Annotated in this window: 41 protein-coding genes; 26 read left to right on the top strand and 15 right to left on the bottom strand. The window is 74.0% G+C overall.

Features of this window, described 5'->3' with window-relative positions; genetic code table 11:
• Window positions 1-469: 469 nt before the first annotated feature.
• The 3 genes from ACFRQN_RS14665 to ACFRQN_RS14655 all read left to right on the top strand — a co-directional run bounded on the left by ACFRQN_RS14665 (window position 470) and on the right by ACFRQN_RS14655 (window position 2,068).
• Window positions 470-880, top strand: coding sequence for a roadblock/LC7 domain-containing protein (locus ACFRQN_RS14665; RefSeq protein ID WP_049651863.1), 411 nt, complete (start codon window positions 470-472; stop codon window positions 878-880).
• 125 nt (window positions 881-1,005) lie between these two features.
• The gene (locus tag ACFRQN_RS14660; RefSeq protein ID WP_049651866.1) at window positions 1,006-1,353 is read left to right on the top strand and encodes a DUF742 domain-containing protein; all 348 of its coding nucleotides are present in this window, start codon (window positions 1,006-1,008) and stop codon (window positions 1,351-1,353) included.
• 142 nt (window positions 1,354-1,495) lie between these two features.
• Complete coding sequence (locus ACFRQN_RS14655; protein ID WP_049651867.1) at window positions 1,496-2,068, top strand: ATP/GTP-binding protein; 573 nt, start codon at window positions 1,496-1,498, stop codon at window positions 2,066-2,068.
• 145 nt (window positions 2,069-2,213) lie between these two features.
• On the opposite strand, the gene ACFRQN_RS14650 is transcribed toward ACFRQN_RS14655, so the two are convergent.
• Window positions 2,214-2,585: a hypothetical protein gene (locus ACFRQN_RS14650; RefSeq protein ID WP_375873393.1), complete on the bottom strand. Its 372-nt coding sequence runs from the start codon at window positions 2,583-2,585 to the stop codon at window positions 2,214-2,216.
• A 332-nt stretch (window positions 2,586-2,917) separates the two neighbouring features.
• Here ACFRQN_RS14650 and ACFRQN_RS14645 point away from each other — a divergent pair, with 332 nt between their 5' ends.
• Both ACFRQN_RS14645 and ACFRQN_RS14640 read left to right on the top strand, forming a co-directional pair.
• Complete coding sequence (locus ACFRQN_RS14645) at window positions 2,918-3,490, top strand: RNA polymerase sigma factor (protein ID WP_063780162.1); 573 nt, start codon at window positions 2,918-2,920, stop codon at window positions 3,488-3,490.
• Between the two features lie 105 nt (window positions 3,491-3,595).
• Window positions 3,596-4,633, top strand: coding sequence for a hypothetical protein (locus tag ACFRQN_RS14640; RefSeq protein WP_380740673.1), 1,038 nt, complete (start codon window positions 3,596-3,598; stop codon window positions 4,631-4,633).
• A gap of 135 nt (window positions 4,634-4,768) precedes the next feature.
• On the opposite strand, the gene ACFRQN_RS14635 is transcribed toward ACFRQN_RS14640, so the two are convergent.
• Window positions 4,769-6,223, bottom strand: coding sequence for a cation:dicarboxylate symporter family transporter (locus tag ACFRQN_RS14635; protein ID WP_079272447.1), 1,455 nt, complete (start codon window positions 6,221-6,223; stop codon window positions 4,769-4,771).
• A gap of 236 nt (window positions 6,224-6,459) precedes the next feature.
• Between ACFRQN_RS14635 and ACFRQN_RS14630 the strand changes: the two genes are divergently transcribed.
• The 4 genes from ACFRQN_RS14630 (at window position 6,460) to ACFRQN_RS14615 (ending at window position 12,143) form a co-directional block, all read left to right on the top strand.
• Entirely contained in the window at window positions 6,460-8,262 is a 1,803-nt protein-coding gene (locus tag ACFRQN_RS14630; RefSeq protein ID WP_380740671.1) for an ATP-binding protein, read from the top strand.
• Window positions 8,259-8,990, top strand: a complete 732-nt coding sequence (locus ACFRQN_RS14625; protein ID WP_117491070.1) for a response regulator — start codon at window positions 8,259-8,261, stop codon at window positions 8,988-8,990. Before ACFRQN_RS14630 ends, ACFRQN_RS14625 begins: the two co-directional genes overlap by 4 nt.
• Window positions 8,991-9,198: 208 nt before the next feature.
• Window positions 9,199-10,632 (top strand): diaminobutyrate--2-oxoglutarate transaminase, encoded by a 1,434-nt coding sequence (locus ACFRQN_RS14620; protein WP_380740669.1) that lies wholly within the window; start codon window positions 9,199-9,201, stop codon window positions 10,630-10,632.
• Window positions 10,629-12,143, top strand: a complete 1,515-nt coding sequence (locus ACFRQN_RS14615; protein WP_234348391.1) for a pyridoxal-dependent decarboxylase — start codon at window positions 10,629-10,631, stop codon at window positions 12,141-12,143. The genes ACFRQN_RS14620 and ACFRQN_RS14615 overlap by 4 nt, the downstream gene beginning before the upstream one ends.
• A gap of 46 nt (window positions 12,144-12,189) precedes the next feature.
• Here the strand turns inward: ACFRQN_RS14615 and ACFRQN_RS14610 are convergent, their stop codons facing one another.
• Window positions 12,190-12,987 carry an inositol monophosphatase family protein gene (locus tag ACFRQN_RS14610; RefSeq protein WP_049651877.1) on the bottom strand — a complete coding sequence of 266 codons (798 nt, stop codon included), beginning with the start codon at window positions 12,985-12,987 and terminating at the stop codon, window positions 12,190-12,192.
• Window positions 12,988-13,312: 325 nt separating this feature from the next.
• On the opposite strand from ACFRQN_RS14610, the gene ACFRQN_RS14605 reads away from it, so the two are divergent.
• Together ACFRQN_RS14605 and ACFRQN_RS14600 are read left to right on the top strand one after the other, a co-directional pair.
• Complete coding sequence (locus tag ACFRQN_RS14605; RefSeq protein WP_380740667.1) at window positions 13,313-14,170, top strand: (2Fe-2S)-binding protein; 858 nt, start codon at window positions 13,313-13,315, stop codon at window positions 14,168-14,170.
• A 66-nt stretch (window positions 14,171-14,236) separates the two neighbouring features.
• Entirely contained in the window at window positions 14,237-14,638 is a 402-nt protein-coding gene (locus ACFRQN_RS14600) for a VOC family protein (RefSeq protein WP_074004433.1), read from the top strand.
• Here the strand turns inward: ACFRQN_RS14600 and ACFRQN_RS14595 are convergent.
• Entirely contained in the window at window positions 14,599-15,012 is a 414-nt protein-coding gene (locus tag ACFRQN_RS14595; RefSeq protein ID WP_380740665.1) for a DUF6191 domain-containing protein, read from the bottom strand. The genes ACFRQN_RS14600 and ACFRQN_RS14595 overlap by 40 nt on opposite strands.
• Before the next feature lie 168 nt (window positions 15,013-15,180).
• Here ACFRQN_RS14595 and ACFRQN_RS14590 point away from each other — a divergent pair, with 168 nt between their 5' ends.
• The 5 genes from ACFRQN_RS14590 to ACFRQN_RS14570 all read left to right on the top strand — a co-directional run bounded on the left by ACFRQN_RS14590 (window position 15,181) and on the right by ACFRQN_RS14570 (window position 22,859).
• Window positions 15,181-15,939 carry a dienelactone hydrolase family protein gene (locus ACFRQN_RS14590; protein WP_074004258.1) on the top strand — a complete coding sequence of 253 codons (759 nt, stop codon included), beginning with the start codon at window positions 15,181-15,183 and terminating at the stop codon, window positions 15,937-15,939.
• 149 nt (window positions 15,940-16,088) lie between these two features.
• On the top strand, window positions 16,089-17,030 hold the full coding sequence (locus ACFRQN_RS14585; protein WP_380740663.1) for an alpha/beta fold hydrolase: 942 nt from the start codon (window positions 16,089-16,091) through the stop codon (window positions 17,028-17,030).
• A 113-nt stretch (window positions 17,031-17,143) separates the two neighbouring features.
• The gene (locus tag ACFRQN_RS14580; protein ID WP_380740661.1) at window positions 17,144-19,195 is read left to right on the top strand and encodes a serine/threonine-protein kinase; all 2,052 of its coding nucleotides are present in this window, start codon (window positions 17,144-17,146) and stop codon (window positions 19,193-19,195) included.
• Between the two features lie 692 nt (window positions 19,196-19,887).
• Complete coding sequence (locus tag ACFRQN_RS14575) at window positions 19,888-21,525, top strand: M4 family metallopeptidase (RefSeq protein ID WP_380740659.1); 1,638 nt, start codon at window positions 19,888-19,890, stop codon at window positions 21,523-21,525.
• Window positions 21,526-21,920: 395 nt separating this feature from the next.
• A complete protein-coding gene (locus ACFRQN_RS14570) occupies window positions 21,921-22,859 on the top strand; it encodes a CPBP family intramembrane glutamic endopeptidase (RefSeq protein WP_380740656.1) in 939 nt (312 codons plus the stop codon).
• Between the two features lie 112 nt (window positions 22,860-22,971).
• Here ACFRQN_RS14570 and ACFRQN_RS14565 read toward each other — a convergent pair whose 3' ends face one another.
• Both ACFRQN_RS14565 and ACFRQN_RS14560 read right to left on the bottom strand, forming a co-directional pair.
• Window positions 22,972-24,009, bottom strand: coding sequence for an ABC transporter substrate-binding protein (locus ACFRQN_RS14565; protein WP_380740653.1), 1,038 nt, complete (start codon window positions 24,007-24,009; stop codon window positions 22,972-22,974).
• Window positions 24,010-24,068: 59 nt separating this feature from the next.
• Complete coding sequence (locus tag ACFRQN_RS14560) at window positions 24,069-24,857, bottom strand: MerR family transcriptional regulator (RefSeq protein ID WP_049650639.1); 789 nt, start codon at window positions 24,855-24,857, stop codon at window positions 24,069-24,071.
• A 222-nt stretch (window positions 24,858-25,079) separates the two neighbouring features.
• On the opposite strand from ACFRQN_RS14560, the gene ACFRQN_RS14555 reads away from it, so the two are divergent.
• From ACFRQN_RS14555 to ACFRQN_RS14545, 3 genes are read left to right on the top strand one after another with little or no spacing between them, the layout of a single operon-like run.
• Complete coding sequence (locus ACFRQN_RS14555) at window positions 25,080-26,651, top strand: flavin-containing monooxygenase (RefSeq protein ID WP_380740650.1); 1,572 nt, start codon at window positions 25,080-25,082, stop codon at window positions 26,649-26,651.
• The gene (locus tag ACFRQN_RS14550) at window positions 26,648-27,649 is read left to right on the top strand and encodes an alpha/beta fold hydrolase (RefSeq protein WP_380740648.1); all 1,002 of its coding nucleotides are present in this window, start codon (window positions 26,648-26,650) and stop codon (window positions 27,647-27,649) included. The genes ACFRQN_RS14555 and ACFRQN_RS14550 overlap by 4 nt, the downstream gene beginning before the upstream one ends.
• Window positions 27,646-28,539: an SDR family oxidoreductase gene (locus ACFRQN_RS14545; RefSeq protein WP_074004265.1), complete on the top strand. Its 894-nt coding sequence runs from the start codon at window positions 27,646-27,648 to the stop codon at window positions 28,537-28,539. Before ACFRQN_RS14550 ends, ACFRQN_RS14545 begins: the two co-directional genes overlap by 4 nt.
• 51 nt (window positions 28,540-28,590) lie before the next feature.
• On the opposite strand, the gene ACFRQN_RS14540 is transcribed toward ACFRQN_RS14545, so the two are convergent.
• A complete protein-coding gene (locus tag ACFRQN_RS14540) occupies window positions 28,591-29,943 on the bottom strand; it encodes a PLP-dependent aminotransferase family protein (RefSeq protein WP_380740646.1) in 1,353 nt (450 codons plus the stop codon).
• Between the two features lie 93 nt (window positions 29,944-30,036).
• On the opposite strand from ACFRQN_RS14540, the gene ACFRQN_RS14535 reads away from it, so the two are divergent.
• Window positions 30,037-30,699 carry a LysE family translocator gene (locus ACFRQN_RS14535; protein ID WP_049650635.1) on the top strand — a complete coding sequence of 221 codons (663 nt, stop codon included), beginning with the start codon at window positions 30,037-30,039 and terminating at the stop codon, window positions 30,697-30,699.
• Between the two features lie 16 nt (window positions 30,700-30,715).
• Here the strand turns inward: ACFRQN_RS14535 and ACFRQN_RS14530 are convergent, their stop codons facing one another.
• From ACFRQN_RS14530 to ACFRQN_RS14515, 4 genes are all read right to left on the bottom strand, one after another.
• Complete coding sequence (locus ACFRQN_RS14530; protein WP_380740644.1) at window positions 30,716-31,756, bottom strand: serine hydrolase domain-containing protein; 1,041 nt, start codon at window positions 31,754-31,756, stop codon at window positions 30,716-30,718.
• Complete coding sequence (locus tag ACFRQN_RS14525) at window positions 31,753-32,688, bottom strand: DUF6895 family protein (protein ID WP_049650633.1); 936 nt, start codon at window positions 32,686-32,688, stop codon at window positions 31,753-31,755. The genes ACFRQN_RS14530 and ACFRQN_RS14525 overlap by 4 nt, the downstream gene beginning before the upstream one ends.
• Window positions 32,685-33,392: a hypothetical protein gene (locus tag ACFRQN_RS14520; protein ID WP_380740642.1), complete on the bottom strand. Its 708-nt coding sequence runs from the start codon at window positions 33,390-33,392 to the stop codon at window positions 32,685-32,687. The genes ACFRQN_RS14525 and ACFRQN_RS14520 overlap by 4 nt, the downstream gene beginning before the upstream one ends.
• A 65-nt stretch (window positions 33,393-33,457) precedes the next feature.
• Window positions 33,458-33,661, bottom strand: a complete 204-nt coding sequence (locus tag ACFRQN_RS14515; RefSeq protein ID WP_380740640.1) for a hypothetical protein — start codon at window positions 33,659-33,661, stop codon at window positions 33,458-33,460.
• Between the two features lie 155 nt (window positions 33,662-33,816).
• Here ACFRQN_RS14515 and ACFRQN_RS14510 point away from each other — a divergent pair, with 155 nt between their 5' ends.
• Window positions 33,817-34,590, top strand: coding sequence for an SDR family oxidoreductase (locus tag ACFRQN_RS14510; RefSeq protein ID WP_074004271.1), 774 nt, complete (start codon window positions 33,817-33,819; stop codon window positions 34,588-34,590).
• A 169-nt stretch (window positions 34,591-34,759) separates the two neighbouring features.
• A complete protein-coding gene (locus ACFRQN_RS14505) occupies window positions 34,760-36,598 on the top strand; it encodes an ABC transporter ATP-binding protein (RefSeq protein ID WP_049650629.1) in 1,839 nt (612 codons plus the stop codon).
• A 112-nt stretch (window positions 36,599-36,710) separates the two neighbouring features.
• Here ACFRQN_RS14505 and ACFRQN_RS14500 read toward each other — a convergent pair whose 3' ends face one another.
• A complete protein-coding gene (locus tag ACFRQN_RS14500) occupies window positions 36,711-37,379 on the bottom strand; it encodes a 1-acyl-sn-glycerol-3-phosphate acyltransferase (protein ID WP_049650628.1) in 669 nt (222 codons plus the stop codon).
• Window positions 37,380-37,555: 176 nt separating this feature from the next.
• Here ACFRQN_RS14500 and ACFRQN_RS14495 point away from each other — a divergent pair, with 176 nt between their 5' ends.
• Window positions 37,556-37,768, top strand: coding sequence for an EF-hand domain-containing protein (locus tag ACFRQN_RS14495; protein ID WP_049650627.1), 213 nt, complete (start codon window positions 37,556-37,558; stop codon window positions 37,766-37,768).
• Window positions 37,769-37,850: 82 nt separating this feature from the next.
• On the opposite strand, the gene ACFRQN_RS14490 is transcribed toward ACFRQN_RS14495, so the two are convergent.
• Window positions 37,851-40,058 (bottom strand): CDP-glycerol glycerophosphotransferase family protein, encoded by a 2,208-nt coding sequence (locus ACFRQN_RS14490; RefSeq protein WP_380740637.1) that lies wholly within the window; start codon window positions 40,056-40,058, stop codon window positions 37,851-37,853.
• Window positions 40,059-40,982: 924 nt separating this feature from the next.
• Here ACFRQN_RS14490 and ACFRQN_RS14485 point away from each other — a divergent pair.
• Both ACFRQN_RS14485 and ACFRQN_RS14480 read left to right on the top strand, forming a co-directional pair.
• Window positions 40,983-41,249, top strand: a complete 267-nt coding sequence (locus tag ACFRQN_RS14485) for a hypothetical protein (protein WP_049650625.1) — start codon at window positions 40,983-40,985, stop codon at window positions 41,247-41,249.
• A gap of 237 nt (window positions 41,250-41,486) precedes the next feature.
• A complete protein-coding gene (locus tag ACFRQN_RS14480) occupies window positions 41,487-41,948 on the top strand; it encodes a YjbQ family protein (protein WP_380740635.1) in 462 nt (153 codons plus the stop codon).
• Between the two features lie 81 nt (window positions 41,949-42,029).
• Here the strand turns inward: ACFRQN_RS14480 and ACFRQN_RS14475 are convergent, their stop codons facing one another.
• Window positions 42,030-42,452, bottom strand: coding sequence for a DUF1990 family protein (locus ACFRQN_RS14475; RefSeq protein ID WP_380740676.1), 423 nt, complete (start codon window positions 42,450-42,452; stop codon window positions 42,030-42,032).
• Between the two features lie 379 nt (window positions 42,453-42,831).
• On the opposite strand from ACFRQN_RS14475, the gene ACFRQN_RS14470 reads away from it, so the two are divergent.
• Window positions 42,832-43,050: a hypothetical protein gene (locus tag ACFRQN_RS14470; protein ID WP_049650622.1), complete on the top strand. Its 219-nt coding sequence runs from the start codon at window positions 42,832-42,834 to the stop codon at window positions 43,048-43,050.
• Between the two features lie 30 nt (window positions 43,051-43,080).
• Here the strand turns inward: ACFRQN_RS14470 and ACFRQN_RS14465 are convergent.
• A partial coding sequence (locus ACFRQN_RS14465; protein WP_380740632.1) for an SbcC/MukB-like Walker B domain-containing protein occupies window positions 43,081-43,959 on the bottom strand: 879 nt, incomplete at its 5' end.

The following is a 43,959-nucleotide window of genomic DNA, read 5'->3' as shown; positions in this document are numbered from 1 at the left end:
CCCGTCCGCAGGCCGGGCCGCCGCAGCCGTACGGCGCGGAGCCGTACCGTACGGAACGCCGTTCGGAGCCGGTGCCCGGACCTGGCTTGCGCGGTCCTCGTCCGGACGGCCCCCGTCCGGACGGCCCCCAAGTCGACTCGGGCCCCGAGGAGTTGCCGCGCCGGACCCGCCAGGCGAGCCTCGCACCGCAGCTGCGCGAGGGCCCGGCCCGTCCGACCGCGCACAGTCGTCGTACGGCCGCCGCCACTGCAGCCGTGGCCTCGGCCGGCCCCGGCCCCGGGTCCGGCGACGGCTTCGGCGCCGCGGGCCGCAGCCCGGAGGAGGCGCGGGCGACGATGTCGGCCTTCCAGAACGGATGGGCGCGCGGTCTGCACCCGGAGGGTCGGCGGGACGGGCAGCCCGCCGACGCTCCGCGGCCGCCGCGGGCGCGCCACCCCCAACCCCCGTCCCGACCCGAAGGAGAGCGTCCGTGATCGCCACCACCCACCGCGCGGGGGAGCTGAACTGGCTCCTCGACGAGCTGGTCCAGCGCGCCCCCGAGCTCCGCTTCGCCGTGATGCTCTCCGCCGACGGCCTGGCCATGGGCACCTCGGCCGGTCTGGCGCGGGAGGACGGGGAGCATCTGGCGGCCGTCGCCTCCGGCTTCCACAGCCTGGCCAAGGGCGCCGGCCGGCACTTCGGTGCGGGTGAAGTCCGCCAGACCATGGTCGAGTTGGAGGGCGGCTACCTGCTGGTCGCGGCGGCCGGGGAGGGTACCTGCCTCGCCGTGTTCACCACGGCCCGGGCCGACCTCGGCCTGGTCGCCTACGAGATGGCCAGGCTGGTCCGCCGGGTCGGGGAGCACCTGAGCGCCCCGCCGCGGACGGTGGGCGGCCGGTGAGTCCGGTGCCCCACCCGTCCCGGGGGCGACATCCCGAGCACCCGAGGGCCGAACCCGACGGTCACCCCCGAAATCCGCTCGCGGCCGCCCACCGGGCCCGCTGGTACGACGACGACGCCGGGCCACTGGTCCGCCCGTACGCGATGACCAGGGGGCGCACCGGGGCCGGGGAGCAGCGCTTCGACCTGATCGCCGTGGTGGTCGCCGAACTCCCCGACCCGGCGCTCGTACCGGACGCGCCCGAGCCGCCGGTCGGCCCGGAACAGGCGCGCATCCTCGCGCTGTGCCGGGGCACCCCGCTGTCCGTGGCCGAGCTGGCCGCCGAGCTCGACCTGCCGGTGGGCGTCGTGCGGGTGCTGCTCGGCGACCTGCTGGCGGCCGGGCTCATCCGGGTCCGCCGTCCCGTCCCGCCCGCCCTGCTCCCCGACGAGCGCATCCTCCAGGAGGTCATCCGTGGACTCCGTGCACTCTGACCACCCGTCCGACCTGCCTGATCCGTCGGTATCGTCCGACCCGTCCGACCCGTCCGACCCGTCCGATCCGTCCGATCCGTACGGCCGGTCCGGTCCGTACGCCGGGTCGGACCCGTTCGATGCCGAGGATCCCGACGACGCCGTGCTGGCGCTCAAGATCCTGGTGGCGGGCGGCTTCGGGGTCGGCAAGACGACGCTGGTCGGCGCGGTCAGCGAGATCCGGCCGCTGCGCACCGAGGAGCGGCTGACCGAGGCCGGGCGGGAGGTGGACGACCTCGACGGCGTGGAGCGCAAGTCGACGACCACGGTGGCGATGGACTTCGGTCGGATCACCATCCGCGAGGGGCTGGCGGTCTACCTGTTCGGCACCCCGGGGCAGGACCGGTTCTGGTTCCTCTGGGACGAGCTGGCCCAGGGGGCGCTCGGTGCGGTGGTGCTCGCCGACACCCGCCGGCTGACCGACTGCTTCCCGGCCGTCGACTTCTTCGAGCACCGGGGCATCCCCTTCGTGGTCGCGGTGAACCGTTTCGCCGGGACACGGGAGTTCAGGCCGGAGGAGGTCGCCCGCGCGCTGGACCTGGACGCGGGTACGCCGGTGCTGTTGTGCGATGCGCGCCACCGGGCCTCGGGCAAGGAGGTGCTGATCAACCTGGTCGAGCACGCGGGCCGGGTGCACGCCGCCCGGCTGCTCGCGGACGTCTCTCCGGTGGGCTGAGGCGGCGGCGGGAGGTGTCGGCGGGCGGACGGCGTGCGGATGACAGCTGACAACTCACAACTAACAGATGACAGCTGACAGATTTCGAAATCTGTCAGCTGTCACCTGTCACCCGTCGGCTCTCAGCGGTTCCGGGTCCGGCGGTTCAGCTGTGCCACTGGAACACGATCCGGGTCCAGCTCGACCCGGGGCAGTTGCCCCAGACCGCCCAGGCCTGCGGCCGCGCGCCGATCCACAGGCCGGTGCTCGACGAGCCGTCGGCACAGTAGGTGATGGTGCGCAGTCGTCCGGAGTAGACGTTGCAGGTCCCCTCCCAGCGCCAGCCGTAGTCGGCGGTGATGACGCAGCGGTAGGTCGCGGTCTCGACGGTGTTCCAGTCCGTGTCGGTCTCGGGGGTGAGGGCCTGGGTCCGGACCGTCGCCGCGGCGGCCGGCAGGGCGGTGGTCCCGAGCACGCCGAGGGCGGCCGTGGCGGCCAGCCCGAACGTGGCGATCTTCCTGGCGATGCAACCTCGCACGGTGGTTCTCCTTGCTCAGGGGTTCTCGTCGGGCGGAGCCGTCCCCGGTCGCCGGGGTGTCCGCGCGGAGGTGAAGTCCCGCTTCCTGTGCGGTTGGTGACATGGTGCACACGAATGACTGCGCACAGTGAGACGACGAACTATGATGTGACCTGTGTCACAAGTCATTCGGTCGGCTCAAGACCCCTGTGGCCAGGGCGGACCGGGTGCTCGGGGTGCCGATTTCCGGGGAGAGCGGCATGGTGGATTGCAGCGGTCGAAGTGCGGGCGGCGGACGGGAAGAGGGCTTCGGTCCGAGTGGGGGTGGCGGTCAATCGGCCGAATTCAACCGGGTGTTCACGGATCTCCTGCCCAGACTCCAGCAGGCGGCGGCCTCCCTCGCCGGCGGTCCGGTCGGCGCCGGGGACGTCGTCCACGAGGCGTACCTGCGGATCGCCCGCCGGCCGGAGCGCTTCCTCGGTCATCCGCAGCCGTACGCCTACGCGTTCACCACGATGGTGAACATCCTGCGCGACCAGTGGCGCCGGGAGCGCCGGCGGGTGTCGATGCCCGAGGTGCCGGAGGTGGGCGACGCCGTCGAGCGGGACCGGGGGGAGTTCGACCCCCGGTCCGGCGGGATGGCCGAGTTGCAGGCGCGCTGGGAGGTGGTCCGCCTGCTGGGCTTCCTGACCGTCAAGCAGGCCCGCGCGGTGGCGCTGGTGGACCTCGACGGCTACAGCGTCGACGAGGCCGCCGAGCTGCTCGGGCTGCACCGCAGCACGCTGGCCGTCACCCGGCGCCGCGCCCACGGCCGACTGCGCGCCGTTCTCCAGCGGGAACGCGAACGCGAGCGGGAGGCGGGGTGCGAACGCGAGCAGGAGCGGGGGTGCGAACAGGAGCGCGAGCGGGAGCACGAGCGGAGCTGAGGGTGCGGAGGTGTGCGGTGGCGGCGGGCGTACGAGCGCCGCCCCGACGCACCGAGCTGACGGCAAGTCAGCTGATGCGCCGCCCCGGCCCGTACCCTGCGAATCGTGATCATCCACCAGCACGGCCGCCTGCGCGCACTGGCCGAGGACGGCCGCTGGCCCGAGCTGCTCGCCGCCTACCGGCAGGGCCGCGCGGCCGCCGTGGCGGAGGCGGGCGAGGAGGCCGCGGCCGTGCTGACCGCGCCGCTCGGCCACCTGATCGCCTACGCGGCGCCGCCCGAGCTGGCCGTCCGGCTGTTCGACCGGGACGGCGGCGCGGGGACGTCCGCCGGAGTGGCCGACCACGACGCCGGCCCGCTCTGGGAGGTGCTGGCGACCCGGCACTCCTGGCTGCGGCTGGCCCCGCTGCTCGGTCCGGTCCCGGTGCGACGGCTGGTCGCGCACACCCGGGCGCTGCTCGGCGAGGACCTCTCGTACGGGGCCGAGCCCGACCCGGAGGGCGTGCCGCTGCGCCTGGAGCCGTGGGAGGCGGCGGGCTGGGACGAGGCGGCCCGGGTACGCGAGTACCTGCCCGGCGGGGGCGCGCGCAGTGCGCTGCTGACCCTGCCGGCCAGCCGGGAGGGCCTGGGCGAGGTGGAGCTGCCCCTGGTGGCGCGGTCGGCCGGACGGCCGGACGGGCCACCGGTCACCCGGGCCCTGGAGGGGCTGGGCGCGCTCGCGCCGTGGGCGGAGACGGCCTGCGTGCGCGGTCAGGCCCCGGCGGCGGCCGCCCTGCTGGCCCGCGACCGGCGGGTGGTCGGCGGGTACCTGCCGTTCGCGCTCGTCTACCCGGCGCTGGTGCGGTCCGCCGCCCTGGAGCGGGCGCGGGGCTGCGCGCACGGGAGGCTGGGGGTGTGGCGGGCGCTGGCCGCGATGGCCGGGGCGGACGGCCTGGACGGCCTGGACGGCCTGGATGCTCCGGACGGTCCGGACGGTCCGGACGGGGCAGGCGGGGTGGACCGGGGCGAGGTGAACGCGCTGGTGGACCGGATGCGCTGTTTCACCTGGCAGGAGCCGTCGGCCGGGCTGCACCATCTGCACGTCGTGCTGGAGGACCCGGCCGGAGGGGTGTCCTGGGTGGTCAGCGGCTCGCAGGACCTGTGACGAGCGGGCCGGAGACCCGTCCGGGCCCGACCGGGAACGTCGGCCGGACGGAAAAACGAGGACCCCCGGTCCGGCGCCGTTTCCGGGGGTTGGTGGGGGCGCCGGACCGGGGGAGTACGGGGGTCGCTGCCGGGGTCAGACCCCGGCGGTGGCCGCGCCCTGGGTGGCGGTGCCCCGGGTGGGGACAGCCTCGGGGGCGGTCTCGGGAGTGGCCTCGGGGGTGTCGGCCGTAGAGCCGTCCGACGCGGCGGCGGGACCGGAGGCCGCACCGTGCGAGTCGACCAGTGTCAGCTCGTCGAACGGCAGCTCACCGGCCAGCACCCGCCGGGCGCGCTCGGCGTCGATCTCGCCGGTCCAGTGCCCGATCAGCACGGTCGCGACGGCGTTGCCCGCGAAGTTGGTGAGCGCGCGGGCCTCCGACATGAAGCGGTCGATGCCGACGATCAGGCCGACCCCGTCCACCAGCGCGGGCTTGTGTGACTGGAGCCCGCCCGCGAGGGTGGCCAGGCCGGCGCCGGTGACCCCGGCCGCGCCCTTGCTCGCGATCACCATGAAGACCAGCAGCGAGAGCTGTTCGCCGAGCGACATCGGCTTGTCCATCGCCTCGGAGATGAAGATCGACGACATGGTCAGGTAGATGGCGGTGCCGTCGAGGTTGAAGCTGTAGCCGGTCGGCACGGTGATGCCGACGACCGGGCGGCTGACGCCCAGGTGCTCCATCTTGGCGATCAGGCGGGGCAGCGCGCTCTCGGAGGAGGAGGTGGAGAGGATCAGCAGGAACTCGCGGCCGAGGTACTTCAGCAGCGCGAACACGTTGACCCCGGCGACCAGGCGCAGCAGCGTGCCCAGCACCACGACGACGAAGAGCACGCAGGTGACGTAGAAGCCGATCATGATGACGGCCAGGCTCTTCAGCGCGGCGGTGCCGGTGGCGCCGACCACGGCGGCCATCGCACCGAAGGCGCCGACCGGCGCGACCCACATGATCATCGACATGACCCGGAAGACCAGCCGCTGCACGTGCTCGATCCCGCGCAGCACCGGCGCGCCGGCCGGGCCCATCGCCTGGAGGGCGAAGCCGGTGAGCAGGGCGACCAGCAGGGTCTGGAGCACCTTGCCCTGGGTCAGGGCGGAGAACAGCGTCTCGGGGATCATCCCAAGCAGGAAGTCGGCGGTCGACTGGGCGCCGCCGGCGGCCGCCTGGGCGTGGCCGGACTTGGCGAGCGCGGCGGTCAGGTGCAGGCCGCCGCCGGGCTCCAGCAGGTTGCCGACGACCATGCCGATGGCCAGCGCGACGGTCGACATGGCGAGGAAGTAACCGAGGGCGAGGCCGCCGACCTTGCCGACCTTCGCGGCCTTGGTCACCGAGCCGATGCCCAGGACGATGGTGCAGAAGATCACGGGGCTGATCATCATCTTGATCAGGTTGACGAAGCCCGTGCCGATCGGCTTCAGCTCCACGGCGAAACCGGGGGCGGCCAGGCCGACCACCACACCCGCGACCACCGCGGCGATCACGGCGATGTAGAGGTAGTGGGTCCGGTCCTTGCGTCTGGGTCCCGCCGCCGCGGCGGCTCCAGTGATCGACATCTGCGGCTCCCTTGCCGTGCAGTCCTGGTGGCCCCGGGGGGATGGGCCGCTCTGACTATGGGCTCCGAGGTGACGGAGGTCACGTTTGCGTTCATAGAGTTCATGAACGGCGCGGGCGGCCCGGATGTCCGACCCGGCTGTCCGGCCCGGATGTCCGGCCCGGAGGCCTGGCCCGCGAACGGTGCGGGCCGGACGGCCCTCGGGGGCGCCCGGGGGCGTGGTGCACACTGGCAGGCATGTCCGAGCGCACCGCCCCCACCGCCCCGCGCCGCCGTTCGCACCGGCCGACGGGCCGCGGTCCCCGGCGGCTGGTCCGCAGCCTGGCCGGGCAGCTGTTCGTCGTCCAGGTGGTGATCGTCGCCGCCGTGGTCGCCGGTGGCGCGGTGCTCGCGTACCTCTTCACCGCCGACCGTGCCGAGGACGCCGCCCGTCGCCAGGTCACCGCGGTCGCGCACGCCGTCGCCGACTCGCCGTCCGTCCGGGCCGCCGTCGGCGCCCCCGACCCGACCGCGGCGCTCCAGCCGTACGTCGAGCAGGTACGGGCCGACACCGGGGTCTCCTTCATCACCGTCATGGACACCGACGGCGTGCGCTGGACCCACCCGCTGCCCGAGCAGATCGGCCGGACCTACCTCGGGCACATCGACTGGGCGCTCGCCGGGCAGACCCGCAGCGAGACGTACACCGGCACGCTCGGCCCGTCCGTGCGGGTGGTCGCCCCGGTGTGGGACGAGCGGCACCGGGTGGTCGCGCTGGTCAGCGCGGGCCTCACGGTGGAGTCGATCTCCGCGCAGCTGAGCGGTCCGCTGCTCGCCCTGGTGGGGGTGGCGGTCGCCGCGCTCGCGGTCGGCGGCGTCGGCACCTATCTCGCCAACTCCCGGCTGCGGCGGCACACCCATGGGATGGGGCCGGACCAGCTGAGCCACCTCTACGAGTACCACCAGGCGACCCTGCACGCGGTGCGCGAGGGACTGGTCCTGCTGGACCGCTCGCACCGGGTGGTGCTCTGCAACGACGCCGCCCGTGAACTGCTCGGTCTGACCGGCGACCTGGACGGTCGACCGGTGGTGGAACTGGGCCTGCCGGAGGCGCTGGTGGCGGCCGCGCTGGGGGAGGAGCCCGTCCGGGACGAGGTGCACCTGACCGCCGAGCGCGTCGTGGTGCTGAACACCTCCACCATCGGCACCGGCCCCGGCCTCGGCCGTGTGGTGACCCTCCGGGACCACACCGAACTCCAGGCGCTCAGCGGGGAGTTGGACTCGGTGCGGTGCTTCACCGAGGCGCTCGGCGCGCAGGCTCACGAAGCCGCCAACCGGTTGCACGCGGTGGTCTCGCTGATCGAACTCGGCCGCCACGAACAGGCGGTGGAGTTCGCCACCGCCGAACTCGAACTCGCCCAACAGCTCACCGACCGGGTGGTCGCGGCGGTGGGCGAGCCGGTGCTGGCCGCGCTGCTGCTCGGCAAGGCCGCCCAAGCCGCCGAACGGGGCGTGGAGTTGACGCTCACCGAGGACAGCCGGATCGACGACGGGGTGCTGCCGCCCGGCCTCTCCGCACGGGACCTGATCACCGTCCTCGGCAACCTGATCGACAACGCCGTGGACGCCGCCATCGCCGGCGCGGCCGAGAGCCCCGTCCCGCCGGAGGTCACCGTCACGGCGCGGATCGCCGGCGGTCGGGACTGCACCGGCGGGGATGGGGGTAACGGCGCCGGGGTGCCCGGCGCCTGCCTGCTGCTGCGGGTCGCCGACACCGGCGCGGGGATCGACCCGGGCGCGGTCGAGGACGTCTTCCGGCGGGGCTGGAGCACCAAGCAGGACGGGCACGGGCACGGGCTCGGGCTGGCGCTGGTCGCCCAGACCGCCCGGCGCAACGGCGGCACCGTCGAGGTCGGACGGGAGCGCGGCGCGGTGCTCACGGTGCGGCTGCCGCTGGCCGGACGGCCGGGCGGGCCGGGAGGGCCCGGTGGCGAGCCGGGGGAGCCCGCCGACCGGCCCGGTGGGTCGAGCGGTCGGGAGCGGGAAGGGGCCCTGGCGTGAACGGCACCGCCCACACGGCCGCCGCCGGGGCGGGGATCTCCGTCCTGGTGGTCGAGGACGACCCGGTGGCCGCCGCCGCGCACACCCTCTACGTCCGGCGGGAGCCCGGCTTCCACGCCGCCGGGACGGTCCACAGCTGCGCCGACGCGCTGCGCTTCCTGGACCGGGCCCGCGCCGCCGGGACGCCCGTCGACCTCACCCTGCTCGACCTCTACCTGCCGGACGGCCACGGGCTCCAGCTCTGTCGTACGCTGCGCGCGGCCGGCCACAGCACCGACGTCATCGCGGTGACCTCGGCCCGCGACCTCGCGATGGTCCGGCAGGCGGTCTCCGCGGGCGTCGTGCAGTACCTGCTGAAGCCGTTCAGCGCGGCCGCCCTGCACGACCGGCTGGAGCGCTACGCCCGCTACCGCGACAGCCTCGGGCGCAGCGGGGAGGCGACCGGGCAGGAGGAGGTCGACCAGGCGTTCGCCCTGCTCCGCACGCCGGAGCGCAGCACCCTGCCCAAGGGGCTGAGCGCGCCCACCCTGGACACCGTCGCCTCGGTCCTGCGCGAGGCGGCCACCGGGTTGTCGGCGGCGGCCGCGGGCGCGGCGGCCGGGGTATCCCGGATCACCGCGCGGCGCTACCTGGAGCACCTGGTGGAGACCGGGTGCGCGGTGCGGGAGCCGCAGTACGGGAGCGTCGGGCGGCCGGAGCTCTGCTACCGGTGGCGGCACCGGGCCTGAGGAGCCGGGCCTGAGGCACCGGACCTGCGGGGCGGGGCCCGACCGTCGGGTTCGGCCGGCGCGGGCCGGGCCGTGACCTTTCCGCGCGGCGCTCGTTGGAGGAACCGGGGGAGGTTCACTCACTCGGGTGGTTCTGGGACCCCGAGGGCATTCAGCCAGGTCAAGGGCAGTAAAGTTAGGCTTACCTAACTTCCCCTGGGGGTTTCTCGTGTCGCTCGCTGCCGTACCCGTCCAGGCCGCCTCCGGAGCCCCGGCCGCCGGTGAAGCCATCCTGCGCCGTCAGCGCGTCCGCGAGTCCGCAGCCAGAACCTACGCCCGCTCCTTCCCGATCGTCCCGGTCCGCGCCCACGGCATGACCGTCGAGGGCGCCGACGGGCGGCGCTACCTGGACTGCCTCTCCGGCGCCGGCACGCTCGCCCTCGGCCACAACCACCCGGTGGTGCTGGAGGCGATCCGCCGCACCCTCGACAGCGGCGCCCCGCTGCACCTGCTCGACCTCGCCACCGCCGAGAAGGACGACTTCACCAGCGCGCTCTTCGAGAGCCTGCCCCCGGAGTTCGCCGCCCGCGCCCGGGTGCACTTCTGCGGACCGGCCGGGACGGACGCCGTCGAGGCCGCGCTCAAGCTGATGCAGACCGCCACCGGCCGCTCCGGCGCGCTCGCCTTCACCGGCGCCTACCACGGCATGACCGCCGGCGCCCTCGCGCTCACCGGCAACGTCGCGGTCAAGGAGCCGCTGCCGAGCGGCGGCGAGGTCGCCCGGCTGCCCTACCCGTACGGCTACCGCTGCCCGTTCGGGGTCGGCGGCGAGGCGGGCGCGGACCTCGCCGCGACCTACGTGGAGCGGCTGCTGGACGACCCCTCGGGCGGTGTGGTCGCGCCCGCCGCGATGATCCTGGAAGCCGTCCAGGGCGAGGGCGGGGTCGTCCCCGCGCCCGACGGCTGGCTGCGCGCGATGCGCCGGATCACCGCCGAGCGCGGCATCCCGCTGATCGTCGACGAGGTGCAGACCGGAGTCGGCCGCACCGGCGCGATGTGGGCGATCGAGCACAGCGGCATCGTCCCGGACGCGATGGTCCTCTCCAAGGCCATCGGCGGCAGCCTGCCGCTCGCCGTCGTCGTCTACCGCGAGGACTACGACGGCTGGCGGCCCGGCGCCCACACCGGCACCTTCCGCGGCAACACCCTCGCCATGGCCGCCGGGGCCGCGACGCTGCGCCACGTCGCGGCGAACGGGCTGGTCGAGCGGGCCGCCGTCGTCGGCGAGCGGATGGCGGCCCGGCTGCGCGAACTCGCGGCCGAACTGCCGGTGATCGGCGACGTGCGCGGCCGGGGGCTGATGCTCGGGGTCGAACTGGTCGACCCGGCGGCCGAGCCCGACGCGTGCGGCGCCCGGCCGGCCGACCCGGCGCTCGCGGTGCGGGTCCGGGAGGCGTGCCTGGCGCGGGGGCTGATCGTCGAGCTCGGCGGGCGCCACGACGCGGTGCTGCGACTGCTCCCGCCGCTCACCATCACCGACGAGCAGGTGGCGGCGGTGCTGGAGCGGCTGGCGGAGGCGATCGCGGCGGCGTCCACGGGCGGGCCGACGGGTGGTTCGGCGAATGGTTCGGCGGGCGCGCCGACGGTGCGGGGCAACCGGTGAGCGGGCCCGGATCCGGCCCCGTCGGGCTCCCCCGGGACGGCGCCGCCACCGACGCCCTGGCGGGCGGCGCGGCCGGTCCTGGCGCGCTCGGACCGCTGCTGGCCACCGTCCTCGACTCCCTGGAGACGGGCGCCGCCATGCGCTCCGGACCGGTGCCGGCGGGCAGCCCGGCCGAGATCGCCGCACTCGTCGACGAGGCCCTGGCCACCGACGACGGACCCGGCGCGCTCGCCCGGCTCACCCAACTGCTCGCCTACGGCGCCGCCGACCCCGCGGACCCGGCCTGCGCCGCGCACCTGCACTGCCCGCCGCTGGCCGTCGCCGCCGCGGCGGACCTCGCGGTCAGCGCCCTCAACCCCTCCCAGGACTCCTGGGACCAGGCCCCCGCCGCCACCGCCCTGGAGAGCACGCTGCTCGCCGAGATCGCCGGGCTCGTCGGCTACGACCCGCAGCGCGCCGCCGGCGTCCTCACCTCCGGCGGCACCGAGTCCAACCTCATGGGGCTCATGCTGGCGCGCGACCAGAAGCTCGACGGCATCGTGGAGCTGGACGGCATCCCGGCCGGCGTCCGGCCCTGCATCCTCGCCTCCGAGGCCGCGCACTTCTCCGTCCAGCGCGCCGCCGCCCTGCTCGGCCTCGGCGAGCGGGCCGTCATCCCCGTCGCGGTCGACCGCGGGCTGCGGATGCGGGAGGACGAACTGGAACGGGCGATGGCCGAGGCCAGCTGGGCCGGACGGACCCCGATCGCCGTGGTCGCCACCGCGGGCACCACCGACACCGGAGCCGTCGACCCGCTCTCCGCCGCCGCCGACCTCGCCGGACGCTACGGCGCCTGGCTGCACGTGGACGCCGCGTACGGCGGCGGGGCGCTGCTCTCCGACCGGCTCGCCCCGCTGCTCGACGGCATCGCCCGCGCCGACTCGGTCTCCCTCGACTGGCACAAACTCGGCTGGCAGCCGGCCGCGGCCGGGGTCTTCCTGGTGCGCCGCGCCGAGACCTACGTCTCGCTCGCCCGCCGCGCCGAGTACCTCAACCCGGTCGACGACGAGCAGGCCGGCTACCCCAGCCTGCTCGGCCGCTCGCTGCGCACCACCCGCCGGGCCGACGCCTTCAAGCTCGCCGTCACCCTGCGCACCCTCGGCCGGGACGGACTCGGCCGGCTGGTCGACTCCTGCCACGACCTCGCGCTCGCCGCGGCCGACGCCGTGCGCGCGGACCCGGCGCTCGAGCTCTACGCCGAGCCGGTGCTGACCGCCGTCCTTTTCCGCTACCGGCCGCCCGGCGTGACGGACGAGGCCGCGCTGGACGAGGTGAACGGCCGGCTGCGGCGCCTGCTGCTGCGCACCGGCCGGGCGGTGGTCGGCCGCACCGAACTCCCGGGCGACGGTCCGGGCCGGGTCCGGTTGAAGCTCACGCTGCTGAACCCCCACACCACGGTGGGGGAGGTCGGCGCGCTGGTGCGGGAGGTGGTGGGCGCCGGCCGCAAGGTCGCGGGCGAGCGGGCCGGGTAGGGCCGACGGGGGTTCCGCGGGGGCTCCGGGCGGGCGGGCCCCGGCGTCAGCCGGCGAGGAGGATCGACCGGGTGAGCTCCCAGGTCTCGGGGTCGGCGGCGACCAGGAGGCCGTCCTCGCAGCCGGGGGCCTCCGGGCGGTACGGGGTGCCGTCCGGGCGGGCGGAGACGCCGCCGGCCTCGGTGACCAGGAGGGAGCCCGGGGCGTGGTCCCAGGGGAGGGTGCGCCAGTAGAGGAGGAAGTCGAAGCGACCGTCGACGACGTCCGGGTACTCGATCCCGGCGGCGTGCCGGCCGGGGGAGATCTCGCCGAAGGCCGCGATGTTGTCCTGGAGCCGGCGGCGGTGCGCGGCGTCGAGGTAGCGGCTCTTCACCGAGCCGCGCAGCTTCGCGACGTCCTTCGGCGCCGGGGGTCGGGTCAGGCGCACGCCGTCGCGCCAGGCGCCGGAGCCCAGCTCGGCGCAGTAGGCGGTGGCGGTGGCGGGCTGCCAGATCCAGGAGGCGACGGTCCGGCCGGAGCGGACCAGGGAGCACATCACGGCGTACTCGGGTCTGCCGGCGACGAAGTTGGCGGTGCCGTCCACCGGGTCGACCAGCCAGGCCGCCGGCTCGTCATGGAGGGCCAGGGCGAGCGACGGGTCGGCGGAGACCGCCTCCTCGCCGACCACGGGGACGGGCAGCAGCTCGTGCAGTCGACGGGCGATGATCGCCTCGGCCTCGCGGTCGGCGACCGTGACGATCTCGCCGGGGGCCTTCTCCATCACCTCGCCGGCGGCCAGCGCCCGGAAGCGCGGCTCCACCACCTCGGCCGACGCCTCGGCGAGTATCTCCGCCACCTTGTCCATCAGCACGTTCGCGCTCCCTTCGCTGCCTACCACTCTCCCACGAGCGGAGGAAGGGGGCGGCGGCGGTCCGGGGCGGTGGAACGGCTGACGGCCTACGGTTGATGGCTGACAGATAACAGCTGACAGATTTCGAAATCTGTCAGCTGTTCGCCCCCGGCCGTCGACGGCCACTTTGGCGCGTCCACGCCCGCGGCCTTCGGGCCACTTCGACCGGCGGGACCGGTGAGCCGACCGGTGGAGTTGGGCATGGTCATCGAGCGCGGTGATGCGTTGTAAGGTGAGCCTCACCTTAATCGATCATGCGGAATCGATCTCGGGAGTGCCCATGGTTCCCGGAACACCCCTGCCCGTAGCACCCTGCGCGTCCTCCGCGCTGGTCGCCGACTACCGGCGGCTGCGGGAGCTCTGCCCGGTGCTGGAGCTGCGCCTGCTCGACGCCGCCGAGCCCGCCCCGGGCGCCGCCGACGACTGGCGCTCCGGAGCCGAACTCGCCACCGACGAACGGGCGCTGGCCGCCGTCCTGGCGGGCGCGGAGGCCCGCATCGCCGACGAGCACGGCCGCGCTCCGCGACCGCACGTCACTGCCTCCCGGCTGCTCCACCACTACGTCTGGTCGGCCTGCCTGCTGATCGCCGGCCCCTGGCACCTCGCCCGCCGGGTCCCCGTCGTCGACCCGGCCGACCTCTGGCTGCACGCCCCCACCGGCGCGCTCGCCCTGCGCCCGCGCGGGTACGTCACCCTCCCCGGCGACGACGAATTGCGCGCCGAGCTGCGGGCCGCCGTGGTCGCGCACCTCGGGCCGGTGCTCGCCGCGTTCGCCGGTCCCACCCGGCGCCGCGACCGGGCGCTCTGGGGCATGGTGACGGACGATCTGGCCTCCGCCCTCTGGTACCTGGGGCGGATGCTCGGCGAGGAGGGTGCCATCGCTGCCGCAGGGGAGGGCGGCGCCGTCGCGGTCGCCGAGGAGTACGCCGCCGTCGCCGCCGCCGAGGCCGTCCTGCCCGGCGGCACCCTGCCGCTCCCCGGCGGCGCCGACTTCCGCCGCCTGCACACCCCCGACGGGCGCGCCCACCACACCCGCACCCGGCTCGCCTGCTGCCTCTACTACGCGGTCGGGCCCGCGGCCACCGCCTGTCTGACCTGCCCGAGGACCTCCGACGAGGAGCGGCTGCGGCGGCTCTGACGGTCCGTCCACAGTCGGGTCGCGCAGCCTGGTTCGCTGTCAGTGGCATCGGCTATGGTCGCCGACATGATCGATTCCACCACGCGGGTCCGGATCGCCCGCCCCTCGCGTGACATCGCGGCGGCCGAGCGCTTCTACGTCGACGCCCTCGGCCTCGCCGTGCAGTGGCGCAGCACCGAGCGGGTGTCCGGCGAGCACGACCTGCTGATGGTCGGCCCGCCCGGCGGCAGTTGGCACTTCGAGCTGACGCACGACCCGGAGCGGCCGCTGGAGCCCACCCCGACGGTGGACGACCTGTTCGTCGTCTACCTCGGCGCCCCGGTGGACGAGGCACTGGTCGCCCGGCTGGAGGAGGCCGGCGGCACCCGGGTCGCGTCCCACAACCCGTACTGGGACGAGCACGGCGTGACGATAGCCGACCCGGACGGCTACCGGCTGGTGCTCTGCTCCCGCACCTGGGGGGCCTGAGCCTCAGGCTCCCGGGGCGCCCGGTCGGCCGTACCCGTTCCGATCCCCTCGCGCTCCGCGGGGCCGGGCGCACGTCCTCCGGCCCCGCCGGGCAGCACCGCCACGCCCCGGTCCAGGTCCACGCCGAAGTGCGGCGGCGCCCCGGCCTGTTCGTCGTCCCGGAGCGCGAGCTGCTCCCGCTTCTGCTCGACCTGTACCTGCTTGCCCGGGCTGAACAGCGCGTGCAGCTCCTCCAGCCCGCCGGCACCCGTCCCCACCCCGGGCCCGCGCCGCCGCGGCCGCGACGAGGACTCGTCCTGGACCTGCCACACCGCCAGCAGCACCAGCCCCAGCACCGCCGCGACCGTCGCCGCCACACCCACGATCCACCCCATGCCCGCTCAACGCGCGCACGGGGCCACGGCGTTCCCCCCGGGTGCACACGTGGGCGCGCCGCGGGTACGTCGCGGGTTCGACGCGGCCGCACTGTGGCGTAAAGCGCACGGGCGGGCGGCGGGTCCACCGGATACGCTGCCGGACGAATCGGAAGGAGCACCCTCACCATGCTCGTGCGCGGAACCCTCGTGGACATCCCGACGGCGGACGGCACCGCCGACGCCTACCTCGCCCACCCCGACGACGGCCGGGCCCACCCGGGCGTCATCCTCTTCACGGACGCCTTCGGCCTCCGGCCGCACGTGGAGGGCATGGCCGACCGGCTGGCCGCGGCCGGGTACGCCGTACTCGCCCCCAACCTCTTCTACCGCGCCGGCCGCGCGCCGGTCTTCGACCTGCCGGAGCGCATCGACCTGGAGCAGGCCGACGAACTCTTCGGCCGGATCTTCCCGCTGATCGAAACGCTCACCCCGGACGCGAACTCCCGCGACGCGGACGCGTACCTGCGCTGGCTCGCCGAGTCCCCGCTGGTCCAGGACGGCCCGGTCGGCCTGACCGGCTACTGCTTCGGGGCCATGCTGGCGCTGCGCGCCGCCGCCAGCCACCCGGACCGGATCGCCGTCGCGGCCGGGTTCCACGGCGGCAGGCTCGCCACCGACAGCCCGGACAGCCCGCACCTGGGCGCCGACCGGATCACCGCGGAGCTGTACTTCGGCCACGCGGACGAGGACCCGTCGCTGCCGCCCGAGCAGATCGACCGGCTCGCCGCGGCCCTCACCGCCGCCGGCGTCCGGTACCGGGCGGAGGTCTACGCCGGCGCCCCGCACGGCTACACCCAGGCCGACACCAACCGCTACGACGCGGTGGCGGCCGAGCGGCACTGGGAGGCGCTGCTCGGGCTGCTGAAGCGAGCCCTGCCCGCCTGAGGGGCTGTCGGAGAACTGTCCGGGGCCGGTCTGATGATTACCTGAGACCGGTCCCGGACAGGTCTGAGGACTGCCCGAGGCCGCTCGCAGGCCGGTCGGAACCAGGCCCGGGGGAACGGGGCCGAACGAGGGATCCAGGGGGACGGCACATGAACACCAGTCAGGGCACGCGGGGAAAGCCCGCCGGGCCGGGTCTGCGGAGTGTCCAGGAGGCCGTCGCCCGGGCGCTCGGCGAGCACCTGCCCGGCGGCGTGCGCACCGGCGAACTGGACCGGGACGGACGGGCGTTGCGCTGGGTGGAGGCCGGCCGGGGCGGCGCCGTGCCGGTGGTCCTGATCGCGGGCGCCGGGACGTCGGCGCTCACCTGGTCGGCCGTCCTGCCCGAACTCGCCCGGTACGGGAGGGTCGTGGCGTACGACCGGGCCGGGCTGGGGGCCAGCGAGCCCGAGAGGTCCACCGCCCCGACGCTGAACGGCCAGCTCGCCGACCTGGCCGCCCTCGTGCGGCACCTGGACGCGGGACCGGCCCTCCTGGTCGGGCACAGCTGGGGCGGTCAGCTGGCCCAACTCCTCGCCTGGCAGCGGCCGGAGCTGGTGGCCGGGCAGGTGCTCGTGGACCCGGCGCACGAGGAGTTCCAGCCGCGGTCCATCCAGGTCGCCGAGGCCGTGCTGAACCGGCTCTGGCTGTACCGGCTCTGGCTGTACCGGACGGCGCTGTCGCCGACCTCGCCCGAACCGGAGGAGCCGCTCGCCCGGGCCGAGGCGGCCGTGATCGCGCACCGGCACCAGCGGCGTGCCCTCCTCGCCGAACTGGGGCTGACCGCCGCCGCCGTCCCCGAGCTCCGTCGTCGCCGCGCCGGGGCTCCGCCGACCGAGGCGCCGCTGGCCGTCCTGAGCGCGACCCGGGGGCTGCCCAGGGCGATGCGCGTCCGCTGGACCGCCCTCCAGGCGGGCGTCGCGAGGAGCGCCGTCCGGGGGACGCACGGCACGGTGCTCGGTGCCGGTCACGCCATCCAGACCGACCGGCCCCAGGCGGTCGTCTCGGCCGTCCGGGAAGTCGCGGACCGTGCTCGATATTTCCTCAAGGACTGACAACTCACGCCCAATTCCTTTTCGGACCTGCACGACTGAGTCCACGACACCCTCTGGCACACTGTGTGCCGACGACCCGCGGGGGTGGGGTCATGACACGGGGGAGCAGGGGTATGAGCGGCGCGGGCACCGTGCTCGGCGGGCGGTACGAGCTGGTCGAGAAGATCGGCGGCGGCGCCATGGGCTCGGTCTGGAAGGCCGAGGACACCGTGCTGGCGCGCAGGGTCGCGGTCAAGATCCTGCGCTCGGAGCTGCTGGAGGACGACACCTCCGCCCAGCGCTTCCGCCGCGAGGCCCAGCTGGTCGCCGCGGTCGACCACCCCGGTGTGGTGGGCGTCCACGACTACGGCGAGAGCGGCGGGGACGGCGAGGAGCGCTGCGCCTACATCGTCATGGAGCTGATCGACGGCCGTCCGCTGGACCGGGTGCTCAAGGACACCGGACCGATGGGCGTCGAGCGCACCCTCGACCTGGTGGCCGGAGCCCTGGACGCGCTGCACGCCGCGCACCAGCGGGAGATCGTCCACCGGGACATCAAGCCGTCCAACCTGATGGTGCGTTCGGACGGCCGGGTGGCCATCACCGACTTCGGCATCGCCCGGGCGCTCGCCAGCACCAAGCTCACCGCCCCGTTCGCGATCATCGGCACCGCGCTCTACATGTCCCCGGAGCAGGCCGAGGGCGTGAACCTCGGACCGGCCACCGACCTGTACTCGATCGGCGTGGTCTGCTACGAACTGCTGGTCGGCGAGCCGCCGTACTCCGGTGACGGGCCGCTCCAGATCGCACTCAAGCACGTCAACCAGCCGGTGCCGGAACTGCCGGACACCTTTCCGGCGCCGGTACGGGCACTGGTCGCCCGGGCGCTCGCCAAGAAGCCCGAGGAGCGGTACGCGGACGCGGCGGAGATGGCGAGGGCGGTCCGGGCGGCGCTCGCGGGGGAGGGCTTCGCCGGCGGCGGGCAGACGCCGGGGAAGGCCGGCGCGGCCGACAGCGGGACCCTCCCGCTCCGGCCCGGTGCGGGCCCGGCGGCCGAGGGCGGTGCCGCGGAGCCCGCGAAGGACGGTGCTGCGGAGCCCGCGAAGGACGGTGCGGCGGGGCCGGCCCAGGGCGGCGCGGCCGTGGCGCTGGTCAAGGGCGGGGCGGTGGTGGTGCCCGCCGCGGGTGGCGCCCCGGCACCGGACGAGGTGGCGAAGGTGGAGCCGCAGGCGCAGACCGAACCCGGTCGGCGGCGGTCCCGGCGCACCCTGCTGGTGCCCGTCGTCATCCCCGTGGTCATCTCGATGGGCACGGCGACCGTCCTGCTGGTCGACCGCGGGGCCGGCGGCACCGACGCGGCCCAGTCGCCCGGCGCCCAGCCGACCGTGGTGGTCACCGCCCCCGTGACCCCGGGCACCGCGACCTCGGCGCCCGCGACCACCACCGCGCCGACCACCCCGGCGCCGACCGACACCCCGGCGGCCACCCCGGGCCCCGACCAGCCGGCTCCCGGCGCCGCCCAGAACCAGCCGCAGGTCCCCGTCCCGCCGGTGCCGGCCGCCGGTGGTCAGGGCGGCAGTGGCGGTTCGGGCGCCTCGGCCGGTTCGGGTGGTGCCCGGACCGGTGGTACGGGCGCGGCCGCCGGCGGGGCGTCGTCGGCCGGTCAGGGGAGCCAGCCCGGCGGCGGCAACCCGCCCAACCCGCCAGCCAATCAGAACCCGCAGCCTCCGGCTCAGAGTGCCAACGGCGGGACCACCAGCGTCCCGCAGAGCCCGCCCCGGCCCGCGTCCTGCGGCGGCACCAGCTGGAGCACCATCGTCAGCGCGAAGGACGGCCGCGCGATCGGGATGCGCGACGACAACCTGAACGGCGACAACCCGATCGTCGTCGGCGGTCACGCGCAGTACGGCTGGGTGCGCTCGACCAACCCCGGCATGTGGATCCTGTTCAACGCCTGCAACAACGGCGGCCCGCAGCTGGTCCAGACGATGGACGGGAGGGTCGTGCTGAGCAACGGCCTCAGCTTCCTCACCAACTGGACGATGCGCACCGGCAGTTCGGCCGGCTCGTACACGCTGGGCGACTACCAGAACCAGTCCTGCATGACCAACAACGGCCCCGGCAGCGCCGTCACCATGGTCTCCTGCACCCCCGGCAACGCCGCCCAGGAGTGGCGGCTGCAGTAGGGGCCCGCCCGAGGCATGAGAACTCGCGGCGCGGGGTGCGCGAGCGGCCTGTGAGGCTGCCGGTGACCACCACCACCGCCCCGTGAAGGAGGAGCCGTGGGCTCCAGCGCAGCCGTGCCGTCGCTTCCCTCTGCTGCCGTCCCCCGACTCGCGCGCAGGGAGGTGGTCCTGCGGTCCGGGCGGTGACGGTGACGGTCGGCTGACTAGCAGACGACCTCCCGGTGTTCAAGGGGGTCGAGGTGGCGGGACCTCGCCACCGGCGTGTCAAGGAACCGTATGGAGTCTTCTACACACATGTAAAAGTCGATCGACGGCCGGCCGGGCCCGCTCGTCGGGTCGGCGTGCGGCGGGCGGCGGGTGGATTCCCGTAGGTGCAGGCGACCGGGCGTCGTTCGGGACGGAGCCCTTGGCGGGATGTGGTGAATTGCCCGGGTTCGTCTGCTGATTGGAGGCTCTTTACCCGATGGCGGGACCTGGCCAATTGCTGAGCAAGACCTGTCAATTCACCTGCTGGATTGTCATGCTTCTGGTCATCCCCCAGCGGTAGCCCCACCCCCACCCATCGGTGGCGAACCGCTCGACTGCACGGGGTTCCCGCACGTCAGTGCCCGTCCCGCCCCACAGGTGCCGACCCGGCCCCCCGGGACGCGGTGCGACCGCGCCCAGACGCGGATTCCCGGAAGGACTCGTACGTGAAGCGTAAGCTCGCGGCCGTCGCCGTACTCTCGGCCACGGCCCTGTTGACCGGTGTGATCCAGGTGAGCACCGCCGCCCAGGCCGCTCCCACCCCCTCGCTGCAGGCCCAGGCCGCCCAGCAGCACGCGACCGCGCTCAAGCTGGCGGCCGGTCAGGCCGGCCCGCTGGCCAAGGCGCTCAAGCTCGGCGACAAGGAGCAGCTGGTCGCCAAGGACGCCGCGGTGGACAAGGACGGCACCCGCCACCTGCGCTTCGAGCGCACCTACGCCGGCCTGCCGGTGATCGGTGGCGACCTGGTCGTCCATCAGAAGGCCGACGGCTCGGTGAAGTCGGTCGACAAGGCGGTCGCCGCCCGGATCGCGCTGCCGAACACGACCCCGAAGATCGCCGCCGACCAGGCCGCCACGCAGGTCACCGCCGGGGTCAAGGCCACCATCGGGGCGCGCGCCGACGCCGACGAGTCGCCGCTCACCGAGGTCCACCAGGCCGGCAAGGCCGAGCTGGTGGTCTGGGCCACCGACGGCAACCCGCGCCTGGCGTACCGCACCACGGTCGAGGGCCAGCGCGCCGACGGCACCCCGAGCCGCCAGATCCTGGTCACCGACGCGGCCGACGGCCGGGTCCTCGCCACCCACGAGACGATCGAGACCGCGGGCGGCACCGGCAACGGCATCTTCGTCGGCCAGGTCCCGTTGGCCACCACCCAGAGCGGCTCGAACTACCAGCTGAAGGACGCCGGTCGCGGCGGCCAGTCCACCAGCGACCTCAACAACGGCACCGACGGCACCGGCTCGCTGTTCGCCAACACCAGCAACAGCTTCGGCGACGGCACCGTCAACAACCGCGAATCCGCCGCCGTGGACGCCCAGTTCGGTGCCGCCACCACCTGGGACTTCTACAAGAGCACCTTCGGCCGCAACGGCATCCGCAACGACGGCGTCGGCGCCCTGAGCCGGGTGCACTACGGCTCCAACTACGTCAACGCCTTCTGGGACGACAGCTGCTTCTGCATGTCGTACGGCGACGGCAGCAACAACACCGCACCGCTCACCGAGATCGACGTGGCCGGCCACGAGATGAGCCACGGCGTGACCGCGGCCACCGCGAACCTCAACTACGCGGGCGAGTCCGGCGGCCTCAACGAGGCGACCTCGGACATCATGGGCACGATGGTCGAGTGGTACGCCAACCTGCCCTCCAACCCGCCGAACTACTGGATCGGCGAGCTGATCAACCTCAACGGCAACGGCACGCCGCTGCGGTACATGGACCAGCCGAGCAAGGACGGCGGCTCGGCGGACTACTGGGACGCGAACGTCGGCAACCTGGACGTGCACTACTCGTCCGGGGTGGCGAACCACTTCTTCTACCTGCTGTCCGAGGGCAGCGGCGCGAAGACCATCAACGGGTTCAGCTACAACAGCCCGACGTACGACAACTCCACGCTCGCGGGCATCGGCCGGGACAAGGCCGCGCAGATCTGGTACCGCGCGCTGACCACGTACTTCACCTCCACCACCGACTACGCGGGCGCCCGTGCGGGCACCCTCAGCGCGGCGGCGGACCTGTACGGGGCGGGCAGCGCGGAGTACAACGCGGTCGCCGCCACCTGGACGGCCGTCAACGTCAACTGACCGGGCTCCGGGGAGACTTCGGGCATGAGTCCAGCCCGGAGCTGAACCGGACCCGGGCCTGAACCCATCAGGCCCGGGCCCGGGGAGGTGTGGAGGGCCCCGCCGGGCCGTGGGTGCCGGCCGGCGGGGGAGTACGGCGGGGGCGACGGTGAGCGGACCACCGTCGCCCCCGCTGTGTGACGCCTGACGATACGTCAATTTTCCTTTCCGTGCAGCTTCCGTGGCGATTCGTGGCGCACGCGAGGGTGGACAGCAGGGCGCGGGGCCCTGGTAGCACCTCCGGCGGGCCCCCGTACACCCAGAAAACTCGACCATCGCGGCGGTAGTGGACAACCCCCGGGAACGGCAGTGCACTTGGTTCCGGGGCGAACCTCCGGATCCGTAGCGTCCTCAGCATGACGCTACTGACACGAACCCCGCCGAGCGCCGTCCGACGGCGCGGCCTGCTGGTCTACCTGGTGCTCGCCTACGCCGGGATGTGGGCGGCGATGACCCCGCTGCTCGCCGAGGGCTACCAGCGCACCGACGCCCGGGAGGGGGTCGGCGCGCTGGAGCAGATCTGCATCGCGGCCGCCATGCTGGCCCCGGCGCTGGCGGCGCTGCTGGTGGTCCGCCTCGTCGAGCGGGGCGGCGGGGTACGGGAGGCGCTGGCACTGCGCTGGCCGCGGCCCCGGGCCCGCGCGGTCCGGGCCTGCCTGCTGCCGCTCGGGGTGCTCGGCGGGCTGACGGCCGCGACGCTGGCACTCGGCGCGCTGGCGGGCAGCTACCCGTTCGCCGGCTTCGGCTCGCTGGACGCGGGGCGGATCGGATCGTGGGCGGTCCAGGGCCTGATCGGGATGGTGCTCTCGCTGCCGCTGTTCTTCGGCGAGGAGATCGGCTGGCAGGGCTTCCTCTTCCCCCGGTTGCTGCTGCTCGGCCGGCGAGAGGGCGGGGGTGAGGGCGCCGGTGGCAGGGTGGTGCTGGTCCGGGCGTACCTGCTCGCGGGGACGGCCTTCGCGCTCTGGCACCTGCCGACGCTGCTGATGGGCGGCCAGTACCCGGGGCGGCCGTGGTACCTGGCGGTGCCCGCGCTGACGGTCAGCTGTGTGCTCGTCCTGCCGGTCTTCACCTGGCTGAGGCTGCGCTCGGGGTCGGTGGTCCCGGCGGTGCTGGCGCACGCCTTCACGAGCAGCATGAGCGTGTCGATGGTCCGGGAGTTCGCGGACCCGGACGCCGAGCTGGACCCGCTCACGATGTCGCTGGCGGGCTGGCCCGGCTGGGTCGTCCTCGGCGGGTTCGTGGCCTTCCTCGCCTTCACCGGGCGACTGCGGCCGGGCCGGTACGGGCAGGGGTGACGCGTGCCGTGGCGGGCGGCGGATGACGGATGTCAGATGACAGATTTCATCATCTGTTATCTGAAATCTGTTATCTGTTAGCTGTCGGCTGTTCGCTGTCACCCGTCGTCCGTCACCCGCCCGCCGGTGCCATGTCCTTGCGGATCTCGTCCAGGATCAGCCCGGCCCCGGTGTAGCCGATGCCGAGCATCCACAGGTTGTCGTCCACCCGGAACACCCGCCCGTTGCGCACGGCGTCCAGGTTCTTCCAGAGCGCCCCCTCGGTGATCTTCCCCTGGTCGGACTTGGCCGCGTCCCCGTACACCGCGTAGAAGATGACGTCGGCCGCGGCCTGGTCCACCTGTTCGGGGCTGATCTCCATCGAGAAACCGGGCTTGTCCTGGTTGGCGGGCCGCCCGAGCCCCAGATCCTTGAACAGCGAGCCGACGAAGGTGTCGTTCAGGTAGAGCCTGGTCGGCGCACCCGCCAGGAAGCGGGCCATCTCGACCCGGGTGGCCGCCGCCCTGGCCGGTCCGCCGAGCGCGGTGACCAGGTCCCGCAGCTTCGCCCGGTATGCCGCGTCCGCCGCGTCGGCCTCGGCCTGCCGGCCCAGCGCCTCGGCGTGCAGCCGGACGTTCTCCTTCCAGGTCGGTCCGGTGGTCTTGGAGAGCACCGTCGGCGCGACCTTCGACAGTTCGTCGTACCGCTTGTCGTCGCGGACCTGGTTGCTCAGGATGAGGTCCGGCCGCAGTGCCGCGATCGTCTCCAGGCTGGGCTGGCCGATGGCCCCGACGGGCTTCGTCCCGGACAGCCGCTCGGCGGGCAGGTAGGCGGGGAACGGGGCGCCCGCGGTGACGGTGGTGGCGCCGACCGGGCTGAGGCCGAGGGTGACCACCGAGTCCAGCGCGTCGGTGTCCAGGGCCACCACCCGGCTCGCCCGGGCCGGCACGGTGCTCTCGCCGCGCGCGTGCCGGACCGTCCGGGTGCCGCCGGAGCCGGCCGAACCACCACCGGACGAACCGGAGTCGGACGAACCGGAGCCCGACGAACCACCACCGGACGAACCGCCGCCCGGCGCCGGGGAGTCGGGCCCGCACGCGGCGAGCGCGAGCCCCGGGGCGAGCCCGGCGGCGAGGCCGAGAGCGGCGCGGCGGCTGAGCGGTCGGGCCATTGGCGGCACCTCCAACGTACGGGCAGGGCGCGGGAATCCCTGCCCGCGCGGCGGCCCGGTTACGCCTCGGAACCGTTCTCCCGTCGCTGGCGCAGGAGTTCGAGGTACTCGACGTGCACCCGCCGGTCCATGGCGAGGGCGAACTGGGCGTCCGCGACCGTGCGCGCCAGCGGTCGCACCCGCAGGATGCGCTCGGTGAGCCGGGCCGCCTCGCCGGGCGGCAGCGGGGTGTCGGCGGCCAGCGCGCTGAGCAGGTGCTCGCCGACAACCTCGATGAAGATCTCGGCGATGGCGTCCACGTGCTCCCGGGTGCGCCGACTGGCGTCCAGTACCGCCGAGAGCGGCACCCCCTCCGCCACCAGCTCGGTGGTGGCGTCCATCAGCCGGCGGCTGACGTGGGTGATGCCGTCCTCCTCGACGGTGATGTAGCCCTGGGCGATCGACTCGGCGGTGTTCTCCTCGGTCAGTTGGTCGCCGAAGGCGGTCTTGAGCTCGTCCCAGTCCAGGCGTACCGGGGTCTCGTCGGACCACGGTGCGACGATCGCCGCCTCCAGCCCGATCAGCTCGGCGACGTCCCGTCCGCTCTCGCCGGCGCCGATCAGCTCGGCGATGCCGCCCAGGGTGTGGCCGCGTTCGAGCAGTTCGCCGATCATCCGCAGCCGGGCCAGGTGCTCCTCGCCGTACCAGGCGATGCGGCCCTCCTTGCGGGGCGGCTGAAGCAGTTTGCGCTCGCGGTAGAAGCGCAGGGTGCGGGTGGTGATGCCGGCGGCCTCGGCCAGTTCCTCCACCCGGTACTCGCGTTTTCTGTCGCCCGCAGCAGCTCTGACCTTGTCCACGGCGATCAGCATAGGTCCGTCGGCTCGGAAGGTTCCCCGAACCGGAGCGGTCGCGCTTCTTCCATCCGGTGTCAGCAAGGGCTACCCTGCCAACCATGCCAGTGATTACTGGCGCGATTGGCGGGGTTCCGGAGGCGGGCCCCGGGAGGATCCGGAGACGGGCCCCAGGAGGTTCCGGGGCACGCTCGCCGGGAGAGCGCGACGATCACCGTCCCACCCTCAGGAGGTTGCCGCATGGCATCCAGCAGCAAGCGCCCCCGCTCCGGCGCGTCCGCAGCGACCGACACCACCGCGGCGCAGGAGTCCGTCCCGCACGTCCGGGTGGCGGTGATCGGCTCCGGCTTCGGCGGACTCGGCGCCGCGGTCCGACTGCGCCGTGCCGGGATCACCGACTTCGTGGTCCTGGAGCGGGCGGACTCGGCCGGCGGCACCTGGCGCGACAACAGCTACCCCGGCTGCGCCTGCGACGTGCCCTCGCACCTCTACTCCTTCTCCTTCGCGCCCAACCCCGACTGGCCGCGCAGCTTCTCCGGCCAGCCGGACATCCGCGCCTACCTGGAGAAGGTCGCCACCGTCTTCGGCCTCCGCCCCCACTTGCGCTTCAACACCGAGGTGCTGGAAGCCCGTTGGGAGAGCGAGCAGACCCGCTGGCGGATCACCACCTCGGCCGGCCAGTGGACGGCCGACGCCATCGTCTCCGCCGCCGGACCGCTCGCCGACCCGCAGATCCCCGACCTGCCCGGGCTGGGCGACTTCCCCGGCAAGGTGTTCCACTCCTCCCGCTGGGACCACGACTTCGACCTGACCGGCAAGCGCGTCGCGATGGTCGGCACCGGCGCCTCCGCCGCGCAGATCATCCCGTCGATCCAGCCCAAGGTCGGCAGGCTGACGGTCTTCCAGCGCACCCCGGCCTGGGTGCTGCCGCGCCGCGACCGCGAGATCAGCCAGCTGGAGAAGTGGCTGCACGGCCGCCTGCCGGTCACCGCGAAGATCCGCCGCGGCACCCTGTTCGCCCTCCGCGAGCTCCAGGTGGACGCGTTCGTGCGCCGCCCCGGACTGCTGCGCCTGGTCCAGCAGCTCGCCGAACGCCACATCGCCCAGGGCGTCCCCGACCCGGCGCTGCGGGCCAGGCTCACCCCGGACTACCGGATCGGCTGCAAGCGCATCCTGCTCAGCAACACCTACTACCCGGCGCTCGCCGCGGCCAACACCGAGGTCGTCTCCTCCGGCCTGCGGGAACTGCGCGGCTCCACGCTGGTCGCGGCCGACGGCAGCGAGCACGAGGTGGACGCCATCGTCTTCGGCACCGGCTTCCACGTCACCGACATGCCCATCGGCGCCCGGGTGTTCGGCGCCAACGGGACCAGCCTGGCGGAGGAGTGGAAGGACGGCATGGAGGCGCTGCGCGGCTCGACCGTGCACGGCTTCCCGAACCTCTTCTTCGTCATCGGGCCCAACACCGGCCTCGGCAACAGCTCGATGATCCTGATGATCGAGTCCCAACTGAACTACATGATCGACGCGTTGACCACGCTCGGCTCGATCGGAGCCGCCGCGATGCAGCCCACCGCGCGCGCCCAGCGGCAGTGGAACCTCGAACTCCAGCATCGGATGGACCGCACCGTCTGGACCACCGGCGGCTGCCTCAGCTGGTACCTCGACCCGAGCGGCAGGAACACCGTGCTCTGGCCCGGCTCCACCACCTCGTTCCGCCGGGCCACCCGCAGGGTCGACCTGGGCGAGTACGAGCTGATCATGCGCGCCGCTCCGGCGGCCGCCCGCACCGTCCAGGAGGTCTCCGCGTGAACGGCGTCCGGCTGCCCGAGGAGTACGAACCTCCCGTCCCCGTGGAGGAGTTGAGCGTACGGTCGGCGGACGGCATCCGGCTGCACGTCGAGGTGCACGGCCGGCTCGACGCGCCCACCGTGGTGCTCGCCCACGGCTGGACCTGCTCGACCGCCTTCTGGGCCCCGGTGATCCGCCTGCTGGCCGACCGCTACCGGGTGGTGGCCTACGACCAGCGCGGCCACGGGCGCAGCGAGATCCCGCCGAGCCGGGCCCGCTACTCGACCAGGGCGCTGGCCGAGGACCTGTCCGCCGTGCTCACGCGGACCGTGCTGGCGGGCGAGCGGGCCGTGCTCGCCGGGCACAGCATGGGCGGGATGACGATCATGGCCGCCGGTGGCCGCCCCGAGGTCGCCGAGCGCACCGCCGCGGCCGTCCTGATCTCCACCGGGCCGGGCGACCTGGTGGCCGAACTCACCGTCCTGCCACCGGCCGTACGCGCCCGGGGCCTGCGGCGCTTCCTGCACCGGCAGCTGCTGCGCTCCCGGATGCCGCTCGGACCGGTCTCGTCGGTCAGCCGGGCGGCGCTCAAGTACGCGACCATGGGCGCCGGTTCGCCCGCCGGCCAGGTCGAGGCGACGGCCCGGATCGTGCACGCCTGCCCGACCGCCGTCCGCGCCAACTGGGCCGCGGTGCTGGACCGGGTGGACGTCCACGCCGGGCTCGCCCGGATCGCCGCGCCCACGGCGGTGGTGGTCGGCACCGACGACCGGCTGACCCCGCCGGTGCACGCGCACCGGATGGTCGCCGAACTCCAGGACGCACAGGGGCTGTTGCTGCTGCCCGGGGTCGGGCACATGTCGCCGCTGGAGCGCCCGGCGGAGGTCGCCGCGGAGATCCACCGGATGGCCTCCGGGTACCTGACGGCCGCGCCCGCTGCCGCTACCGCGTCCGCCGGCGCCGTTCCCGCTTCCGCTTCCGCTTCCGCTTCCACCGACGAGAGGACCGCTGTCGCATGAACGCCATCCCGCCGTTGTCCGAGCAGGTCGTCGTCGTCACCGGGGCCGCGCGCGGCGTCGGCGCGTCGCTGGCCCGCAAGCTCGCCCGGCGCGGGGCCAAGGTGGCCCTGCTGGGGCTGGAGCCGGAGGAGTTGAAGGCCGTCGCCGCGCAGTGCGGCCCGTCCGCGACCAGCTGGGAGGTGGACGTCACCGACCTCGACGCGCTGGAGGACACCGCCCGGCGGATCAAGGAGCACTACGGGCGGGTCGACACCGTCGTCGCCAATGCCGGGATCGCCCTCGGCGGGCCGCTGGCCGACAGCGACCACCGGGCGTTCAGCCGGGTCATCGAGGTCAACCTGCTCGGCAGCGTGGCCACCGCCCGGGCCTTCCTGCCGGCGCTCGCCGAGAGCCGCGGGTACCTGCTCCAGATCGCCTCGCTCGCCGCGCTGACCCCCGCGCCGCTGATGAGCGCGTACTGCGCCAGCAAGTCCGGGGTGGAGGCCTTCGCCCACTCGATCCGCGCCGAGGTGGCCTACCAGGGGGTCAAGGTCGGTGTCGGGTACCTGAGTTGGACCGACACCGACATGGTGCGCGGGGCCGACGAGGACGCCGTGCTGAAGCAGATGCGCTCCCGGCTGCCGTGGCCGGCGAACAAGACGTATCCGCTGGAGCCCGCGGTGGACCGGATCGTCGCCGGGATCGCCCGCCGGTCCGCCCACGTCTACGCCCAGGCCTGGCTGCGCGGGATGCAGCCGGTCCGCTGGCTGCTGCCGAGCCTGATCGCGGTGGTCGGCTCCCGGGACGTGGCCCGGCTCGCCCCCCAGCTCGCCGCCACCGCCGCCACTCGCCTGCGCGCCGTCGGCGCCGGGGGCGCGGCGGATGACCGACGGCGGACAGTCGACAGCTGACGGATGACAGGCGACGGATAACAGCTGACAGCTGACAGATTTCGAAATCTGTCAGCTGTCAGCTGTTCGTCGTTCGCCGTCACCCGCCCCCGCCGCGATCCCCGCCAGCGTCTCCAGCGCCCGCGCCAGTACCGGCAGCGGCGGCGAGGCGAGCCCGACCCGGACGGCGGAGGGCGAGCGCCGGGGATCGACGGCGAAGGCCGCCGCGGGCGTGAGCGAGATCCCGGCCCGCGCCGCCTCCGCGACGAAGGTCTCCGCCCGTCGGCCGGTCGGCAGCTCCCACCACAGGTAGTACGAGCACGGGTCGGACCGCAGCCGCTGCCCCGCCAGCACCTCGCGCGCCAGCAGCTGCCGGGCCGTCGCGTCGGCCCGCTTCGCCGCCTCCACCGTGGCCAGCGTGCCGTCCCCGATCCAGCGCACCGCCGCCTCCAGTGCGAAGCCGCCCGGCGTCCACCCGCCCGAGCGCAGGGCGCCCGCCACCCGTTCGCGCAGAGCCGCCGGGACGACCGCGAACCCGGTGGTCAGCCCCGGGGCGAGCCGCTTGGAGAGGCTGTCCACGAGGACGGTGCGCTCCGGCGCGAGCGCCGCCAGTGGCGCCGACTCCGGCCGCAGGAAGGACCAGACGGCGTCCTCGACCACCGGCAGGTCGAGCCGCCGCAGCAGCGCCACGAGCGCCACCACCCGCTCCTGCGGCAGGCTCGCGCCGAGCGGGTTCTGCAGGCGCGGCTGGATGTACACCGCGCGCAGCGGTCCGGCCCGGTGGGCGGCCGCCACGGCGTCCGGCAGCAGCCCGTACTCGTCCACGGCCAGCGGCACCAGCACGATGCCCAGCCGCTCCGCCGCCGCCTTGACCACCGGATAGGTCAGCTCCTCCACGCCCAGCCGCTGTCCGGGCGGCACCAGCGCGGACAGGGCCCCGGCGATGGCCTGCCGCCCGTTGCCGGCGAACAGCAGGTCCTCCGCCGCGACCTCCCAGGAGCCGGCCGACACCAGTCCGGCGAACGCCCGCCGTGCCGCGCCCGTCCCGGCCGCGCCGACCGGCCGCAGCGCCTCGCCCAGCGCGTCCGGCCGCAGCAGCGGCGCCAGTGCGCCCGCCAGCAGTTCGGCCTGCCCGGAGACGGCGGGGTAGTTGAGCTCCAGGTCCACGGGGGCGGCGGCCGGCTCCGCGAGTGCCACCCGGGTGCCGTCCGGTGCGCGCCCGGCCCGGACGAAGGTCCCGCGCCCGACCTCCCCGACGGTCAGCCCGCGCCGGGCCAGTTCCCGGTAGACGCGCCCCGCCGTCGAGTTGGCGATGCCCCGACCGCGGGCGAACGCCCGTTGGGTGGGCAGCTGCTGGCCGGGCCGCAGTCGTCCGCCCGCGATCTCGGCGGCGATCCGGTCGGCGATCAGGCGGTAGTCGTCCATCGGCGTTCGCTCCTCCAGAGCCTCGGGCGCTGGATTGCACCGAGGGCAAAGTCATCATTGCATTGACCCGATGAGCCGTCCTAGCCTCCTCGCATGGACGCGTTGACATCCGCCGTGGACGGCCGGGCCCTGCTCGGGATCGCCGCCGTGGCCCTGGGCATGGTGCTGTCGCCCGGGCCGAACATGATCTACCTGGTCTCGCGCTCGATCGCGCAGGGCCGCCGCGCCGGGCTGATCTCGCTGACCGGGGTCGCGGCCGGCTTCCTGGTCTACCTGGTCGCGGTGACGGCGGGGGTGGCCGCGGTGTTCTCGGTGGTGCCCGCCCTCTACACCGCGATCAAGCTGGCCGGTGCCGGGTACCTGCTCTGGCTGGCCTGGAAGGCGGTCAAGCCGGGCGGCACGGCGGTCTTCGCCCCGCAGCAGCTGCCGCCGGACCCGCCGCGCCGGCTGTTCGCGATGGGCTTCCTGACCTGCCTGCTCAACCCCAAGATCGCCATCATGTACATCTCGCTGCTGCCGCAGTTCGTGGCCCCGGAACGCGGTCACGTCGCCCTGCAGAGCCTGCTGCTGGGCCTGACCCAGATCGCGATAGCGATCACCGTCAACGGCCTGATCGCGGTGAGCGCGGGCAGCATCGCGGCCTTCCTCAACCGCCGCCCCGGCTGGCTGCGGATCCAGCGCTACGTGATGGGCACCGTCCTCGCGGGCCTCGCCGTGCACATCGCCGCCGACCGCGCCAAGGCCGTGGCGGTTTAGGGCGTCTCCTCGCCGGCTAGAGCCGGCTGGCGACCCGCAGTGCCTCGTACCCCGCCTGGACGAACCGTCCGTTCAGCGCCGGAGCGGTGTTGGCCACCGCCGCGACGGCCGCCGAACGCTCCGGCGAGAAGCCCACGAAGGCGGTGAACCCCCGGGTGCCCCCGCTGTGGAAGAAGAGGTCCCGGTCGCCCGAGCGGCGGTGCATCCAGACCAGGCCGATCCGGTCGGTCGAGTGCGGCAACCGAAGCCGCAGCCGCCGGACGTCCCGCAGGGCGGCCTTCAGCCCGCTGCCCGGGCCCGCCGCCGGCCCGTCGTCCAGGTGTGCAAGGAGGTAGCGCAGCAGATCGGTCCCGTCGGACCGCACCGCGCCGGCTCCGGGCAGCCCGGGGATGTGCCAGGGCGGGAGCGCCTGTCCGCGCCGGTAGCCGGTGGCCCGGCCCGGCGGGTCCGGGGCGCAGGTCGTGGACCGCAGCCCCAGCGGTCCGCAGACCCGGTCGACGAGTAGTTCCCCGTACGGCAGCCCGCCCGTCTCGGCGAGCACCCGGCCGAGCAGTCCGACTCCGTAGTTGGAGTACCCGTACCTGCTACCGGGATGTCCCCGTACGGTCGTTCGGGCCAGTGCGTCCCTCAACTGTTCGTCGCCGTACGTCTGGTACGGGTTGCTGAACCAGGCCGGGACGGCCTTCGCGAGCAGTCCCGGGGGCAGTCCGGGCAGGCCCGAGGTGTGGGTGGCCAGGTGCAGCAGCCGGATGGGTTCCGGTGAGTGGACCTTCGCGGCGCGCCAGCGGCGCGGCAGCCTGCTCTCGACCGGGTCGTCCAGGGCGAGTTCACCGCGGGCGACCATCTCCGCGAGCAGCAGTGCGGTGAACGTCTTGCTGACGGATCCGAGTTCGAAGATGGTGTCGGGGGTGCAGGGCGCGGCGGCCGGTCCGCGGTGGACCCGCCCGAAGCAGCGCACCTCCGCCAGGTCGCCGCGGGCCAGGGCGACGGTCACGGCGGTGGCGTAGGGCTCGGCCGCCCGCACCACCGCCGTGACCGCGGCGTCCAACCCGTTCAAGGGGCCACCGGCGTGCCGCCGAGGGCCCGGGAGAGCGCGACGTTGGCGGCCACCACCCCGACCACCGCGGTGTGGCAGTGCTGGCGGAAGTCCTCCTCCGGGTCCTCGTTGTCGGGTGCGGAGCCCTCGCACTTGATCATCCCGTCCGCCTGCTGGGCCGCTGCCAGCGCCTCCCAACCGGTCCGGCCGGTGACCGGTTCGCCGATGCACGAGTCCACGATGAGCAGTTCGCCGGCGAGGTCCCACTGCTCGATCTCCAGCCAGATGTCGAGCCAGACCGGCAGCCAGTCGCGCAGGTAGTCGCGCATCGGCTCGGGCAGGCACTCGGGCCGGGCGCCCCAGTCGGTGAGGTGGAAGACGGTGTGGGTGACCTGGTAGGCGATCACCCAGGCGACGGTCCACGGCTCGGGGAGGGCGCCGAGCCAGGTGTTCCGGGCCAGCCGGGGCCAGTCCGGCTGCGGTTCGAGGCCGGAGATCCGCCGCGCGTTGGCGAGGGCGAGGTGGCGGCTGCCCTGAATCTCGACGGCGTGCACGGCGCGGAGCCGGCCGATCGAGGTGAGCAACTCCTCCATGGCAGCGTGGCGGTAGCCGGACCGGGCGAAGTGGCCGTACGTCTCCAGCGGGTCGACGAGGGTGACGTGCCGCAGCTGTCGTTCGAGCAGCAGGTCGCCCTCTCCCAGCTGGGCCCAGGCGGCTTCGAGGAGTTCCCGCGCGAGGCGGGCGTCGTGCGGGCCGGTGACGCCGTCGCGCAGGACCAGGGAGGAGGCCAACGCGGCTTCGCAGAGCGGCTTGTAGACGTCCTCAGGGTCGGCCAGGTCGACGATGGTGCTTTCCTCCAGCCGGCTGTAGCCGCGTTGGTAGCCGGCGTGCAGCCAGGCCAGTGACCGGGAGCCGAGCTGTTGGGCGGTGGCGAGCACCGAGGTTTCGGTCATTTCGGCGCTCCTTCCAACATGCGCTGGGCGATGGTGAGTTCGAGCACGGAGCGGGACGTCCCGTCGCCGGCCAGGCGGATCCGGTCCAGGACGGGTTCGATCTCCAGCCGGAGCGGCCGGCCGTCGGCCCGGGCCCAGGAGAGCCACCGGGCGAGCCGTACGGCGGTGGTGGGGTCGCGCCGGAGCATGCTGCGGACGGCGCCGCGGGCGAGGTGCAGGGTGTTCGCGCGGGCGGCGTCGTGCACCGGGCCGTCCAGCGTCGGCAGTGCCAGGGAGGACAGTTGGGCCATCCGCTTCGACCACGCCTGCCAGCCGACGGCCTCCGGGTCGGACAGTGGCGCGGGGGTCTGTACGGCCGCCCCGTACGGTGTGCGGGCGAGCAGTCCTCCGGCCGCCCAGTCCTGCCACCCGAGTACCAGCGCGGCCTCCGCGGAGGAGGGGGTGGGTGCGGGGAAGGCCGTTCGTGCCTCGGCCAGCAGCGCGGCGGTGGTGTCGTCGGGCTGCGCGCCGGTGAGCAGTTGCGGTGCGAAGAGGTCCGCGCCGAGCACCCGGACTGCGGCCAGCAGCGGGCGGGGCACCACGGTGTCGGGGTCCGCGAGTGCGGCCGTGCCCTCGCCGTCCCGGAGGACGGCGAGGGTCCGGTCCGCCACCCGCTCGACCGCCGCGGCGTACTCGTCACGGAGAGGGGTCTCGGCGGTTGGCATGGTGATCTGGTCCCCCTTCAGGAGGGTCGGTCACGGGCGCGAGGCCCGACAGGGGGGAAGTCGCCCTACCGGGTCGGCTTCTCCTTGGGGCCCTTCGGCGAGAGGAGCAGCAGCGCGGCGAGCAGCACCGCGCCGGCGGCCTCGGGCAGGTACGTGGGCGCGTCGGACACGACGGCCTCGTCCTCCACCATCAGGCCCGCGAGTGTCTCGGCTTCGAGTGTCGCGCTGTGCGACGTCGTAGCCGTTTCGGTCCGGAACTGAGTAAGCATCAGAAGTGCCTCCTCGTCTGGATTTCACCGCCCGGTCGGACGATGCCCCCGTTCGACAGTACGAGCACCTCCCGGGGGCTGCATCCGCAACTCTCTGAGCTGGGAAATCGCCCTCGGTGTGGGTCCGGAAGCGGCGAGTCGGTACGGTCTGGGGCATGACCACAGCCTTGATCACCGGCGCGACCGCCGGCATCGGAGCCGCCTTCGCGCGACGGCTCGCCCGCAGCGGCTACCAGCTCGTCCTGGTGGCCCGGGACACCGAGCGCCTGGAGCGCGCCGCCGCCGACCTGCACGGCAGGTACGGCATCGAGACGGAGGTGCTGACCGCCGACCTCGCGACCGACGAGGGCATCGGTGCCGTCGAGGCCCGGCTCGCCGACCCCGCCCGCCCGGTGGACCTCCTGGTCAACAACGCGGGCTTCGGCAACAAGGGCGCCTTCGGGACCGTCCCGCTCCAGGACGAGCTGGCCATGCTGAAGGTGCACATCGAGGCGATCCTGCGGCTGACCACGGCCGCCCTGCCCGGAATGCGGGAGCGCGGCCGCGGTGCGATCGTCAATGTGGCCTCGGTGGCGGCCTTCCTGCCGCGCGGCACGTACGGCGCGAGCAAGGCCTGGGTGGTCAGTTTCACCCAGGGCGTGCTGCGCGACCTCGGCGGTACGGGCGTGCGGATGATGGCGCTCTGCCCGGGCTTCACCCGGACCGAGTTCCACCAGCGGGCCGGCATGGGCACCGGGAACATCCCGTCCTGGTCCTGGCTGTCCGCCGAGCGGGTGGTGGACGAGGCGATGCGCGACCTGGCGCGCGGCCGGGCCGTGTCCGTGCCGGGCAAGCGGTACAAGGTCGCGGTGGCCATCGCCCGGATGCTGCCCTCCGGCAAGCTCGGCGGGGTCTCCTCGAAGGCGGCGCGCACCTACCGGACCAACTGAGGCCCGGGGCGGTCGGGGCGGTCGGGCGGCTCCGCGGGGCCCGTACGCGCGCTCCGCGGAGCCTGTACGGACGAGGAATAGGGCAACAGTCACTATTAGCTTATCTAACTATGAGCTATCCTCGCTATATTGCCCCGCACCCGACCGCCCCACCCAGGGAGGCCCGTCCTTGAGGCCCACCGCCATCGACTGGACCCCGCCCGAGCGAGCCGAGGGCGAACCCCGCCCACCGGCCGAGTGGCGCCGCATCCTCGCGCTCTTCCGCCCGTACCGGGCCCGCCTGGCCGTCGTCGGGCTGCTGGTCGCCGCCTCGGCCGTGGTCTCGGTCGTCTCGCCCTTCCTGCTCAGGGCCGTCCTGGACACCGCCATCCCGCAGGGCCGCACCGGGCTGCTCAGCCTGCTCGCGCTCGGGATGATCCTGACCGCCGTGGTGAACAGCATCTTCAACGTCCTCCAGACGCTGATCTCCACCACCGTCGGCCAGCGCGTGATGCACGACCTGCGCACCGCCGTCTACGGCCACCTCCAGCGGCAGTCGCTGGCCTTCTTCACCCGCACCCGCACCGGTGAGGTGCAGTCCCGGATCGCCAACGACATCGGCGGCATGCAGTCCACGGTGACCTCCACCGCGACCAGCCTGGTCTCCAACCTGACCGCCGTGGTCGCCTCCGTCGTCGCCATGGTCGCCCTCGACTGGCGGCTGACCGTCGTCTCGCTGCTGCTGCTCCCGCTGTTCGTCTGGATCAGCCGCAGGGTCGGGCAGGAGCGCAAGAAGATCACCACCGAGCGGCAGAAGCAGCTGGCCGCGATGAGCTCGGCGGTCCAGGAGTCGCTCTCGGTCAGCGGCATCCTGCTCGGCCGCACCATGGGCCGCTCCGGCTCGCTCGCCCGGGAGTTCACCGGGCAGTCCGACCAGCTCGCCGACCTGGAGGTGCGGGCCAGCATGGCCGGGCGCTGGCGGATGAACACCATCCAGATCGTGATGGCCGCGATGCCCGCGCTGATCTACTGGGCGGCCGGGCTGACCTCCGCCGCCGGTGCGCCGATCGTCTCGGTCGGCACCCTGGTCGCCTTCGTCACCCTCCAGCAGGGCCTCTTCCGGCCCACCGTCAGCCTGCTCTCCACCGGTGTGGACGTGCAGACCTCGCTCGCCCTCTTCCAGCGCATCTTCGAGTACCTCGACCTGCCGGTGGAGATCGACGAGCCGGCCGACCCGGTCACCCTGACCGACATCCGCGGCGAGGTCCGCTTCAAGGACGTCGACTTCCGCTACGACCCTGCGCAGGAGCGCCCCACCCTGGCCGGCGTCGACCTCACCGTCCCGGCCGGGAGCTCGCTGGCCGTGGTCGGCGAGACCGGCTCGGGCAAGACCACCCTCAGCTACCTCGTCCCGCGGCTGTACGACGTCACCGGCGGAAGCGTCACCCTGGACGGCGTGGACGTGCGCGAACTGTCCTTCGACACCCTGGCCCGCGCGGTCGGCGTGGTCTCCCAGGAGACCTACCTCTTCCACGCCTCGGTCGCCGAGAACCTGCGCTTCGCCAAGCCGGGCGCCAGCGACGCCGAGCTGGTCGAGGCCGCTCGGGCCGCACAGGTCCACGACACCATCGCCGCCCTCCCGGACGGCTACGACACCCTGGTCGGCGAGCGCGGCTACCGTTTCTCCGGCGGCGAGAAGCAGCGCCTCGCACTCGCCCGGACGATCCTGCGCAACCCGCCGGTGCTCATCCTCGACGAGGCCACCAGCGCGCTCGACAACCGCACCGAGCACGCCGTCCAGCAGGCCGTGGACACCCTGGCCGCCGGCCGCACCACCATCACCATCGCGCACCGGCTCTCCACCGTCCGCGCCGCCGACCAGATCGCCGTCCTGGACCACGGCGAGGTGGTCGAACTCGGCACCCACGAGGAGCTGGTGGCACTGGACGGACGGTACGCGGCGCTGCTGCGCCGGGAGGTGCCGGAGGCCGCCCGGCAGCCCGAGCCGGCCGCACTCGGGCACGTGTGACGGGACGGGCGCGCCCGGGTTCGTGTCGAGCCGGATCGACGGGGCGGCCGCCGGGCTCGGGTGCGCGGGACGGGCCGGCGTGCGAGCGCGTGCGCCCGGGACGGGCCGGCGGTCAGGCCGCCTTCGGGACCTCGTTGTAGCTCTCCGCGACCTCCTGGCCGGAGAGCCGCTGGATGGCCGCCATCACCTCGTCGGTCACCTGCCGACGGGCCTTCAGCGAGCGGGCCTGCCCGTGCAGCTCGTCGAAGTGCAGCGGCTCGCCGAAGCGGACCGTCACCTTCTTCAGCCGCGGCAGCCGCTTGCCCACCGGCAGGATCTGCTCCGGACCCTCCAGCGCCACCGGCACCACCGGCACGCCCGCGGTCAGCGCGAGCCAGGCGACGCCCGTCTTGCCCCGGTAGAGCCGGCCGTCCAGGGAGCGGGTGCCCTCGGGGTAGATGCCGAAGGCCTTGCCGTCCTCCAGGATCTCCAGCGCCGACTCCAGCGAGGCCTGAGCGGAACGGTAGGTGCCGCGCTCGACCGGCACGGCGCCGATGGCCTCGAAGAAGCCCTTGGAGAGCCGGCCCTTGAGCCCGGTGCCGGTGAAGTACTCGGCCTTGGCGAGGAAGTGGACCCGGCGCGGGGCGGTCAGCGGGATCACCACGCTGTCGATGAAGGACAGGTGGTTGCTGGCCAGGATCACCCCGCCCTTGCGCGGCACGTTCCCGATTCCCTCGATGACCGGCCGCCAGATCCCCCGCGAGACCGGTTTCAGCACCAACTTGGTGGCGAGGTCGAGCACGATTCCCTCCCTGGACGAACGATCGCCCGGGAGGAGCCCGGGCCTGCAATCAGATCCGCAGACTACGACACCGACCCCGGCGCGCGTCCACTCCCGGCGACCGTGGCGAACACCACGGCCGGGTAGGGTACGGCCGTCCGAACCGAGCGACACCCCGCAGTACCCAGGAGGGCACCATGGAGACCACCGAGGCGATCAAGGCCTTTTTCGACCGCTTCGACAAGGACGGCGACGGCAAGATCACCCCGGCCGAGTACGCTCTGGCCGCCAACGAGATGGGCGACCACGACGTCACCATCTCGATGGCCGAGGCGCTGATCCACAGCATGGACACCAACCACGACGGCGTCCTGACCTTCGAGGAGTTCCTGGCCGCCCGCCGGCGCTGAGCCCGTGCCGACGGGGCCGGTCGCCGTACCGGCGGCGCCGGCCCCGTCCGGAGGTCCCGCGGACGCTCCCGCGCCGTTCCTCCTACTTCTCCTTCTCCACCGGGAACACCCGGCGCACCACCCGCTCCGCGGCCCCGCCGTCGTCCCAGACGCAGAACTTCGCCCGGAAGTCGGCCCGCGCCGCCGGCTCGGGGTCGCCCGCCAGCAGTGCCCGCGCCAGCCCGTCCGCGTCCACCGTGACCGCGCCCGGCGGCTCCGCGAACAGGTCGAAGTAGACGCCGCGTTCCCTCTGGTACTCCTCCCAGTCCGGGGCGAAGACCACCACCGGCCGGTCCAGCACCGCGTAGTCGAACATCATCGACGAGTAGTCCGTCACCAGCGCGTCCGCCGCGAGGTAGAGGTCCTCGACGGTCGGGTGCGCCGAGACGTCCACGATCCGCGCCGACTCCGCACCGGCCGCCGTCAGGTCGCCCGGGCCGTCCGCGTGGAAGTAGTGGGTGCGCACCAGCAGCGTGAAGTCCGGGCCCAGTCGCCGGGCCAGCTCCGCCACGTCCAGCAGCGGCACGTAGCCGCCCTTGCTGCCGCGGTGGGTCGGCGCGTACAGCACCGCCCGGGTGTCCGGCCGCAGCCCGAGCAGCTCGCGCATCGCCCGGACCTCGTCCGAAGTGGCGTTCGCCAGCCGGTCGTTGCGCGGGTAGCCGGTGTCCAGCATCTCGTACCGGCCGGGGAAGGCACGGGCGAAGTGCCCGCTGGTGTGCGGGTTGGGGGAGACTAGGAAGTCCCAGCGGTCGACGGCCTCCTGGAGCAGGTCGAAGTCCATCCCCTCGGCCGCCGCCGGATGGTCGCGCAGGTCCATGCCCATGGCCTTGAGCGGGGTGCCGTGCTGGGTCTGGACGTGCACCGTGCCCGCCCGCTTCGTCATGGTGCGGGGGAAGTTGACGTTGTTGACGAAGTACTTGGCGGTCGCCATCGCCCTGAGGTAGGCGGGGGTGTTGACGATCACGTACGGCACCCCGGGCGGCAGCGTGGCGGCCTGGGCGCGGTTCTCCACCACCCACACGCCCCGCACCCGCGGGGCGAGTTCCTTCGCCTTCTCGTAGATCGCCGCCGGGCTGCACGCGTAACCCCGGTGCCAGTACGCGGCGTAGACCGCGAGGTGCTGGTCCAGCGGCAGCCGGCGGAACGCGTTGTACGCGGTGAACCGGGCGCCGCTGCGCATCCCCTTCTTCACCGCGGGCGCCACCGCCCGTGCCCCGCGCTTGAGTTCGCGCGGCAGCCGGCCGGTGCGGCGCAGCTCGGCGTACGCGATCCGGGCGCCGCGGGCGGCCAGCCGGTACTGCACGCCGCGCACCCCGCCGGGGAAGCGGTAGCCGGCCGGGCGGTGGCGGTCGAAGTGCCGGGCGATCCGCTGGAAGAAGTCCTTGCGCAGGTCGGTGGGGACCAGCCCGGGGGTGTCGTAGACGTTCAGGGCCTGGCGGACGGTCCGGTCGAAGACCAGGGTGCGCAGCGAGTCCGGGACGGGCCGGCCGGGGCGGTCCGGGCGGTCCAGGAAGGCGAAGATCGCGTCGTACTGGGCGAACACGTCGGCGTGCTTGGGGGAGGCGGTGGCGGTGATCGCACCGTCCCGGCCGCGCCGGTAGAAGTAGCAGGGGCGGTCCAGGTAGCGCAGCCGCTCGGCGGCCAGCAGCGCCGGGTAGGTGACCGAGATGTCCTCGTAGTAGCCGCGGCCGAAGGAGACGCCGAGGCCGTCCAGGAACGCGCGGCGGAACAGCTTGTTCCACACCGACATCACGGTCTGGAACAGCGCCGGGTGCTCGGCCAGGGTGCAGCCCTCGACCAGCGGGGAGTCGGCCAGCACGTGGCGCCAGGGGTTGGGCTCCGTCCCGCCGTCCGGGTAGACGTGGGTGAAGCCGGTGAGCAGCACGTCGGCGGGGGTCTCCCGGAGACGCTCCCGCGCCAGCTCGTCCAGCAGCGTGCCGACCGTCCCCTCGGGCACCCAGTCGTCGCTGTCCACGAACCAGACGTACTCGCCGCGGGCCTGCGGCAGGGCGGCGGTGCGGGCGCCGCCGAGGCCCTGGTTCTCGGTGAGGTGCAGCACCCGCAGCCGGCTGTCGCGGGCCGCGTAGGCGTCCAGGATCGCGCCGGAGCCGTCGGGGGAGAGGTCGTCGACCGCGATCACCTCGAAACGGGTCTCGGCGGCGGGGACGTCGCCGAGGATCGAGTCGAGGCAGCGCGGGAGGTACCGCTCCACGCCGTGGACCGGGAGCACGATGCTGAGGAGGAGGGACACGCTGGCCGAGTGTACCGATCCACCGGGCGCGACCTGCGCGGACGTCCGGTGCGGGCCTTCCGGGGCCCTGCGGCCCTTGGGGGGCCTGGGCGGCGGTGGCGGCGGCGCGGCTGTGGCGGGGGCTGTGGGGTGTCCGGGAAGGGTGTCCGGGAAGGGTGTCCGTGAAAGCCGTCCGTGGCGGACAAGCCGTCCGTGGCGGACCCGGAACCGCCGGTGCCGGGCCCCTCGCGGGGCGGCACCGGCAGTCAGGTGGCGATCCGGCCGACCCTCGACGGCCGACCGCCGGTCCGGGCACCGCGCGAGCCTGGCCACCGCAGCGTCGAGGCGGCCGGGCAGTGGCTCGCGGGAGCCGGAGTTCTTCATCACTCGAACACACGCTTGAGTGCGGTGCGGGCACTGGCGTGTGCATCCGATATTGCTTGGAGGTTCGGCGGGAGTCAATCCCTCGAATGTGTTCACTTCCTGAAGTCGGTCGGTCACGGTGTCATCGGGGTCCGCGCTCGGACGGGTCATGCCCGGGCGGGCCGTGCCCGATGGGCCGGTCGGTGATCGCTTTGTCGATGTGGCGGCTGTCCCCTTAATAGGGGGACGCGGGCGGGGAGCGGGCGGGAAGCGGTCGGTGCGGGCGGTCGGCGCTGGTGGTGCCGGCGGTGCGTGGGCGGGGTGCCGCCGGGGCGCCGCTGTGCGCCGGGCGCGCGTCATGCGCAGGGTTGCCGCACTCGCGCCCGCCCGCCCTGGTGACGGATGGCCGGTCGTGCACCATCATTGATGCCTAGTCGTGACCGGCCGGGCGGCCCCTGGTGCTTCGTCAGTTGACGCCGCACGATACGGTGGCACAACACCAAGGACGGTTGCGCGAAGGCCGTCCTTCACGGATAGTCTTCGCCTCACGGCCCTGGCGCCTCGTAGGGGTGGGAAAAACTGATGGAACACATGCAAGTGCGGACTCGGCCCCGCGTGCCGGCGATCCAGTGCGGTGTCGGCACGACCGGCCGCCGGATCGACCGACACCTGGCCGTGCTCGGCGCGCCCGCACTCCCGGCGGTGGACACCGCCGAGGCGCTCGGGTTGATAAGGGAGCTCACGCCGCGCGGCGCCGAGGCCCCGACGACCCGTCGTCGCCACACCAGGATCTCGCTGCTGACGCCGCTGCGTCGGCTGCGGCGGAGCCTTTTCGGCGGGCGCGGCTAGTCCGACCGGTGCGGCACGGGTCCCTCCCCGCCGCCCGGTCGGAACCGACCCGGTGGACCGTCCGGTCCGCCGGGTCTTCAATGTGTCCGGACGGCGTCCGGGCGGTGCCGGGGGGAGCGTCGCGGCCGTCCGGGGTGATGTGGTCTGAACCTTTCAGCCTATGCGAGTTTGCCCGCCCGGCACGGCCAGACGGCGAGGGAGTACGCCCGGCCCGCTGACCTGGGACAGGATGGCGCCATGGCGGACAACAACCACTCCACCCAGACCGGCTCGTTCCCGACCACCACCTTCCAGAGCAGCACCTTCGAGATCACCACCGGCTCCCGCGAGGTCGCGCTCGACATCACCGACCGCTGCGTCGAGTTCCTCGACGAACGGGCCACCGGGCGCGACGGCCTGCTCAACATCTTCGTCCCGCACGCCACCGCGGGGATCGCGGTACTGGAGACCGGTTCGGGCAGCGACGACGACTTCCTCGCCACCCTGCGCGACCTGCTCCCGGCCGACGACCGCTGGCGCCACCGGCACGGCAGCCCGGGCCACGGCCGGGACCACGTGGTGCCCGGACTGGTCGCCCCGCACGCGACCCTGCCGGTGCTCGGCGGTCAACTGGCCCTCGGCGTCTGGCAGTCGGTGGTCCTGATCGACACCAACGGGGACAACCCGCGCCGGACCGTCCGGCTGTCCTTCCTCGGCTGACGCGCGGGAACGGCGGGCGCTCCGGCGGGCGGCGGTCCCGCAGGTGGCGGTCCGGCGGGTGGCCTCGGCGGACCCGGTGGCTCAGCGGACGTGCGCGGCCACCGCGGCGAGGTAGCGCTCGATCGCCAGGTGCTGGCAGAGCAGGGCCACCGGCCGGCCGAGCCTGGCGTACCAGGCGGACAGCCGGGAGAACGCGGTGACCTCGAACCACACCTCGCCGCCGGCGTCCATCGACACCAGGAACGCCTCCTCGCCGCACTCCGGGTGCCCGGGGAGGGTGCCGTACCCGAAGCCGATCCGGTCCGGCTCGTCCACCGTCCACACCACCCGGCAGGGGATCACCTGCCGGGGCCACCGGCTCCCCGGCAGGTTCAGCCGCAGCAGCACCGTCCCGCCCTCCCGGGCCGGGCCGGCCGGGTGCACCGCGAAGCCGGTGCCCAACTGGCTGCCCCAGCCGAGCACGTAGTGCCCGGCCCGCTCCAGCACCTCCGGCCCGTGCCCCAGGTGGACCCGCCGCCGCAGGTGGGCGTAGCCGTCCGGGAGCGCCCGCCCCCGTCCCGGGTGGCACCCACCTCGGGGTACGACGGGGTGGTGGCGCGGGCGGCGAGCAGGCGTCGGTGCAGGTCGGTGGGCATGCCGGCCACGGTAACCGCCGGGTGGGAGGGGGCCGTCGGCGGGGCGGGGGCGTACCTCTGGCGGGCTTCGGCGAACAGGTTTCAGCGAACGAACGTCAGCGAACAGAGTTCAGACGACAGCTTTCAGCGAACGTTTTCTGACATCTGTTCGCCGTTGGCGAGGCGGGGCGGGGGAGAGAGGGGCGGGCGGCGGCCCGGTCACCTGCGGCGTGTTGCGGCAGGGCGGCGGCGCGGAGTAGGAAGTCGGTATGAGCGACACCGGTACGAACCAGGAAGCGGGCGTCTGCGAACTCGCGCCCGACGGCGGAGCGGAGGCGGCGCTGCGGCACGACCCGCGGGCGGCCGGCCCGCGCGCCGACTGCGTCCTGTGCGGCGAGCCGACCGAACTGCCCGCCGACCAGCCGGGCAGCACCCTCTGCCCGGTGTGCGCCTGGCAGCAGGCGCAGCGGATCGCCTGCTCGGGCTGAACCTCCGGACAGGGTCCGGGGGTTCAGGCCCTACGCGTCCTCCCGCCCGGCCAGCGCCAGGGTCGAGCCGTGCCGCCCCTTGCGGACCAGCAACTGGGCGGGGATGCGGCTGCGCAGGTCGGCGACGTGGCTGACGATGCCGACCGCGCGGTCCCGCTCGCGCAGTCCGTCCAGGACGTCCATGACCTCCTCCAGGGCGTGCTCGTCGAGGGTGCCGAAGCCCTCGTCGATGAAGAGGGTGTCCAGCGGCATGCCGCCCGCCTCGTCGGTGACCACGTCGGCCAGGCCCAGGGCGAGGGAGAGCGAGGCGAAGAAGCTCTCGCCGCCGGAGAGGGTCGCGGTGTCCCGCTCGGTGCCCGTCCAGGCGTCGACCACCCGCAGGGCCAGGCCCGAGCGCTTGGTCCCGGTGCCCCGGTCGTCGCTGTGCACCAGGGTGTAGCGCCCGCCGGACATCCGGACCAGCCGGTCGCTGGCCGCCGCCGCGACCTGCTCCAGCCGGGCCGCCAGGACGTACGACTCCAGGCGCATCCGCAGCCGGTTGTCGGCCGAGGTGCCGGCCGCGAGCGCGGCGAGCCGGTTGATCCGCCCGTACCTGTCCAGTGCCGGGGCCAGTTCGGCGGCGAGCCCGGTCAGCTGCCGCCCGATCGCGGCCAGTGCCCCGCAGCGCTCGCGGGCGGCCGCGTGGGCGGCGTGCGCCCGGCCGAGCCGGTCGGTCGCGGTGCCGAGCGCGGCCGCCACGGCGGGCAGGTCCACCGGCGGACGGACCGCGGCCTCGGCCAGCTCCGGCAGCGCCAGCTCGCGGCGGACGGCGGCGGTCTCCGCGCGGTGCCGCTCCAGCCGGGCCTCCAGCCGCTCGCGCTCCTCGCGCGGCAGCAGCACCGCCAGCGCCGCCGCGGCGTCCGGGAAGCC

The organism is Kitasatospora sp. NPDC056800 (assembly GCF_042789775.1).
GTDB lineage: Bacteria > Actinomycetota > Actinomycetes > Streptomycetales > Streptomycetaceae > Kitasatospora.
This window is presented reverse-complemented; position numbering and strand designations above follow the sequence as displayed.

What these genes read in the sequence shown, in the direction of transcription:
- ACFRQN_RS14635 (WP_079272447.1), bottom strand. Translation starts at nt 6,223, where the DNA reads ATGTCGATCACTGGAGCCGCCGCGGCGGCGGGACCCAGACGCAAGGAC.
- ACFRQN_RS14630 (WP_380740671.1), top strand. Translation starts at nt 6,460, where the DNA reads ATGTCCGAGCGCACCGCCCCCACCGCCCCGCGCCGCCGTTCGCACCGG.
- ACFRQN_RS14610 (WP_049651877.1), bottom strand. Translation starts at nt 12,987, where the DNA reads ATGGACAAGGTGGCGGAGATACTCGCCGAGGCGTCGGCCGAGGTGGTG.
- ACFRQN_RS14605 (WP_380740667.1), top strand. Translation starts at nt 13,313, where the DNA reads ATGGTTCCCGGAACACCCCTGCCCGTAGCACCCTGCGCGTCCTCCGCG.
- ACFRQN_RS14600 (WP_074004433.1), top strand. Translation starts at nt 14,237, where the DNA reads ATGATCGATTCCACCACGCGGGTCCGGATCGCCCGCCCCTCGCGTGAC.
- ACFRQN_RS14595 (WP_380740665.1), bottom strand. Translation starts at nt 15,012, where the DNA reads ATGGGGTGGATCGTGGGTGTGGCGGCGACGGTCGCGGCGGTGCTGGGG.
- ACFRQN_RS14590 (WP_074004258.1), top strand. Translation starts at nt 15,181, where the DNA reads ATGCTCGTGCGCGGAACCCTCGTGGACATCCCGACGGCGGACGGCACC.
- ACFRQN_RS14585 (WP_380740663.1), top strand. Translation starts at nt 16,089, where the DNA reads ATGAACACCAGTCAGGGCACGCGGGGAAAGCCCGCCGGGCCGGGTCTG.
- ACFRQN_RS14580 (WP_380740661.1), top strand. Translation starts at nt 17,144, where the DNA reads ATGAGCGGCGCGGGCACCGTGCTCGGCGGGCGGTACGAGCTGGTCGAG.
- ACFRQN_RS14570 (WP_380740656.1), top strand. Translation starts at nt 21,921, where the DNA reads ATGACGCTACTGACACGAACCCCGCCGAGCGCCGTCCGACGGCGCGGC.
- ACFRQN_RS14565 (WP_380740653.1), bottom strand. Translation starts at nt 24,009, where the DNA reads ATGGCCCGACCGCTCAGCCGCCGCGCCGCTCTCGGCCTCGCCGCCGGG.
- ACFRQN_RS14560 (WP_049650639.1), bottom strand. Translation starts at nt 24,857, where the DNA reads ATGCTGATCGCCGTGGACAAGGTCAGAGCTGCTGCGGGCGACAGAAAA.
- ACFRQN_RS14555 (WP_380740650.1), top strand. Translation starts at nt 25,080, where the DNA reads ATGGCATCCAGCAGCAAGCGCCCCCGCTCCGGCGCGTCCGCAGCGACC.
- ACFRQN_RS14545 (WP_074004265.1), top strand. Translation starts at nt 27,646, where the DNA reads ATGAACGCCATCCCGCCGTTGTCCGAGCAGGTCGTCGTCGTCACCGGG.
- ACFRQN_RS14540 (WP_380740646.1), bottom strand. Translation starts at nt 29,943, where the DNA reads ATGGACGACTACCGCCTGATCGCCGACCGGATCGCCGCCGAGATCGCG.
- ACFRQN_RS14535 (WP_049650635.1), top strand. Translation starts at nt 30,037, where the DNA reads ATGGACGCGTTGACATCCGCCGTGGACGGCCGGGCCCTGCTCGGGATC.
- ACFRQN_RS14525 (WP_049650633.1), bottom strand. Translation starts at nt 32,688, where the DNA reads ATGACCGAAACCTCGGTGCTCGCCACCGCCCAACAGCTCGGCTCCCGG.
- ACFRQN_RS14520 (WP_380740642.1), bottom strand. Translation starts at nt 33,392, where the DNA reads ATGCCAACCGCCGAGACCCCTCTCCGTGACGAGTACGCCGCGGCGGTC.
- ACFRQN_RS14515 (WP_380740640.1), bottom strand. Translation starts at nt 33,661, where the DNA reads ATGCTTACTCAGTTCCGGACCGAAACGGCTACGACGTCGCACAGCGCG.
- ACFRQN_RS14510 (WP_074004271.1), top strand. Translation starts at nt 33,817, where the DNA reads ATGACCACAGCCTTGATCACCGGCGCGACCGCCGGCATCGGAGCCGCC.
- ACFRQN_RS14495 (WP_049650627.1), top strand. Translation starts at nt 37,556, where the DNA reads ATGGAGACCACCGAGGCGATCAAGGCCTTTTTCGACCGCTTCGACAAG.
- ACFRQN_RS14485 (WP_049650625.1), top strand. Translation starts at nt 40,983, where the DNA reads ATGGAACACATGCAAGTGCGGACTCGGCCCCGCGTGCCGGCGATCCAG.
- ACFRQN_RS14480 (WP_380740635.1), top strand. Translation starts at nt 41,487, where the DNA reads ATGGCGGACAACAACCACTCCACCCAGACCGGCTCGTTCCCGACCACC.
- ACFRQN_RS14470 (WP_049650622.1), top strand. Translation starts at nt 42,832, where the DNA reads ATGAGCGACACCGGTACGAACCAGGAAGCGGGCGTCTGCGAACTCGCG.